The organism is Enterococcus sp. S86.2, assembly GCF_059834485.2.
On the sequence record NZ_CM206813.1, the window covers coordinates 2183700 to 2232500 of the forward strand.

47 protein-coding genes and 1 tRNA gene (2 of these 48 running past the window's edge) are annotated in these 48801 nt (G+C 36.3%); 15 read left to right on the forward strand and 33 right to left on the reverse strand.

Features of this window, described 5'->3' with window-relative positions:
• The 3 genes from AC6R0T_RS10335 to AC6R0T_RS10345 all read left to right on the forward strand — a co-directional run.
• Positions 1–17, forward strand: partial view of a carbohydrate ABC transporter permease gene (locus tag AC6R0T_RS10335; RefSeq protein ID WP_206904482.1) — the end only. 1333 nt of this gene lie to the left of the window's left edge; only the last 17 of its 1350 coding nucleotides appear in the window; its start codon lies beyond the left edge, outside the window; its stop codon occupies positions 15–17.
• Between the two features lie 3 nt (positions 18–20).
• The gene (locus AC6R0T_RS10340; protein ID WP_230709440.1) at positions 21–893 is read left to right on the forward strand and encodes a sugar ABC transporter permease; all 873 of its coding nucleotides are present in this window, start codon (positions 21–23) and stop codon (positions 891–893) included.
• 546 nt (positions 894–1439) lie between these two features.
• Entirely contained in the window at positions 1440–1799 is a 360-nt protein-coding gene (locus tag AC6R0T_RS10345; RefSeq protein ID WP_206904478.1) for a YxeA family protein, read from the forward strand.
• A gap of 269 nt (positions 1800–2068) precedes the next feature.
• Here the strand turns inward: AC6R0T_RS10345 and AC6R0T_RS10350 are convergent, their stop codons facing one another.
• A complete protein-coding gene (locus tag AC6R0T_RS10350; protein WP_303754551.1) occupies positions 2069–3469 on the reverse strand; it encodes a C69 family dipeptidase in 1401 nt (466 codons plus the stop codon).
• Positions 3470–3632: 163 nt separating this feature from the next.
• On the opposite strand from AC6R0T_RS10350, the gene AC6R0T_RS10355 reads away from it, so the two are divergent.
• Positions 3633–3965, forward strand: a complete 333-nt coding sequence (locus tag AC6R0T_RS10355; protein ID WP_303754550.1) for a hypothetical protein — start codon at positions 3633–3635, stop codon at positions 3963–3965.
• 82 nt (positions 3966–4047) lie between these two features.
• On the opposite strand, the gene AC6R0T_RS10360 is transcribed toward AC6R0T_RS10355, so the two are convergent.
• The 5 genes from AC6R0T_RS10360 to fdrA form a co-directional block, all read right to left on the reverse strand.
• The gene (locus AC6R0T_RS10360; protein ID WP_526159339.1) at positions 4048–4887 is read right to left on the reverse strand and encodes a hypothetical protein; all 840 of its coding nucleotides are present in this window, start codon (positions 4885–4887) and stop codon (positions 4048–4050) included.
• Positions 4888–5139: 252 nt separating this feature from the next.
• A complete protein-coding gene (locus AC6R0T_RS10365; RefSeq protein WP_303754548.1) occupies positions 5140–6363 on the reverse strand; it encodes a dicarboxylate/amino acid:cation symporter in 1224 nt (407 codons plus the stop codon).
• Between the two features lie 160 nt (positions 6364–6523).
• Positions 6524–7762 (reverse strand): MFS transporter, encoded by a 1239-nt coding sequence (locus AC6R0T_RS10370; protein ID WP_282462161.1) that lies wholly within the window; start codon positions 7760–7762, stop codon positions 6524–6526.
• Between the two features lie 24 nt (positions 7763–7786).
• Entirely contained in the window at positions 7787–8602 is an 816-nt protein-coding gene (locus tag AC6R0T_RS10375; RefSeq protein WP_282462160.1) for an oxamate carbamoyltransferase subunit AllH family protein, read from the reverse strand.
• On the reverse strand, positions 8592–11600 hold the full coding sequence (gene fdrA / locus AC6R0T_RS10380; protein ID WP_282462159.1) for a bifunctional FdrA/YlbE family protein: 3009 nt from the start codon (positions 11598–11600) through the stop codon (positions 8592–8594). The genes AC6R0T_RS10375 and fdrA overlap by 11 nt, the downstream gene beginning before the upstream one ends.
• A 210-nt stretch (positions 11601–11810) precedes the next feature.
• Between fdrA and AC6R0T_RS10385 the strand changes: the two genes are divergently transcribed.
• From AC6R0T_RS10385 to AC6R0T_RS10395, 3 genes are all read left to right on the forward strand, one after another.
• Positions 11811–13406, forward strand: a complete 1596-nt coding sequence (locus AC6R0T_RS10385) for a PucR family transcriptional regulator (protein ID WP_303754547.1) — start codon at positions 11811–11813, stop codon at positions 13404–13406.
• Complete coding sequence (locus AC6R0T_RS10390) at positions 13381–14187, forward strand: alpha/beta hydrolase (RefSeq protein WP_303754546.1); 807 nt, start codon at positions 13381–13383, stop codon at positions 14185–14187. Before AC6R0T_RS10385 ends, AC6R0T_RS10390 begins: the two co-directional genes overlap by 26 nt.
• A 102-nt stretch (positions 14188–14289) precedes the next feature.
• Positions 14290–14949, forward strand: coding sequence for a DUF2238 domain-containing protein (locus AC6R0T_RS10395; protein ID WP_206904451.1), 660 nt, complete (start codon positions 14290–14292; stop codon positions 14947–14949).
• Between the two features lie 254 nt (positions 14950–15203).
• Here AC6R0T_RS10395 and AC6R0T_RS10400 read toward each other — a convergent pair whose 3' ends face one another.
• Both AC6R0T_RS10400 and AC6R0T_RS10405 read right to left on the reverse strand, forming a co-directional pair.
• Positions 15204–15383 carry a hypothetical protein gene (locus AC6R0T_RS10400; RefSeq protein ID WP_206904449.1) on the reverse strand — a complete coding sequence of 60 codons (180 nt, stop codon included), beginning with the start codon at positions 15381–15383 and terminating at the stop codon, positions 15204–15206.
• 250 nt (positions 15384–15633) lie between these two features.
• Positions 15634–16428 (reverse strand): HAD family hydrolase, encoded by a 795-nt coding sequence (locus AC6R0T_RS10405; protein ID WP_303754545.1) that lies wholly within the window; start codon positions 16426–16428, stop codon positions 15634–15636.
• Between the two features lie 264 nt (positions 16429–16692).
• On the opposite strand from AC6R0T_RS10405, the gene AC6R0T_RS10410 reads away from it, so the two are divergent.
• The 4 genes from AC6R0T_RS10410 (at position 16693) to AC6R0T_RS10425 (ending at position 19535) form a co-directional block, all read left to right on the forward strand.
• Positions 16693–17346, forward strand: coding sequence for an ABC transporter ATP-binding protein (locus tag AC6R0T_RS10410; RefSeq protein ID WP_303754544.1), 654 nt, complete (start codon positions 16693–16695; stop codon positions 17344–17346).
• Positions 17327–18085 carry an ABC transporter permease gene (locus AC6R0T_RS10415; RefSeq protein WP_230709457.1) on the forward strand — a complete coding sequence of 253 codons (759 nt, stop codon included), beginning with the start codon at positions 17327–17329 and terminating at the stop codon, positions 18083–18085. Before AC6R0T_RS10410 ends, AC6R0T_RS10415 begins: the two co-directional genes overlap by 20 nt.
• A 31-nt stretch (positions 18086–18116) precedes the next feature.
• Positions 18117–18899 (forward strand): pyrroline-5-carboxylate reductase, encoded by a 783-nt coding sequence (gene proC / locus AC6R0T_RS10420; RefSeq protein WP_303754543.1) that lies wholly within the window; start codon positions 18117–18119, stop codon positions 18897–18899.
• Positions 18900–19214: 315 nt separating this feature from the next.
• Positions 19215–19535 (forward strand): DMT family transporter, encoded by a 321-nt coding sequence (locus tag AC6R0T_RS10425; protein ID WP_206904422.1) that lies wholly within the window; start codon positions 19215–19217, stop codon positions 19533–19535.
• 168 nt (positions 19536–19703) lie between these two features.
• Here AC6R0T_RS10425 and AC6R0T_RS10430 read toward each other — a convergent pair whose 3' ends face one another.
• The 6 genes from AC6R0T_RS10430 to AC6R0T_RS10455 all read right to left on the reverse strand — a co-directional run bounded on the left by AC6R0T_RS10430 (position 19704) and on the right by AC6R0T_RS10455 (position 25694).
• Positions 19704–20081: a DUF1634 domain-containing protein gene (locus AC6R0T_RS10430; RefSeq protein ID WP_303754542.1), complete on the reverse strand. Its 378-nt coding sequence runs from the start codon at positions 20079–20081 to the stop codon at positions 19704–19706.
• Positions 20078–20926 (reverse strand): sulfite exporter TauE/SafE family protein, encoded by an 849-nt coding sequence (locus AC6R0T_RS10435; protein ID WP_206904416.1) that lies wholly within the window; start codon positions 20924–20926, stop codon positions 20078–20080. The genes AC6R0T_RS10430 and AC6R0T_RS10435 overlap by 4 nt, the downstream gene beginning before the upstream one ends.
• Positions 20927–21233: 307 nt before the next feature.
• A complete protein-coding gene (locus tag AC6R0T_RS10440; protein ID WP_206904414.1) occupies positions 21234–21608 on the reverse strand; it encodes a pyridoxamine 5'-phosphate oxidase family protein in 375 nt (124 codons plus the stop codon).
• A gap of 209 nt (positions 21609–21817) precedes the next feature.
• A complete protein-coding gene (locus tag AC6R0T_RS10445) occupies positions 21818–21991 on the reverse strand; it encodes a hypothetical protein (RefSeq protein ID WP_303754541.1) in 174 nt (57 codons plus the stop codon).
• Between the two features lie 79 nt (positions 21992–22070).
• Entirely contained in the window at positions 22071–22193 is a 123-nt protein-coding gene (locus tag AC6R0T_RS10450; RefSeq protein ID WP_526159345.1) for a hypothetical protein, read from the reverse strand.
• Positions 22194–22262: 69 nt separating this feature from the next.
• Positions 22263–25694, reverse strand: a complete 3432-nt coding sequence (locus AC6R0T_RS10455; protein ID WP_303754540.1) for an MSCRAMM family protein — start codon at positions 25692–25694, stop codon at positions 22263–22265.
• Between the two features lie 653 nt (positions 25695–26347).
• Here AC6R0T_RS10455 and AC6R0T_RS10460 point away from each other — a divergent pair.
• Entirely contained in the window at positions 26348–27883 is a 1536-nt protein-coding gene (locus AC6R0T_RS10460) for a helix-turn-helix domain-containing protein (protein ID WP_303754539.1), read from the forward strand.
• A 90-nt stretch (positions 27884–27973) separates the two neighbouring features.
• On the opposite strand, the gene AC6R0T_RS10465 is transcribed toward AC6R0T_RS10460, so the two are convergent.
• The 3 genes from AC6R0T_RS10465 to AC6R0T_RS10475 all read right to left on the reverse strand — a co-directional run bounded on the left by AC6R0T_RS10465 (position 27974) and on the right by AC6R0T_RS10475 (position 29494).
• Positions 27974–28046, reverse strand: a tRNA-Gln gene (locus AC6R0T_RS10465).
• Between the two features lie 68 nt (positions 28047–28114).
• Entirely contained in the window at positions 28115–29071 is a 957-nt protein-coding gene (locus AC6R0T_RS10470; RefSeq protein WP_303754538.1) for a TMEM175 family protein, read from the reverse strand.
• Positions 29072–29494 carry a MarR family winged helix-turn-helix transcriptional regulator gene (locus AC6R0T_RS10475; protein WP_303754537.1) on the reverse strand — a complete coding sequence of 141 codons (423 nt, stop codon included), beginning with the start codon at positions 29492–29494 and terminating at the stop codon, positions 29072–29074.
• 136 nt (positions 29495–29630) lie between these two features.
• Between AC6R0T_RS10475 and AC6R0T_RS10480 the strand changes: the two genes are divergently transcribed.
• Complete coding sequence (locus tag AC6R0T_RS10480; protein WP_303754536.1) at positions 29631–31421, forward strand: ABC transporter ATP-binding protein; 1791 nt, start codon at positions 29631–29633, stop codon at positions 31419–31421.
• Between the two features lie 128 nt (positions 31422–31549).
• Here AC6R0T_RS10480 and AC6R0T_RS10485 read toward each other — a convergent pair whose 3' ends face one another.
• A complete protein-coding gene (locus AC6R0T_RS10485) occupies positions 31550–31981 on the reverse strand; it encodes a MarR family winged helix-turn-helix transcriptional regulator (protein ID WP_206904385.1) in 432 nt (143 codons plus the stop codon).
• Positions 31982–32142: 161 nt separating this feature from the next.
• On the opposite strand from AC6R0T_RS10485, the gene AC6R0T_RS10490 reads away from it, so the two are divergent.
• A complete protein-coding gene (locus AC6R0T_RS10490; RefSeq protein ID WP_303754535.1) occupies positions 32143–32454 on the forward strand; it encodes a DUF2316 family protein in 312 nt (103 codons plus the stop codon).
• 139 nt (positions 32455–32593) lie between these two features.
• On the opposite strand, the gene AC6R0T_RS10495 is transcribed toward AC6R0T_RS10490, so the two are convergent.
• The 10 genes from AC6R0T_RS10495 to AC6R0T_RS10540 form a co-directional block, all read right to left on the reverse strand.
• Positions 32594–33697, reverse strand: coding sequence for a ligand-gated ion channel (locus AC6R0T_RS10495; RefSeq protein WP_303754534.1), 1104 nt, complete (start codon positions 33695–33697; stop codon positions 32594–32596).
• A gap of 208 nt (positions 33698–33905) precedes the next feature.
• Complete coding sequence (locus AC6R0T_RS10500; RefSeq protein ID WP_303754533.1) at positions 33906–35165, reverse strand: NAD(P)H-dependent oxidoreductase; 1260 nt, start codon at positions 35163–35165, stop codon at positions 33906–33908.
• A 50-nt stretch (positions 35166–35215) separates the two neighbouring features.
• Positions 35216–35824: an NADPH-dependent FMN reductase gene (locus AC6R0T_RS10505; RefSeq protein ID WP_303754532.1), complete on the reverse strand. Its 609-nt coding sequence runs from the start codon at positions 35822–35824 to the stop codon at positions 35216–35218.
• Between the two features lie 16 nt (positions 35825–35840).
• The gene (locus AC6R0T_RS10510) at positions 35841–36734 is read right to left on the reverse strand and encodes an FAD:protein FMN transferase (RefSeq protein WP_303754756.1); all 894 of its coding nucleotides are present in this window, start codon (positions 36732–36734) and stop codon (positions 35841–35843) included.
• A gap of 50 nt (positions 36735–36784) precedes the next feature.
• Positions 36785–37636, reverse strand: coding sequence for a helix-turn-helix domain-containing protein (locus AC6R0T_RS10515; RefSeq protein ID WP_303754531.1), 852 nt, complete (start codon positions 37634–37636; stop codon positions 36785–36787).
• Positions 37637–37963: 327 nt separating this feature from the next.
• Positions 37964–39619 (reverse strand): glycoside hydrolase family 13 protein, encoded by a 1656-nt coding sequence (locus AC6R0T_RS10520; protein ID WP_303754530.1) that lies wholly within the window; start codon positions 39617–39619, stop codon positions 37964–37966.
• A gap of 17 nt (positions 39620–39636) precedes the next feature.
• On the reverse strand, positions 39637–40464 hold the full coding sequence (locus AC6R0T_RS10525; protein WP_206904373.1) for a PTS system mannose/fructose/sorbose family transporter subunit IID: 828 nt from the start codon (positions 40462–40464) through the stop codon (positions 39637–39639).
• Between the two features lie 39 nt (positions 40465–40503).
• Complete coding sequence (locus AC6R0T_RS10530) at positions 40504–41325, reverse strand: PTS mannose/fructose/sorbose/N-acetylgalactosamine transporter subunit IIC (protein ID WP_303754529.1); 822 nt, start codon at positions 41323–41325, stop codon at positions 40504–40506.
• Between the two features lie 36 nt (positions 41326–41361).
• Positions 41362–41841 carry a PTS sugar transporter subunit IIB gene (locus AC6R0T_RS10535; RefSeq protein WP_303754528.1) on the reverse strand — a complete coding sequence of 160 codons (480 nt, stop codon included), beginning with the start codon at positions 41839–41841 and terminating at the stop codon, positions 41362–41364.
• 30 nt (positions 41842–41871) lie between these two features.
• On the reverse strand, positions 41872–42285 hold the full coding sequence (locus tag AC6R0T_RS10540; RefSeq protein WP_303754527.1) for a PTS sugar transporter subunit IIA: 414 nt from the start codon (positions 42283–42285) through the stop codon (positions 41872–41874).
• Between the two features lie 359 nt (positions 42286–42644).
• Between AC6R0T_RS10540 and AC6R0T_RS10545 the strand changes: the two genes are divergently transcribed.
• Positions 42645–43430, forward strand: coding sequence for a PHP domain-containing protein (locus tag AC6R0T_RS10545; protein WP_303754526.1), 786 nt, complete (start codon positions 42645–42647; stop codon positions 43428–43430).
• Between the two features lie 83 nt (positions 43431–43513).
• Here the strand turns inward: AC6R0T_RS10545 and AC6R0T_RS10550 are convergent, their stop codons facing one another.
• From AC6R0T_RS10550 to AC6R0T_RS10570, 5 genes are all read right to left on the reverse strand, one after another.
• On the reverse strand, positions 43514–46057 hold the full coding sequence (locus AC6R0T_RS10550; RefSeq protein WP_303754525.1) for a sigma 54-interacting transcriptional regulator: 2544 nt from the start codon (positions 46055–46057) through the stop codon (positions 43514–43516).
• Between the two features lie 251 nt (positions 46058–46308).
• Positions 46309–46944: a nitroreductase family protein gene (locus AC6R0T_RS10555; RefSeq protein WP_303754524.1), complete on the reverse strand. Its 636-nt coding sequence runs from the start codon at positions 46942–46944 to the stop codon at positions 46309–46311.
• A 184-nt stretch (positions 46945–47128) separates the two neighbouring features.
• Positions 47129–47776 (reverse strand): HI_0552 family protein, encoded by a 648-nt coding sequence (locus AC6R0T_RS10560; RefSeq protein ID WP_303754523.1) that lies wholly within the window; start codon positions 47774–47776, stop codon positions 47129–47131.
• A gap of 15 nt (positions 47777–47791) precedes the next feature.
• Positions 47792–48532 (reverse strand): tRNA pseudouridine(38-40) synthase TruA, encoded by a 741-nt coding sequence (gene truA, locus AC6R0T_RS10565; RefSeq protein WP_303754522.1) that lies wholly within the window; start codon positions 48530–48532, stop codon positions 47792–47794.
• A 113-nt stretch (positions 48533–48645) separates the two neighbouring features.
• Positions 48646–48801 carry the final stretch of a DinB family protein gene (locus tag AC6R0T_RS10570; RefSeq protein WP_303754521.1) on the reverse strand. Its footprint extends 354 nt past the window's final position, so 156 of the gene's 510 nt are visible here — the last part of the coding sequence; the start codon falls outside the window, past its right edge; the stop codon is at positions 48646–48648.

A 48801-nucleotide genomic window follows, 5' to 3' on the forward strand; every position in this document is an offset into this window, starting at 1 on the left:
CATTTAAGGAGGCGTAAAAAATGGCGGTACAATCAAAAAGCAAAAGTTATCATAAAAAACAAAGAGCAACCCGCACGTTAATCTACGCCATTTTAACGATTATGGCAGTCTTTTGGCTCTTTCCTATTTTCTGGATTGTTCTTACGAGCTTTCGTTCAGAAGGGGGCGCATTTGTTCCTTATATCATCCCCAAAGAATTTACAATGGGAAATTATGCTACCCTTTTAAGTGATGCTTCAGGCAACTATCCTTTTGTCCGTTGGTTTTTAAACACACTTTTTGTTGCAGTTATTAGCTGTCTGCTTTCAACCTTCATTACAATTGCCATGGCTTATGCCTTATCGCGATTGCGTTTTAAACTACGGAAACCATTTTTAAAAGTGGCCTTAGTTTTAAATATGTTTCCTGGCTTTATGAGTATGATTGCGGTCTACTATATTTTAAAAGCAATGGATTTAACTCAAAGTTTGGTCGCTTTAATTTTGATCTACTCTTCGGGCGCTGCCCTAGGTTTTTATATTGCGAAGGGGTTCTTTGATACCATTCCAATGGCCTTGGATGAATCTGCCATGATTGACGGTGCCAACAAATGGCAAATTTTTACTAAAATTACGCTTCCTCTTTCCAAGCCAATTATTGTCTACACTGCTTTAATGGCCTTTATGGCTCCGTGGATGGACTTTATCTTTGCCAAGATCATCATGGGCGACGATGTTAAAAACTACACCGTTGCGATCGGCTTATTCTCAATGATGAACAAAACAACTGCAAACTCTTTATTTATGTCTTTTACAGCCGGTTGTGTACTGATTGCAATTCCAATTACGATTTTATTTATCTTCATGCAAAAATATTATGTAGAAGGGATTACTTCTGGTTCTGTAAAAGGTTAATCAAAAAAATCCAAGCAAAATGCCTGCTGTACAATTATTTTCAAAACAATTGTACAGCAGGCGTTTTTATCTATTTTTTCAAATTTTTTCTTATCAAAAAATTCTCTAATTCAAAAAAAAATGAAGTAAAACGAAAATTATCTAAAAAAGAGGATATTGTCGCCTTTTATAATGAAGAAAATAACATTGTAAACCCGCTTGATTTTCCTATTTAGAATAATTATAATGCAATTTAGTCAAAACAGTTTAAAATGAGTAGTAGAAACAAGGATATTCCCCAATAACCTTAATTTCCCAATAGGCGGAAAACTATTCCCCATAGTTTCCGCCAAGCTATTTTTTTAGCCCCTTTAGCCGTATTACATAAGAAAATGGCATGACGCATTTTCTTGTAACAGATCACCTTAGCCTTTTAGAAGGCTATTTTTTTTACTTATGAAAATCGGCTTATTGCAAAAATGTAAGTCTTTCGCAATAAAAAGCTATGGTACCTTTTTTAAAATCCGTTTAAGATAGTGTTATAAAGTAAACAGGATGGTGGAATACATGAAAAAACTATTAATCGGCTTAGTGGTTGTTATCGTCGCGGCCTTTGGATTATTTAAATTTATTGAAACAACAGAGATGGGTGGCGATACCTATTATGTTCAAGTGACAACAGATGGTAAACAAGTGACCTTAAAAGATGACAGCGGCCAAGAATATTTAGACTACGAATATCAATTAACCGGTTACGATGAAAATGGCAAAAGTAAAGAATTAACCTTTCGTGCCAACAAAGAACGCCCCTTGCGGAAAAATGCATACTTAAAAGTTACGTACAATACCAAAAAAGAAGGCGTGACTCAGTGGGAAGAAGTCGCTGAAAAAGCGGTACCCAAAAAAGCATTAACGCATTTAAATTAAATCGCTATAACCTCCTATGATTCCCAAATTTAGCATAACGCCACAAGTTCTATTCATAAAAAAATTTAGGAACCCTTGCACAAATTGCGTAAGGAAATAAAATAGTGACATGACTTTCAAATTTTATAGCCTTTAACAAAGTGATTAATCTCAAAGCAACTTCTTTTGCGATAAGCTGCTTTGAGATCAATTTTTATTGTAAAAAGGAGCTGGGACTATAAGTGGTCCCAGCTCCTTTTTGCTTAATTGGCTTTTACAACGTATTCACATTAATCCCCTAAGTTAAAACGCAACTTCATTTGTGGTGCACCAAGCATTACCAATTGCCCAAGCAGTTTTGTTGTCAACTCTTTGGCTACTTTGGCATACTCTTCATTCACTGAAGCTAAATAATTTGAGCTATCTGCTTTGTTGACTGCATTTTGATCTGCCTTGTGTTGGATATGACGAAAAGCGGCAACACTATCTTGTACATAATCATCTCGTACATCTGAATATAAATTATAATTTGTATCCCCTAAAACGGCGATCACGCCACTTAACCAATACATATTATCCAAACTAAAATCTTCTTTTACTTCTTTATAAAAAGCTGGTGTATCTTCTACATTTGCATAAAATGGCACAACAGTGTTAAAGGTATTCGGACCAAAAGCCAACCAATGAATACCTGCAATTTCTTTTGGTACGTCATTACGCAATTGCAAAATGTGTACTTCTTGATTGCGGTTAATGCCGATGGGACGCAACTGGCTTTTTTGTGCTTTCGTACCGTCGCCATAACAATCATAGACTGTTTCTTCATAATGAGAACTTAACGCCCATTTGATATCTTCCACACTTATTAAACGATTGGCTTTACAAATAAATGGCAGATTTTGATCAAAGGGTGATTGTTCTATCTCTGGCGTGAAGAAGCGTTGCACATACCAAGCTCGCGGATTGTTGTATTGGTTATCTTTTACCGTTGCACTACCAAAGATGTGCCGTAAATTATAGCCAGTATAATCAGGATTTAAATGATAGGTGTGAATCAATTCTTTTAAATCTTTCGAACACAATGTATCGGGTGAATCAAAATCAAAATCAGTAATATTCATCCGATTAGGTGCTACCACATAAGCATCATCTGGAATTTTAACAGCAGCCCAGTGATGTCCACCGATTGTTTCAAACCACCAAATTTCATCCTGATCAGAAAAGGCAATACCATTTGGTTCATACGTGCCGAATTCTTCTAACAATGCGCCTAAGCGTTTAACGCCTGCTTGGGCACTTTTAATATATGGCAAGACGATAGTCAGCATATCTTCTTCCCCAATACCGCCTGTCACATAAGGATCAACTCCCAAAATCCGAGAGTTGCTTGTAATTGTTTCAGTTGCTGACATGGCAACATTCGCGCTATTAATACCAGATTCTCCCCAAATACCGATTTTGGGTGAAACATCCGGCGTAGCAGTATAACGCAAGGGATTGTCAGGTAATTTTATTTCAACACCACTAATAACAGCTTTGTAATTTTGCACTTGTTCTTCTGGTTTTACTACAATAAAATTCTTAGGATTTAATGGCGCTTCTCCATCTTCGTTGCGGGCAATCATAGTAGAACCATCAATTGAAGCCTTTTTTCCTACCAAAATCGTCGTACATGCACTGTGATTGTTCATTTTTTTCATCCTTTCACTAATTAATTGACTTTTACTTATTCACTAATTAAAGTGTAGACCTTCTCTTCATTTTTGTGAAACAAAAACCTTGAAAATGATGAAAAGGTAATCTTTACCCCCATTTTCAAATAAAAGTTATAATAGAAAAAAAGGAGGAATTACCATGTCACTACTTGTTCCCACTAACATGATTGAAGTAACTGAAAAATTAGCCGACGACAAAAATCGAGGTATCGCAACGACTGAAGAAAAAATTATTTTGCAAGCCGTTTTAGACAATGCACAAGATATTTTAAACGGTGCACTTGAAGGACCTTATTGGAAAGTGAACTGGCAAAAAGAAGATGAAAGTCTGGTTATCTACGATATTATGAACAAAGAAGTCGGTACTGTCACACCAGCAGGTAACAGCTTTAGTGAAGACTTTAAAAGCAATGCTGCCCATGTTATTCGCAGCTTAGACGATCAAATTCAAAAGATTGTCAACAATGCCTAGTGAAAATCCAAGCAAATAATCTCATGAAAATAAAAAGATAGACCACGTTTACAGCCATGAAGCTGAGATGTGGTCCATCTTTTTATTTTTGCCAAACAAGAACACTGGCATCGTCACTTTGTTTAAAACGCGGATAGGTTAGCAATTTTGCATCTTCACCTTCTAACTTACGAAGGTGATCACAGGCGGCTACCAAAGTTCCATAATCTTGAAAGTGACCTAACTGATGCGGTGTACATTCATTAAAGGTATCCACTAACCGATAAAAGCCATCACTGGTAATGACTATTTTTTCCAATTGGTCAGCTGGTACACTTTTTTGTGATAAGCGCGCAATGCCAATTGGGGACGGATCTAAAATCGCATATCCGTTTGGTGTATTTTTTGTTTGCCGATTTTTTACCAAATCTTTTGTCACTGCCGCTTTTGCAGCTTCAATTGTTTCGCCTTTTTTTAATAGTTGATGAAAAGTTGAAACAATTCGTTGATCATTTTGTGGAACGGTCCGATCATAGAAAGTACGCATTTGTTGGTTTAAAAATGCAGTGATTGGTGAATCTCCCAACCAACTAAACTCCATTTCCGTGCCAATTTTACGATAACAACTAAATGTGGCACTCGGCCACAAATCAGGGGTTAGCTTCCCTAATTCTTTGCGGTAATTTTGTGCAAAGCTGGTAACAGCCTGCATCAAAGCACGACTTGTTGCCATTTTTTCATTCGCCAAAAGTGTTATCAGTTGACCGCCGATAAAATGGCTAAAAACCTGCGCATCACTCATACCCGCCAAATAATTATCTCCTAATCCACTGGCACCATCTAAAATAAAACCAAATGTATCATTGCCGTAGACAAAGTCCTCATTTTGTTTGTTGCCACGATCCGTATAAAAGAAAACAGACATTTCTTTTCTTCCCTTCAAAAAATAGTAAAAAAAGCTTCTTTACATATTTTTCTATAGTATCACAAGAACATTAAAAAACCAGTGGCGTAAAAAGGTAAATACAGCCTATTTGTCCTCATAATAAAAAAGGGCTTGATAGAAGTGTTCAGCTTCAAGATCAAGTAGATATGATTCCAGCTCCTCAGTCGACTATTACTAACAAAGTTATACCTTAAACGCCGTTTATTCAAAAGAAAGAGGTGGGACAAAAATTTTCTCCCACCTCCTAGACTAACTTTTTGTTTGATTGAAAATGCCATAGTCAATTTCATTGACAGACTTTGCTACTACAATCGCTGAATAAACATCTGAATTTACATTTAAAATCGTCCGAAGCATTCCCACAAACCATTCTACCCCAGCAAATATTGCAATACTTTCAATAGGTAGACCCATTTGAGGTACAATAATCGCCAGTGAAACAAGGCCTGCTCCTGGTACCACAGCATTTGCTAAGGAAACAAATGTTGCTGTTATCGCTAGATAAAACATTTTCTCAATCGAAAAATCCATTTGATACATTTGGGCAATTGTCATAACCGTAATCGCCATGTGCATAGCCGAACCATTACTGTTTAATGACATCCCCAAAGGTAAAACTAAATTGGTAATACGATTGCTTAACCCTAATTTATGCCGGGATTCTTCCATCGCAATTGGTAGTGTAATCGCTGAAGACGTCGTCGCAAGCGCCATCACCGACATATTTTTCATATTCAAAACCAGCCGCCATGGATTTAACTTGCCATAAAGGGCGATTACGATTATCCATAAACCTAAAAACAGGAATGTACTTAAACCATAGACTAACAAATACTTCATTAGCGGCAATATAATCTTAATCCCCAACTCACTAATAGTAGAAGCAATTAGGGAAAAAATCCCGATTGGAGCAAAAATCATCACATAATAAATAATGTTAATAATGACTTCATTAAAATCTACAATAATCTGGAATAAGGGTGATGTTGGTTTTTTTTGCATAAATTTGCTGAGAGCTAAGCCAAAAAATAAAGCAAATACGATAATTTGAATAATAGAACCTTCTGCCAACGAAGCAAAAATATTTTTCGAGAAAAAGTCACTGATTGTTTGGCTTAAAGAAATTTCCTGCTCTTTAATCCCTTGACCTAAAGAGGCAGTCATATCCACACCATAGCCGGGGTTAAACAAAACTGCAATGAAAATACCCCAGCTAGCTGCCAATAGTGATGACACACCAAAAACTACAACCGTGCGAATACCTAAACTCGTTAACTCTTTTGGCTTAATGCTGCCAACTGCTTGAATAATTTGACCTAAAACCAAAACTGGTATTGCCATCTGCATCAACTTTAAGAAGATATCGCCAATAATTTTTAAGTAGTGGGCCCATTCTGGTATAAACAAACCAAATGCCAAACCTAAAACGACAGCAATCAATATTTGGGTGATCATGGAGAATTTTTTTGTCATTTTCCTCACCTCTATAACTGTAATGATCGCCCGCCATCTTTAGTTTCCCCCCGCAATCATAAGACGATAGCGCTGCGATTAAAATAATAGCTGTGGTAGTTGAAATTGTTTTTATAAATCAAAATAGTCTTATTTTAGCTCCGACCACAGCTATTAAAAACTATGCTTCTTCCTTTGTATCTTTTGCTAAAACCGCAAAAACGAGTAAACCAATCACTTGTAAAACACAAGCAAGATAAAAACCGATTTTCATAGAACCAACGGTGTCTGCTAAAAAGCCGGTAATATAAGGTGCTAAAATGGACCCAGACATTCCAATAAAGTTATACGCACTTAAAGTAGTCGACAAGGAACCTTTTGGTGCGTTTTTTGTCACGTAAGCTACAACGATTGGATCAAGAGCCAGTTTCCCAGTCAACCCGTATAAAATTAACACCGCAATTAGTAGTGTACGATTGGTTACAAACGCAATTGAAAAGACTGATAGAATGGCTAATGGCACTAGTAAATACACTAATTTTTTGGTACTGCCAGATTTATCGGCAATACGTGCAAAAATCAACGCTCCAGGAATTGACGCCCACGGTACTAATGAAGAAATAAAACCTACGCTCGTGCCAGCAAAACCGCGTTCAGCAATTAGAAAAGATGGCAACCAAGTAATAATAACAAAATTGGCATAAATGCTAGTGAAACATAAAATGAATGCAGCCAGTAAGTTTTTGTTGGAAATAATTGATTTAAAAGAAACTTTATTTTCAGTAGGATTTGCTGCCACTTTTTTCGCTTCATCTTCTGGACGAATAACCTTTTCTTTTAATAATGTGTAAAATAAAATGGCAACAATAATCGTCGGTACCGCCATAATGAAGAAAGGTTTACTCCAATGTTCCCCATTTTCCAACACCAATTTACTGGAAAGTAAGTAGCCACCTGAAGTCCCAAAGGCCATCCCACTGTTAATAATAGCCGTCCCTAATGTTAGTTTACTTTTAGGAATAGATTCTGTTGATAGAGCATATTGTGGACCATAATACGCACCTTGACCAATACCAGCCATTGCCCGAATAATTAAAAACATGACAAATGTTGTTGCTAGCCCACTAAAATACGTCATGACACCCATAATTAGAAAACCAATCGTAATCACTAATTTACGACCAATTTTATCGCCAATAACCCCAAATGGTACTTGTGCAATTGCATAGGTCAAAAAGAAAATAGAATTGGCTAACCCTAATTGGGTATTACTTAAACCAAAATTTTCACCAATAATTCCCATAATTGGATTGAAAATCGTTCGGGTGGCATACATTAAAATCCAGCCAACAAAAAACAAGGCGACAACTTTAATCCAATAATTATTGCTCACTTTTACTGCTTGTTTGGAAGATTCCATAGTCTTGCTCCTTTTTTCAAAAATTTAAGTATTTAAAACTGCAGTTATCCCAAGATAAATGCCATAACACATATCTTTTCCCGATGTGTGTCCAATTGCCATAATATTTTGAATATCTTGAGCTAAATTTTCTTTGCGCTGTTTTTTTAAGTCTTGGTACAATTGATAAATCAACGAGTTAACATAACCTGTCTCACAACTTTTTATATAAGCCCAACTAATATCTGTCGTGCGTCCTTTTTGTTTAGCCAATTTAGCTACTAGATCTGTGGCGTAAGGTTTTCCTAAAATACGGGCAATAAAAGCATAAGCAACTAAAATATCATCTCCACTTGGGGTTAACCCTTGCCCACGACCAATTAGAAATTTAGTTACCGCCTCCCAATTTGCTTGTTCTGGCTGCAACAATTGATTTTTAACAGCTATAAAATTTACGTCTTTTTGGATACCAATTTTTTCTTCTAAATCGGCTGCTACTAAGAGCTGCTGCAAAAATTGCAGCGGCTCTTTTTCCAGATGTGTAGCAGACACTTTTAAAGAAACACTTGTGTAATCTATCAGAGGTAAGGTTTTAACTTGCATTTGATTATAAAAAACAATGCGGTCATTTTTTATTTTAACGGGATCTCCTTGTTTGACATAAGGTTTTAATGCTGCAAACATTTCTGTTGGAACAAATAAACCAAAGCAAGAGAGATATTCATGATAATTGGCCACATTAATTAAGGCTTCACCAACTTTGAGATTAAAAGAATGCTCAAAAACGCTGTGCACCGATCCAATTACGCCAAATTTTTCCAAAGGCAAGAGGTAATCACTAATAACAATTTTAGTCAACATGAATATCCCACACTTTAGCATAAGCTTCTAATGCTTTTTCAAAACAGCCTAAAGGTGCTCTAACTGTGCCGGCACCGACTTGTCCAACACCGGCTTTTTTATGCGCAATACCGGTATTAATAATTGGTGTAATTCCCGTTTCAACAACTTTGCGAATATCAATTCCCAAACAAGTACCTTTAAAATCCCAAGTTGGAATTGTCCAAGTCGGATTATGCGTTTGACAAATTTGCTCCATTTCATTGGAAATATCCAAAGCATCTTGAAAACCACCAGCGCCAACAAATCGTGTCACTCCTGGTGCGGCCACCATTGCCATCGCTCCAACCCCAACCGTTTCAGTAATAGCACTATCGCCGATATCGGGGTTACCATCTTCTTCTGTAAAACCGGTGAAGTATAATCCTTTTGGTGTATTAACAGGTGCTGTGTACCAATCATCACCGGTTTGAGCAATGCGAACACCAAAATCAACACCATTACGTGTCATGGTCGTGACAATTGTCCCTTTAGTATCTTTACGCGCAGTATCTACAATTGCTTTACCTGTCGCCATCATAATATTTAAGAAAAATTGATCCGTATCAGCTAAGAATTTAATGACGTCGTATTTTTCTTTTTCGTCCATTTGTAGTTTAACGATTAGTGGCGCTACCTCTTTTAGAAAATTAGCAGAAGCCGCAATATTTCGTTGGTGGAATTCATCTCCCATCGTAATGGAACGTGCAATTAAAACGTTTAGATTAATGCCTTCTTGAGTTTGTTTTAAGGCTTTAGCAATTGTTGGGCCCAAAATGTCTTTCATCCAATGCAGGCGATCGACCACTTCTTGTGAGTAAGCACCAAACCGCAATACTTTGCCGATACCTTCATTCATCGTACAGTATGCATTTGTACCATCTAAACGATTTTCAATAACAACCACCGGCATATTGCCAGAAGTAATCCCTCCCATTGGCCCGACTGCGTGAACATGATGGCATGGAATAAAACGAACTTCGCCATTTTCCAACATTTGTTTTGCCTGTGTTTCATCTTTGGCCCAGCCTTCAAATAAAGCCGCACCAATACATGATCCTTTCATCGGTCCAGTCATTTGCCCATAAGTAATCGGTGGACCGGCATGTAACAAGGTTTTTTGTGCTTCATTTAATTCTTGAATAACTTCTTTGGCTGGTCGTACATCAACTAAAAATGGTTGTGAATTCTTAATTTTTTCAATTACTTTGTCATTTTCAGCCTGTATTTCTGCTGCATGGTCTTCTAATGCACTTAAAATTTTAATCATTTTTTTATTACCACTTGCACGGGGACGCCAATTAAATTGAACCGATTTCCCCCCGTAATCTGTAATCGAATCGTTGAAGCTTTGCAGTCCCACATTAATAATTCGTGGCTTCGTGCTTAACAACTCCATGACGGCTTGACTTGCCTGGGGAATCGCAACTTTTTCACCTGAATAAGCTACGACTTCTTTATCTGCTTCAGAAATTGTGATGCCCTTTAATAATAATGCCAATTGCACAGCTTTCGCGTTACTTTCGGCGACATAAATGCCCGCTTCTTCTAAGCGTTTCACTGTTTCATCATAGTTTTGTGGATCTTTTCTCGTACCCACAACCGTTGCAACAAAATAAAGCGTACGTCCTTCATTTTGCGCTTTTGCTAATTCTTCTTTTATTGCTGGCAACAACGCGCCCGCCATATCTTCGTGTGCACCATAACCCAAAACAACATCAAATAAAATAATGCCAGTTTCTTTTTGCGCACCATATTCATGGATTTTTTGAATTCGCACTTCAGGATCAATCATCGGATGTGGCTTTCCTTGGGTATATATATCATCACCTAAGTCAATCACATCATAACCATTGGATTTTAAAATATAGCCTGCTTGCTTTATTAGCCCCTCCAAACCTAATGCTTCTGAAATCATCATGCCCGCTTCTGCTGCCAATGTCCCGCCAGAGTATAAACCTTTCACCACTTTATCAGTAGACAAGACAGGTACAGCTGGTTTTGCCATCGCTTCAAAATAATTTTTTTGGATTGGTTTTTCATTAGCTAAATCAATCGCAATTTTTGCGGTCTCTTCTAATGTATGTGCTAAATAAACTTTGCCTTCATGAGCGGTTGGTTTTTCTCCTAGAAAAATCGCGACAACTGGTTTTGAGACACTTTGTAACAATTGCACCACTTCATTGCGCACTTCTTTTGCAGGTGGCTTAGAGATTACGCAAATCACATCAGTCGGTTCGTGATTTTCTAAAGCCACAATGGCATCTTTTACCGTAGTTGCACCAACCTTATCACTTAAATCGCGACCGCCCGTTCCAATAGCGTGAACGACGCCATTTCCTAGCCGATCAATAATAGTTGTCACTTCTTGGATACCCGTACCAGAAGCACCCACAACACCGATATTCCCCGGCGAAACAACATTCGTAAATGCAATCGGGATACTAGATATAATCCCTGTACCACAATCTGGCCCCATCATAAGTAAGCCTTTTTCGTGGGCCAAATTTTTCAAACGCACCTCGTCTTCCAAAGAAACATTATCAGTAAATGAAAAGACATGCAGACCTTCTTTTAACGCTTTTTCCATCTCAGGCGCGCCATATTCACCAGGAATACTAAACAACGCCATATTAGCATCTGGCAATTGTGTTAATGCCTCTTCCCAAGAAGTGGCCGTTTTATTTTCAGTCGTTTCACTTTTGGTGGATAAGTCATCTAAAAAAGCGTGAACAGCCGGCAGCACTTCTGCCATAATTTCTCCGTCTTCACTATCGACGACTATCATTAAGTCATTTGGTGAAGCACTTTGAGCTTGTGACGTTAACAGATTCGTATTTTGTAAAATATCTTTATTTGCATCTGTCCCCATCATAATTTGGCTCATGCTGACATTTGGTAAATCATTAATTTTATTTGTTAATAGCATGAGATTGATTGAGTCTTGATAATTATTTTTCAAAATCACCGTTTGTAACATACTATTCCTCCTTGTTTTCAAAAAAATCTCCTGAGAAATTTCACTTATTAAAACCAGTCAATTTAAATCAGCTGACGTCAAAACTGATGTTTATTTATTCCTGATTTTCTTTACACTCTTATTGTATTTTTTATTGATTGCGTTTACACTTGATAATATTCCAAAAATTTTACATATTTTTTATCCAAAAGCGTAAAAAAGGAGAATAAAATGAGAATATATGAATTATTGCGGTTAGAAATATTTCAAAACAGTCAGTTGTTAACCGGAGAAATCGGTTTAGAAAATGAAATTGAATCGGTGATGATTTTAGAAGCGTTGGATATTGAGAAGTGGAGTCGAAAAAATCAGCTGATCTTAACTTCCCTTTATGCCTTTGAAAACATGGAACTAGCTGAAATTGAAGACTTTTTTCAAAAAATGCGGGGAATTGGCGTCAGCGGTATGGTGGTCAAAGTCGAACGTTTAATTAACCGCGTACCGGAATGGCTTTTATCGTTTTGTGGAAAATATCAACTCCCCTTAATTAAAGTAAAAAAAGATGTTACCTATGAACAAATTGTTTTGGCAATTTATCAGCCCATTTTGAATCATCAATCGCATGTTTTAAAAACATATTATGAAGTCCGACAACGTTTTAACCGATTGACCCGGAACTTTTCTTCTTATGAACAAATCATGACGGAGTTTTATCATATGATTCAAAAAGATTGTCTTTTACTCTTGCCAGAACAAAAATTGACGTTGCGCTTTGGGACACTTCCTCACGAGTTAGTGGTTACCAAACGCGTCAAAATGCCAATTGGAGAATTTAGTAAAAACCACTATGAATTGTTAACTTTATTTTCCCATAGTGAGAGTAAAGAATATTTTGCTCTTGAAACCAATATCGCCAACAATTTTAGTAGCGAATGTACTCTTTTAGTTCACGAAGGTGAAGTTGGTCTAAAGGAAACCGATTTGATGATCATCGAAAACTTAATTGATGTTATTCAAGAAAAACTGCAAATGGATTTTCTGATTAAAAAAGACCGTTACACCCGCTTAAATAACTTAGCGGATGCCATTTTACAAAATACCCCTAACAATTTAGATGAAGTAAAAAGCCTGCTAAAAGAAGCTAAAATGGACTACTATCCTTACTATCAAGGCGTGGCCTTTGCCACAAAAGATTTACCAACAGAAGAAAAACGAATGCTACGAAATAAATTACGCAGTTTACGTACCCATACTTTATTTTTTGAACATCACAACTATTCGCTAGTTTTATATAATTTAAAAGATGAACAGCGCCGTCTATCAAAAGAAGAAATTCGCCGACAACTAGTTGATTCCTTACGTCAAAATTGTCATTTGGTAATTGCTACAAGTCCTATTAAACCAGTGGCAACAATCAAAGAAATTCTAATTGACTGCTTGGATATACTACGTTTTAATCAAGAATATCTCATTGCAAACGTCGTAGATATTCAAGATCTGGGAATTTTTCGCTATTTTATTTCAGAAGAAAAACTCGCAGAAGTCGCTGATTTAATTTTCCCTGAACTCATTGACTTACAACTGCGACAACCAGAATTATTCAATACCCTGTTTACTTTTTTTAAAACCAATCGCAACTACAAACAAACCTCAGAAGTATTATTTTTACATGCAAAAACGATTCGTTACCGTATCGATCGCATTCAAGAACTTTTAGCTTTAGACTTGAACAATCCTTTGCAAACGATGAATATTGAAATCGCCACTTACTTATTACACTTAAAATTAAGGAGAAAAAAAATTGAAAAAACAAGTTACCTTAACTAGCGGCAGTAAAGCCACGATTTTTATGCCCTTAACCAAAATGGCCCCTCGCTATATCCTTTATTTTCACGGCGGTGGTCTAATTTTTGGCAGTAAAGCCGACTTGACCGAAAATTTGGCCCAAGTCTTTTTGCAACGGGGTTATACGATTATTAGCTTTGACTATTTACTAGCACCAAATAGTAGCCTAGCTGAAATCTTTGCCCAATTAAAACAAACTTGGCAAGAATTAGAAACAACAATTATTAAAGGGGCCCCTTTTAGTTTTTGCGGCCGTTCTGCGGGGAGCTATTTAATGCTGCTATTAACAACTTTTTTGCAAAAAGAAAACCGCACTTTGCCCCAGCAGTTAATAAATTTTTATGGCTATTATGATTTAACTTTTATTGACACACCGCGTAGTCTAAGTAGTGAGACCATTACTGCAGCTATGATCGAAGATATTGACCAAACGACACCCGTTTATGATGATCCTTTTATGAAACGCTATTTACTTTATTTATATGGTGTTTCTCACAACTTGTTAGCGCAGTACTATGGCATTACAAAAGAAAATCAAAAACTGTTTACCTTAACGGAAGCTGATTTAACCAAGCTGCCACCGATTTTCAGCACGGCTAGTGCAAACGACAATGAAGTGCCCTTTAGATACAGTAAGACCCTCGCAAAAAAAAGCGCTGACAGTAAATTTGTTCCTGTTTATTACCTGCCCCACGACTTTTTAAAAGAAGACAATGAAGCTGTCACTGACGTTTTCCATCAGTTAACAGCTTGGCTCAACTAGCTTTAAAATGGCTCTTAATTCAGTAATCACAGTATCTTTGGTATACTGAATTTAGCACTTATTGCAACAGTTACTGTTGACACTTTTGTTGGAGGTCTGTTTATGAATATTAAAAAAATCCAACTGGGTTTACTGACTTTTGGACTTTTTGTCTTAGCATTTAACTTTTTTGAGCTGGTGACAAAAGCCCGAACAGATTCCCCAGTAGTCTTTGTAGAATGTCTTGCCGGGATTATTCTGATTTATTTACCGCAATTATGCCGTAAGTTTCTCCGCATTGAAATTCCAGCCATGATCGTTATCTTTTACTGGTTCTTTTTATTAATTTCAGTATTTTTAGGAACTTGTCTACACTTAATTGCCTATATCAGTTGGTGGGACAAATTACTCCACAGTATCAGCCCGATGGTTTTAACTGCCCTTGGCTATGGCATTGCTGCTATTGCGCTAAACAAGGCGCAAAGTAAAGATGTTTCCCCTTGGTTGTTTTTACTTTTTGGTTTTGCTTTTGCTGGTGTCTGCGGTGTTTTCTGGGAATTTTGGGAATTTCTTTGTGACACCATTGGCGATATGAATTTACAACGTTACCGGGCTAGTGGTGTTGATCTTGTTGGCCGAGCGGCTTTAATGGATACCATGGGCGATTTATTAACCAATACCATTGGTGCGCTTATCATGGGTATCTTTGCTTTTACCCAATGTAGGGGCGATGCGAGCTACTTCGATAATTACCGCATCACCGTCTTGCCAAGAAAAAAATAATTTTTTACTGTAAATAAAAATACTCAAAAGAATGAATCTCACCTTAATCACCGTGAGAAATCAAACTTTTGAGTATTTTTTTATTTCTGCTGGACTACAACTACATGAGCCCTTTTTTAATTACTTTCCGCTACACTCCAGATGAAAGTTTATAAAATTGAAAGTCTAGTTTTGTCTTTATGACGTAAAAATTAAGACAACCAAAGAGATCAAAACAAGTAAATTTCACCTTATTCTTTAAATAAAACTTTTACTTAAGCAGTCAGTGCAGCTTCCATCGTGGCAATTTTTGCTAAGGCCACCAGCCCGCAATCTAAAACTTCGACCGTTACAGTTCGCTCTAAAATACTAATAACTTTGACTGTTTTTCGTTCCTCATAACCAATCACATCTGCTTCATAAATCGCATTGATACATACTTCTTCTTTTTTCATGGGAACCACCTCAAACTCTCTTTTGGAAGGTTATACCATGTAAAATAACGCTTGTAAATAAAATTCACTGATTATTCAAATAATTTTTACATTACGGTAACAATCGCAAGTTTAATACTTCCCGATTTTTAAATAAAACAAGCTATTAAAATAAGCATGTAGGACAATTTTTCAAAATTTTAATCGGCGATAAAAAAACCCGCAATTTTTTAGGGACAAAAATCAGGCCCTCTTTTCTTTTTTGTTGTCGTCATTGTAGTTTTGCTAAAACAGAAGCCACACCATCTTCGTCATTTGTTTTGGTTACTTTGTCTGCGGCTTTTTTTACTGCAAGGGGCGCATTTGCCATCGCAATGCCAATACCAGCTGCTTTTAGCATAGGTAGATCATTGTAATTGTCTCCAAAGGCCATAATTTCTCTGCAAGTTATTTGATAATAAGCTGCAATCTTTCGTAGTGCTTCAGCTTTTGAAACCGCGCGATGCGTTATTTCTAAATAATTTTCTTTTGATAAATAAAGTGCACTAGTGGTTACTTGAGGTGTTAAAAATTCATAGGCTGCACTAATCTCAGCTTCACTTGCGATTAAAAGCAATTTATGGACCGGCACAGTTGCCACTAAAGAAGCTAAATCTGCAACTTTTGGTGTTAATTGCGTAATTTTGCTTTCACCTTTGATGTGCTCATCGACTTTATTGACGTACCAGTTGTTTTCACTATAAAGATTAATTCCGATGTTAGGAAAATGAGCCGCTAATAACGTGAGGATCCGCATAACCTCATATTTTTCAAGGGGCTTGGTAAAAATAGTCGTAGCCTCTTTTAAAATCAAAGCTCCGTTAAAAGCCACAAGTGGCACACTTTCCAGTGCTAACTCACGACTAATTTGTTTCATTCCTTCTGGTGAACGAGCTGAAGCTAAAACAAAAGGAATGCCTTTGGCTGTTAATTTCTTGACCTCATTTTTTAAATTATTACTAATTTGGTGGTGAAAATTCAAAATTGTGCCATCTACATCACTCATTACGACTTTAATTGCTACCATTGATTACCCTCTCCTTTAAAACAACTTGCCAATTTTATTATAACGAACTTACACCAAAAGTCTGCTGACAACTTCACTTTGTAAAGCATCTGTCCTAAAAAGAGGGCTTGTAGGAATTCATGGCTGCTTAAAACATTTTTATTGTATTTTTTTTGCCCACTTCTACATGATTGATAGCCTTTTTCATTTAAGTCCTGTCAATAGAATTTAACAACTAACTCATTTAAAATAAATAGTTGAATGATTAAAACTAAGGAGAATTTTATGTCATTATTACGTCTATCTGAGGTGGAATACACCGTTGAGAATCAAAAGATTATCGATCAAATCAGTTTCACTTTATCACAAGGAGAATTTTTAACTTTAACTGGGCCTTCCGGTGGTGGTAAAAGCACACTGCTCAAATTAATCGCGACGTTACTCACACCAACTGCTGGCACGATTTATTTTGAGGATAACAAGCAGTCTGATTATGAGATAGCTACTTATCGGCAACAAGTTTCCTACTGTTTTCAACAGCCAAGTCTTTTTGGAAAAACAGTTTACGATAACTTATCTTTTCCTGCCACTGTTCGTAATCAAGATTTCAATCATCAACGAGCCGAAGAATTGTTACAGCTTGTCGCCTTACCTCAGAACTACCTCGCCAAAAAAATCACTGAACTTTCCGGTGGTGAAAAACAACGGGTCGCCTTAATTCGTAATATTATGTTTTTACCTAAAGTTTTATTATTGGATGAGGTAACGGTCGGCTTAGATGAAAAGAGTAAAAGGATTGTCCACAATTTGATTGCAACACTTCAAAAAGAAAACATCGCCATCATCCAAGTGACCCACGATCCAGCAGAAATTCACAGCGCCAGCAAAATATTGTGGTTAGAAAAGGGGAAAATCACCAATGAATCAATTAGCCGTTAATAATCAGTCATTAGTTTTAGCCTTTATTTTGGTCTTAGTTGCAGTTGCCATTAGCTATAAGGAGCAATTGGGCTTAAGTCGCGATATTTTTTACAGTATATTACGGGCTGTTATTCAATTATTTATTGTCGGTTATCTTTTAAAATATTTATTTCAAGTCAATAATTTCTGGTTAACAACTTGCATGAGTTTTTTCATTGTTTTAAATGCTGCTTGGAATGCCCATAAACGTAACCCCAGCATTCATAAACATTTTCTTGATTCCCTTGTGGCAATTTTTATTAGCACTTATCTTACTATGGGCGTTTTAATTGCAACAGGGGCAATCAAATTCATTCCTTCGCAAATTATTCCAATTAGCGGTATGATAGCTAGTAATGCTATGATTGCGATTGGCTTATGTTATCGCAATTTGTACGCTAAGTTCCATGACCAAAGACAGCAGGTTTTAGAAAAACTTGCGCTTGGCGCTCCGGTAAAACTAGCCGCTTTACCGATTTTGCAAGAAAGTATTAAAACAGCGATGCAGCCGACTATTGACTCTGCCAAAACGGTGGGGTTAGTAAGCTTGCCGGGCATGATGTCGGGTCTGATTTTTGCCGGCGTTGATCCTGTACATGCGATCAAATATCAAATCATGGTAACTTTTATGTTACTTTCAACTACAAGCCTTGGTGCAATTATCGCCGGTTACAAAGCGTATAAAAATTATTTCAACCATGATTTACAACTTCGCTAAAATTTTTAATTGATTATGAGGAGGAATTTAGATGAAAATTGCGTTTTTTGGTGCGGGTCAAATTGGGAGTGCGCTAATTAAAGGGATGCTTCATGATGACAAGGTAGCCGCTTTAGATATTTACGTTAAAGCAGGTCACAGCCAAACCGCAGAAAATTTACAAAAGGAATTGGGTTTCAAGCTGTTAACTGATTTATCTGATTTAACTGCCATGGATTTACTGATCATTGCGACCAATAATAGCAGTGTCCTACCCATTTTAAAATCGTTGCCCCAAACTGTATTAGCCAAGAATATTCCAATTGTTTCCGTAGCTGGTGGCGTAACTTTAAGTGACATGAAAGCAGTGCTTGGAACAGATTATCCTTTTGCTCACTGCATTCCGAACACCCCTGTTCAAGTTGGCGCAGGTGTTTTGGGAATAAGTTTTACAAAAAATATCAAACCAGAAGCGAAGGAATTTATTCTAAAAAGTTTAGCCCCACTCGGTTCTGTCTATGAGGTACCAGAAACTGACTTAGAAATTGTGGGTTCTATTGCTGGCTGCACGCCAGCTTTTGTTGCGATGTTCATTGAAAGTTTAGGCGATGCTGGGGTGCTTCATGGCTTAAAACGCGAGTTAGCTTATGAATTAGTGGAACAAATGTTGCAAGGAACAGCGAAGTTAGCCATAGAAAGTAAAATTCACCCTGCAGCACTAAAAGATGGTGTTACGTCACCAGGTGGTTCCACAATTCGCGGGGTAGCTGCTTTAGAAGCAAACAACTTTCGTCATGCTTTAATTGCCGCAATTGATGCAACAATGTCAGAATAGTGTCAGAAATCAGTAAGAATTTGCTCATTTGAGTGACACCAATTGACTTTTTGCCCCCTTGTGCTAAAATTTCAATCAAGCAAATCAATTATTCGCTGCTACCGGGCAGCTTAAAGAGGAAACCATTCCGTTAGGTCTTTGTAGGAATGGTGCCCTCTTTTTTTTATTTTGTCTTGCTGATCAGAGGACCTTTATATTGAGGCAACATTTTTGAAACTGACACTATTTTTCAAAAATTCATTGTCCCTAGTTTAAGGTATCCTTTTACAAAAAGTAGGACACCATTTGCTAAAAATATTTAGGAGGCGCATTAAAATGGCGTGGATTTATTTAGGGTTAGCAGGTATTTTAGAAGTCTTTTGGTCAACGATGATGAAAGCGAGTGAAGGTTTTGCCAAGCTGGACTATTCGATTTATACAATTTTAGGGATGATCGCCAGTTTTTTATTTTTATCAAAAGCTATTAAAGTGTTGCCAATGAGTCTTTCTTATCCAGTTTGGACAGGAATTGGTGCTGTTGGCTCTATCATCGTCGGTGTGGTTTTTTTCCATGATAAATTAGCACCTTTAACTTGGTTATTCGTAGCGTTATTGCTGGTGGGAATTATTGGGATCAAAGTCACTAGTGGGCATTAAAAAAGCTTTGCATCCTCATGGTGTTACCTACTACGAGACCAAAATTTCAATTGAAACACGGAGTAAATAAATTTTATTATGAAAATAAAAATGGACCCATAAACTGACACCACTAGCCCAATAGCCAATGCTATTTTACTGTGTCAATTATGCGGTCCAAATTTTTTACTATTTTCTTTCGACAAAGCCCGTAAAAATACCAATCAATAAGATAATTAAAACTATTATGGTAATGGTGACATATAAATAGTCCTTTTCTTTCAAAAAAGCATAGATTGAAACCACTACCCGGAGGACTGGTGTTAAGATTAGACAAAAAATTCCAGCCATAATATAGGCCCCGGGTTTTAAGGCCCATAATCCAGTCAAAATTAGGATCAACGTATTGGGTGTTTCGTTTAATTTATAGCCAGTCCCACCTTTTGCTAAAAGTAAAACTAAACCAAAAAAGATGATCGCAGCCGAAACAATTACCCCAATGCGTAAAATTTTCCCAATTGCAAACTCGACTGCTTGAATTTCTTTTTGCTCTTTACTTGTCCTCATCCAATATTCACCCCAAATCCGCGTAAGACCATTTGTAGTCCCATTAAAACCAAGACGGGAATAAAGATGAAACGAATCCATTTTGGTTGCAAGTGCTGCATAATGCGAGAACCTAGCAGTGCTCCAGCTAGAACCCCTAATGAAAGTGGTGCTGCAACCTCTGGAATAATCGTGCCGTTGAAAAAATAGACCATTGCCGATGCCGCCGCAGTTACTCCCATCATCAAATTACTCGTAGCACTGGAAGGTTTTAAAGGCATCTTCATAATCGTATCCATCGCGGTTACTTTAAAAACGCCACTACCAATACCAAGTAAACCAGAAGCCAAACCAGCTGCTAACATCATGGCAAACCCCGCTGGTACTTTTTCAACTTGATAGTCGACTTTCTGCTGGGTCGTTTTTTCAAAGTAAGAGCCATTGAGTTTCAATTTTTCAGCCAATGGATCAGAAGTTACCGCAATCTTTTCTGTCTTTTTATTTACTAATTTTTGAATCATATTTACTGCTGAAAATAATAAAAAACCACCAAACAAAACAAAAAGAAATTGGGGTGCCACTATACTTGCTAAAATTGCCCCGACAATCGCTCCAATCGTTGTTGCAATTTCCAAAAACATTGCAATTCGCAAATTGAGCATATCGTCTTTCAAATAGGCAATCGTCGCCCCAGAACTTGTCGCAATCACACTAATAATGCTAGCTGCAATAGCATATTTGATATCCAGACCAATGACTAACGTCAAAAATGGCGTCAAAATAATGCCCCCACCAATGCCCAAGACAGCGCCTAAAATACCACCTAATGCACCGCCGAATAATAATAAAATTGTTTGTAAAATCATTGTCTCACCTCCATTTTATTGTAGCTCAAAGAAAATGCAAAAGCGACGCAAAACAATCTGCAACAATAAGAAAATCCTTCAACCTTGCTACATAAGACCAAAATTTATTAAAAGGGCTTTTCATTTTCGTAGCTGCTTGCTTATTTCTTAGCAGAGAGTTTGAAAAGTTCAGGTAACGCAAAAGCAGTCAAATTACCGTTTTTCCTTGTAAAAAAATATACTTGTAACAGCTAAAAAACGCTTGTAGTGCTAATAGAATTCATTAGTACTACAAGCGCTATCTATTGATATAGAAATGCTAAAATCTTTAAATTTTTTGCGTGACTTTTTCAACTGTAATTTCTAATACTCGGGATAAAAATGGCAAGTCGGCTTTCATTTGATCATAAATGGGACCTTCTGTAATAAAACTTGCACGACCAAGAATATGAAAACCCGCGCCAGCCCCGACTGTTCCTTCAACTTCCTTACTACCTAGTGTGACAAGCACTTGATTATTCTTTTTTACATCTGCTTCAGTTGAATGCATACCTGCGGCTGGAATATATAATTTATCATCAATTACATGGATATAACTGTTCCACGTGTTCACTGCATGAAAGCCTGGTGCTTGTTGGCTGGAGGTAATAATAGTAACGGCACCTTCATGATTTAAAACTTCAAGTAATTTTTCATTTAACACTTTAAGGACTTCCCTTCATCTAAAAACTACTTTTAAAATCTAACACCAATTAAGAAAAAACCGAAATAATTCGTCTTTTATTTCGTCATTTATTTCCGTTGCGAATTTTCCTATTGAAGATTTATTTTCATAGGGTAACTGCACTTGCAATTGGTTGAGATTTGGAACAATTTTTTATAACTAAAAACTTTGGCCACTTTTTTTGACCTTCACTTTAAATTGGACGTTTTTTCATTGGGATAATTTTCAAACTGTCTTTTGTGCAGCTTGACTGTTTGCGTTTCAATGGCCGCTGCTGCATCTTTTTCACCAAATATCCAAAATAACGGTAATAACACGAAAAATATCGTTAAAATACATAAAATCTTTGAACTTTTTCTCATCTTTATTCCTCCTAATTTTTACAGCCACGAATTAAATCGCCTTCGTTTGTTTTTGCTAATGCATTTTACAGGTTCAGACTCATCCAGTTGGAATCAGCGTTACTAACACTTGAACTGGCCTATCGATGGAATGGGGAGCTGCTAGTATTTCAGCAGTTTCTTGGTAGTTTTGTATTTGCGGCTCTTTTTTCTGGTAAGCCATTTAGGATCTTGAGGCACTTTACCAGAAACGAAAGGAAAAGCGCTGCTAGAAAAAATGATCGTCTTTCCATTAAGATGCATCTCTTTGCCTTATTTTTAGTTGGTAACAACAACATAAAATGCCCGCAACAAAAATAGCGCCTAGTCCTAGTAACTGGAATGGGTGACGCCCATTTCCTCCGGTGTTAGGTAGTGACCCTCGGGCTTGGTTTTTGATTATTAGCGCGATAAAATTATTTGTATCCCCTGTTGCACTGTTATCAGAGGTGTAGTCCCAATCCTTATCGTTATAAGTAACAGATATTTCACCATTATTTGCCACTTTGATTAGAAAATCATAGTTTAAAGGAAGATAACCAGCTAACGGGGCAACTTCTCGTAAGCGATACGTTTTCCCTGCTGTTAATAAGCCGGTAAAGGTCAGCTTCCCATGCGCATCTGTCGACTTCGTACTAATTTCTTGTGTCCCTGTTTCATCAAATAGTGTAAAGACTACGCCGGTTAACGTTTTTTCCGTAGCCGCATCTTTTTTTACCAGGTTTAAATCGAATTTTTTTAAATGATTTTGGACTTTTGGTAAATTCACCTTGATTGTATCCTTAGTTTTATCAACTGTTGCCCCTTTTAAAGAGTAGGTAATTTCTCCGGTGTCAGTAATTTTTAGTGTTCCAATTGCGTCGCTAATTTTTTCGTAGCCTGCTGGAGCTTGTTCTTCAATTAGTTTATAACTTCCAGTAGGACAATTTTCTAACACATATTTACCCGCTTCTTTTGTGGCTACAAAAGGGTACTCCTGTTTTGTAGCCTGATTTACCAATTTAAATACTGCACCTGAAAGTGCCTGTGCGTTGCTGTCAATTTTTTCTAAGAAAATTTGAATTGGTTTTAACTTATTTGTGATTTGATTATTACTTATTCCTGTTGCTGTCATTTCCCCGGTAGTTGTAATGGTCACTTGACGCGGTTCCATTGTTTGAAAACCGGTGGGCGTTTTGGTTTCCTTTAGCCAATATTGACCCGGTATCACGTTTTCAAACTGTAATTTCCCAGTTTTATCCGTTGCTTTGGTCATATATTTAGCAGTGCTAACTGTCTTATCTGTAAATAAGCCAAATTCCGCGCCATCAAGTGCCACATTTCCTTCGGTTATTTTCGTCAACGTTACATTGACTGTGGCCTCTTTTAAGCGCGTTTGTACTTTATTGGTGAGCTTTTCTTCCATATCGCTTTCTGCCGCATAAACAAACTTTACTTTTGCGCTATTGGTCATCACAGCACTGCTTGTTTCATCTGATTTGTCAACGACACTTGCTTTGACCCGTAAGCTGAAGTCCCGACCTTTAAAGGCATTTTCAGCTGCCTTTTTATGAATGTTCATGGTATTTTCTTTCGAGATAGTTACTGTTAATTCTCTATTTTTGGCATTATATGCTATCTCCTCTTCAGATAGTTCAAGTATTTGCCCATCTAAATTATAAAGTGTCAGCACATCTTGTAGTGCACCTTTAATTGTGACCCCTATTGGTAGGGTATCTGTAATAACATAACTTTCTGGCATCAAAATTGACTCCGTATACAGATTAATTGTTTCTTGATTAATGAAATAATAATGTTCGCTATTTGGCTCCACAAAACGTGCCGTTTTTGACGGTACTCCAGCTGCTAATGCTCCAGTTTCTGCATTGTGTTGTATTTGACGATAGTTTTTAGGTAAATCCCACGGTAATATATTTTTTACATCGTAACTATCTAAGTCATTCCAATAACGTTGCTCAAATCCTGAGCTTGCGCCAGTTGGTTCATTCCAAGTATCGCCTTTTTTATATTGCTTTATCGGTTGAACCGTTTTTGTGGGTGCTTTTTGTTGCACTTTTTTTACTTGACTACTTGCAAAAGTATTCCAAGCCCGGCCTTGGGTAGAGCCCATAGTAAAGCTCTGCTTTGTTCCAGTTAAGGCAAAAGAAACGGCAGCTAAATTAAAGTTTGCCGCTCCTAAATGGTCATCAAACTTTCCACCTGTATCTGCAGTAGCATAATATTTTCCGCCTTCATTTTGGCTTAATAATGAATCTGCCACAAGTTGCCCGTCTTTTTTATTCCTTAGGCCGGCAAACTCGTGTATTGCGATATTTTCCGCATCTTTTGAAGGGTGGAGATTTCCTTTTCCGTAGCCGTTTAAAGAAGCAAAAGTAAAGACAGAATTATCATTTTTTTCAAAATGAACAAGTTTTGCAGTATCGCCTTTTACAAAGAACTCAAAATCAATATCAAAGCCTTGGACAAAACTGTATAAAACACCAGAAAAAAGATTGTTAGAAAACTCCAGCCAGGGATAGAGCGAATCGTTATTATCCCATTTCAACCAATCTGGTCCTGCCCCAATTTGAATATTGGAAATTGTAACTTTAGCTCCTACTGGCTTTAAGTCACTGTTACTATCGAGATAAAAACCAACTTCACTAAAATTTAGCTCAATAACTTCATCGACCTTTTTATTTTTGGTGTCGGTATATTGCAAAATACTGCCTGTGCCATTTTTTTTAATTTGTTTTTTAACGGCCTCAATTGGATAGGCAATTACACTAGAACCTGAGCCTTTAGAAAATTGTGCATAACGATTATTCGTTTTTATTGCATCTTGATAATAACTGTAATCATTTTTTTCACCAGTCTGTTGGGTACCATTAGGTTTAGAGACTGTTTTTACCCCAGCTGTCCAGATACCATCCCCATTTTCTTTTGCCGCAGATTTTACGGTGACATTTGCCAACACATCAGGAGAGATGATTAAGTCTTTTGCCGTTACAGCAGCATGTGTAGTTCTTTTTGCCAGTTGATCTGTTGGGCGTGTTTCATTGGTTTTAACTGAGTTCATTTTATTCTCTTCTTTTGAATCGTTTATTACGGATTGTTTATTTGAGTCTGATTCATTAAGAGAATTTGTTTGTTTTTGACTCATTGTCAAAATTTTTTCCTCAGCGTCTTTGCCGGTGAAAACATCGGGAACAATTCTTACTGTGGGGTATTTTTCTGTATCAACTGTGGGAACATTTTTTTTAAAAGCATTCTGTAAAGTAGCTGTTTCAAGACAATCTTGTCGATCTGCTTGGATATAAAGCCTTAATTGTGTTTGTGTTTTTGGTGTCGTTACAAACAAAGTTCCTTCATTTTTGGCTGTAAAACTGGTTTCTTGAAGCCACTGCCTCTCACTTTGCCAATTACTAGCTGGTGCAGCTTCTCCATTTACAAAATTGAATTTTAATTTATACGGTGTCACTTCATCAGTAGTTTTTTCGTAGTGAATCTGCCAGATAATCCTCTGATCTTCGCTTTGTGCTTTAGCCTGAACTTTTACTATCTCATTTTCCATAATGAGGTATTCTTTATTTGCAAGCGGCAGTGTAATAGCAGCGGCAGTTTGGGCAAATCCTGTACATAATTGGATAATAAAAGGGGCGATTACTGTTAGAAGTACTGCAAGCGCGATTCCTTTTTTCTTCATTTCACACCTATCCCTTCTAAAATTTGGATAATTTTTTATAAAGCTTCAATCGGTAATCAACCACAGGCTGAAGCTTTTCTAGACAAAATTATCGCTCTACGTCCACATCATAACAAATTTATTTCTAACGTCAAATTAACCATTTTCTAATTTTACAACTGAAAATTAAAGCACTTTTTTATTTATTTTAGGCAAAAAGCTATAGCAGCAACAAAAACTAAAAAGCAAATGTTATCTCAATTTTAAATAGCAATAAAATATCAATTTTTTCTGTACTTTTTGTCAAAATTGACAAACCTTAATTTTTAGCCCTTTTTGCTAAAATAAGTTCTTTAGCTCTGTTATGAAAAATAATGAACTGTAACAAAAAAAGACATATTAGCCAGATGTCTTTTTTGTGATTCGTTTTCTATTTTGTTAAGAAGAACAGCCATCCTGTTTGCAACTATTCCAATTGGCTAACAAAAAATAGCTTGCGTAGAAGATTGAGATCCTAAAGTGTGCGTCGCTTCCAGCCAAAAGCAATCTCACGATAAATATACTCATTTTTGGTTATTTTTTAATCATCCGTAAAAAAGATTAGACATTTTTTCTCTTTACATTTGTTAAACTAAAGAAAATTAGCAGATCCATTGCCACAAGGAGAATAAAATATGGTCATAAATGAACTATTTTCAATAGTTTTAGATAAAATTAGTAGCGAAAAAAGAGATTTATTACACCATATAAATAATCAGCGAGGCCCTCACTTTTCCATTAATCAACTAAGTATTGAATTAAATATGAACTATAAAAAAGCAGCTCAACTAGTTTTAGAACTGGAAGAAGATTTTCTTGCTTTAGGCTGGGGATCCCTTGTTCCTGAAAAAGGGATTGTCATTTGGAAAAAAGATAATAGTAAAGAAACGGCGTATCTCCGCTTTTTAGTTCAAAAGTCGTTGGGGTATCAGATTTTAAAAGCCATCTTACTAACTCCTGAAAAAACCTTGCCGCAGTTTTGCCAAGAACATTTTATTAGTCAGTCAACTTTATTAAGGAGAATTCGTCCACTATCTCTTTACTTAAAAAAATATGATGTTTGGCTAAACGCCGGCCAAATGACCATTACTAGTAGCGATGAAGAAAACGTCCAGGCTGTGTTTTTCAAGCTATTGGGGGTTGGCGCTTTTGGTGCAGACTTATTTGCAGCAGATATTTCCCTTGAAGAAGAATTACGTGTATTGGATAAGTTAGCACATCAGGGTGCTAACTTATTAAATGAATGGGTCGGCTTATCTTGTTTATTAATCGCGCGCCTACGCCTTAAAAATCACCACCCACTACCAAAACCTAGCTGTCCACCACCATTATTTTTAGCTAAAGCCAAGATTTTAGAAGATTATTTCGCCAATTTCAGCTGTGATGCGGCAGAAATTGAAAATGCAGCCTGTTCATTATATTTCAAACTATTCACCAACCACTATTTATCTGAAAATGATTGGCGGATAAAAAAAGTTACCCAACAATTTACTGATTTTTTGGCAAGAGGAATTCCCACGGCAACTATCAGCCAAGATTTCATCGTGAAACTACAAAAAGACTATTTTTATCAACCCTTGACTAAAAGTGAAGCAACAGTCTTACAATGCAATATCTTTCTAATTTTTTATTTATTGGAATCACCAGCATTGCTTGCGGCTACCCGCTTACAAACTATGTTACCAACTGTAGTCACACAAAAAGACAACTATCAAGAATTGGTAACCTTCTGTCAGCTCTTTTTATGTGAGTATGAATATTATTTAGAAAAAACATTACTGTCAGCCCAGCAAGTCAAAGACTTACCTTATTTTTTAGCAGAATCTGTTTACCCTTACGTGGAAAAAAAGCACTATCAAATCGAGCTTTTTGTCGGTATTCAACCTTTACCGAATTACTATATGATGACCAGTTTGACAAATTTTCTTAATCAAATCAAATTTGTCAGCTATGAAATCTATCAAGAAAATACAAACTATGATTTTTATATCGGGGTGACCAAAGATCACTTTACTGCTGATAAAGAGATTTATCTCTTAGCTTTACAGCATCACGCATATCAAGGAGAATTATTCCAACACCTGCTTGATGCGCTACAAAAAAAAGCGCAAAATCCTTTTTCTTTTGCCCCTACTACTCCGAAGAAGCAATCTAGTTTGTCATTAACATAAAAAAGTGCTGTAGCAACTAGTTGCCACAGCACTTTTTATAAATAGACGGTATTTTCATAAGTCGTTGAACAATTTGTTATAGCTTTTTTATTGGGATAGCAGGGTTCGAACCTGCAATTGCTTGATTCAGAGTCAAGTGCCTTACCAGTTTGGCTATATCCCATTTATGCAACATAAAAAGGATAACGCCAAACTTTTTTCTTTTCAATTATTTTGTCTTACATTTATGCGCTATTTTTTAGACAGTGTTTTTTTGCTACTTGGCTGAAATTTCGGGTGATTGCGGTTGAACGGGCGTTGTTCCAAGTGATTTTCGCGCTCTTGCAGTCGCGATTTTTGCATTTGTAGTCGATTAATCTCTTGTTGCAAGTGTTCTTGTTCATGAGTAGAAGCGGTTTTCATAGCTTTTTGTCGCATCGCAATTTCTTGATCCACTTTTCCCAGCCACTCTTTCATAATATCTTCCCATTGTTGACCATCTTTTTCATTGGGATCTTTTAAAGAGTCGCGTAATAATTTCGAATACCGTTTCATTGAACTGCCCCAAATTTGATTACGATCAGCAAAATAATCAGCTTGTTCTGTTTGGTCTAATGTATCAACAAAACGATCTTCCTCGCGATCAATCATATTTTGTAAAAAGGCTAAAATTGGCAATGCCAAATAGATAACTAAGGCAACATGGACCTGAAATAAGCCAATTATTAAAATAATTATGCGGGCAATAAAACTCAGCATATCTTGGCGATTTAATTCATCTACGCGGCGTTTTTGTAAATTTATTTCCGTTATTGACTGCTTCGTCAAAGCCGTAACCAAGCGGCGCATCAATACTGTCACAATTAAAGTTAGAATACCGTAAATCAAAACTGTCTGCTGTGTTGTATCTTCAATTAAAATCCGCGTCGCGGCTGGGACCAAAGACAAGAAAAATAGCAAGAGCAGATAAACCACCAAGCTCTTGTTTTTAACTTGTTCAATTCGATTAAAAGCATACGCCGTTTGAAACCATAAATTCGCTACAAAACAAAAACTAATAAAATAAATGCCCACAGCAGATAATAATGTTTGCCAGACAATATCACCGCTACTGGCATACTTAATTGGAATTTCCAACACCATGATCGTCAAAATAATTGCGATAATAGCATCGCTAAAAACAAGTACCCGTTCTTTTAGATTGCTCATTTATTCTGCCTCCAAGCGCGTGGTCAATTTATTTAAGATGTGATGCAGTTGCTCTTTTTCTACAGTAGATAACGTCGCAAATAAATCTTGTCCCAAATGCTTTTGTTCATCTTGAATTGATGAAATGTAGCTTTTACCCTCTGCAGTTAGAAAATAATTGGTTATGCGGCGATCCGTTTCATTTTGCTTTTTAATTAAATATCCTTTTTGGCTCAATTTTTTCAATAGTTCACTTAATGACGCAGGTCTGATATGCATCATTTCAGCTAATTCTTTTTGTGAATACCCCTCATGTCTAGCCAAAATCCGTAATAATCGGTTCTGACCAAAGGAAAATTCCTCTTTCTTTGTTTTATGTTTTAGGCGTCGTCGCATCAAACGATTCAAACGCTGAAATTCTTCAAATAAAACTTCTTCTTTCATCAAAACACATCCTTTATTGTTCTAATTTTACGCAATGATTTTTCTTTCGTCAAATAGTTAGGTGCCTATCTATTTACAAATTTCAAAAAAGGTAGTATAATAATTAGGTACCTAACTAATAAATGGAGGGGATTTAATGGCTCGAATGCGCTTTGACTTTGACCAAACAAAAAAACCTGAATTGACACTTAGTTTCATCCGTCGAATCCTCAATTATTTCAAACCACATACCTTAAAACTTATCCTGGTAATTCTTTTAATTTTTGCTACTTCCACGCTGGGACTTGTGCCATCACTTTTATTACAAAAAATAGTCGACATAGCTTTGCCAAAACACAATTTACCGCAATTAGGCATTCTCGTGGGCCTTTCAATTTCGGCTACGATTTTATTGAACCTTTTACAAGTTGCCCAAGGTTATTTAAGTACTTGGATTGCCAAAAATATTACGCTGACGATGAAAAACAATTTATACCGTCACCTTTCCTTTTTACCTCAAAGTTTTTTTACCACGGTAAAAGAAGGGGAAATCTTGACACGCCTAACCAGTGATGTCGACGGCATTCAACAAGTGTTTCAAACGACTTTTATCAATGCACTAAGCAGCATTTTCATTTTAACAACGACTCTTTTTGCGTTATTTTCTATGAATCCAATTTTAGCAGCTGTTGCGCTTGTCACCGTTCCATTATTCATCTTGCCAACTCGTAAAGTCGGCAAAAGAAGATGGCAAATTGCTGCTGCTAGTCAAAGTGCCTTAAGCAAACTAAATCAACATACCCAAGAAACCTTAAGCACTAGTGGCAGTACGCTAATGAAGCTTTTTACAAAAGAAGATGAAGCTTTTAGTACCTTTGATGAAATCAACCAAGAAGTTACTGCTTTACAAATTAGAGAATCTTTAGCTGGGCGTTGGTTTCGCATGGCGATGTCTGTCTTAATGGCGATTGGGCCGATGTTGATTTATTTAGTTGGTGGTTTTTTACTGGCCAAAGGACAATTAACTATTGGCGGCATTATCACCTTTGCTTCACTTTTGGGTAGACTTTATAACCCGGTTACCCAGCTTTCCAATATCCAAGTTGATTTAATGCGTTCTTTTGCCTTATTTGAACGAATTTTTGAGTATATGGATATTACACCAACAATCCAAAATACCCCGCAAGCAAAAGATCTGACCATTAGTCGTGGTGAAGTATTATTTACCGCTGTCGATTTTCGTTATGAAGAAAATGAAGTTTTAAACAATATTAACTTACAAATTCTTCCTGGTGAAACTTTAGCTTTAGTTGGTCCTTCTGGTGCGGGAAAATCAACTTTAACTCACCTGCTCACACGTCTTTACGATCCGACAAGTGGGACTGTTACCATTGATAATCAAAATATTAAAGACGTAACTTTCACCAGTCTAAGACAAAATATCGGTGTAGTCAGTCAAGAGACCTTTCTTTTTAACGGCTCAATTTACGATAACTTACTTTATGCCAATGAAAATGCAAGCAAAGCAGAAGTAATTGCGGCTACTAAAGCGGCTTATATTCACGACTTCATTATGACATTGCCAAATGGTTATGATACTGTCGTTGGTAATCGCGGCATTAAGCTTTCTGGTGGGGAAAAGCAACGGATTGCAATTGCTCGCATCATCCTAAAAAATCCTCAAATTTTAATTTTGGACGAAGCAACTTCTGCTTTAGATGCTATTTCTGAATATTATGTACAAAAAGCGATGGATAACCTTATGCAAAATCGGACAAGTATTGTGATTGCCCACCGTCTTTCCACTATTGCTAATGCCGATCAGATTGCGGTTATGGAACATGGGCAAATCATTGAACAAGGTGAACACAATAAACTTATGTCAAAAGATGGCTTATATGCTAAGCTTTATCAAACACAATTTAAAAATACTGAAGCGGCTGCTTAAAACAATAAACGAGACAGAAAACAGTAGCACAGCTTTTAAAGCGGCCTACTTTTTTGGTGGTTCAAAAAATAGAGCTATTTCCTTAGTTACGTTGGAAATAGCTCTATTTTTATTTAGCATTTACTAGCTTAAGATTTTTCCTTACTGAATACGCTCGCAACTTTGGGTAACACTTGATTTAGTGAATCAATTTCTTTGGCTGTCAATTCTAATTCTACTAAAGCATTTAACTGGGCAAAGATCTGCTCTACTTCGCCAATTACTCTTTCACCAGCAGCAGTTAAGAATAATTGCTTTTGGCGTTCATTTTCAACTGGAATTTTTCGTTTGATAAAATCAGCTTTTTCTAAACTTTTCAAAATATTCGTTACTGTAGCATTGGGTTTTTCCAAATATCCAGCCAAATTTTTTTGAATCGTACCGGGATGCTGCGCAATATAATTTAAACTTCGTGCTTGGATTGGATTAAGCTCAAGGTATTTTAATGACTGTGCGACAAAGTTTTGTTGTAAGTTGCTAATTTGATAGATTTTTTCTGAAATGGAATCTGATTTTAACATATTATCACTCCCTGCAGTCAGTCTAATGGAAAATAGTTAAATTTACAACTTTTCCATTGACAACTATAGAAGGAAAGCGTATATTAGCCGTTGTAAAAGTTGTAATTACAACTTTTTATTAAAAAAATTGAAATGATCCATTTGCATAAGGAGTGAATAGCATGTCATTAACTACCCAACAAACAATTGATACGATTGCACAACTACAAGAAAATATGCGTCGTGCTTCTTTAAGTCCTACCTTAATTGCTGAAGATTTTAACGTCTCTCCTGCAAAAATTGAACGGATATTGCACTTAGAGCAATCGGCACTTGAAGATCCTTGGATTCTAAAAGTTTATTTAGAAGAAAAATTAACACAACAAGATATTGTCGGTGTTCCCTTTACCGCTCTTGTCGGAGATTATCATCAGTACTGGTTTTTAAATAGTCGCAAAATAGACAAAATGAAACTTAGTCGGGGCGACTATTAATCTAGCAACGCTATTTTTCTATAAAAAAAGCTAAAGCAATCGATCACTGTTTGCCTTATGAAAAATCTATACTTTCATTATCGCCTAAAAAGTGCGCCAAAAACATCCACTGTTTTTGGCGCACTTTTACATTTTTTGCTTAAAAATTATAAGCTGCCATTGGTAACAAGATATTTCCCGCCACCGTAAATATGGCGACCATCCAAAAAATATGGCGGCCAAAAAAAGCAGCAAAATCATCATCGTGATAGTAAGAACGCTGTCGATTAATGGTGATGACAGCCAAGGATGAAAACAAAATAACAATGATGCCAAAAATATTAACAAATTCCAATAAGCCCGTGTGTAGTGCATCGGGAACCAAATTTGCTCCAACTAAAATATTACTTACAGTACCAAATAATGCACTTGGAATCATCCCCAATGGATCTACATTATGGTACGTACAAATGAATAAAACAATTAGGACCCAACCTAAAGTCCCCACTAGAGCAATAAAACATTTGATATATAACCCAATATTTTCACGGTTTAATTCAATTGCCGTTAAAAATTCAGTGACTGTGTAATTTCCATTTGCCTCTGGGTCAGCTTTATTATTTTGATACTCTTGCACAAAAAGATTGGTGTCAAAACGTTTGACCGAAAACCCAGAAATATTAATATTCTCATTAATCGATGAATTTTTACGATCCGCCTGTAATACGATATTTTCAATTGGACTTTTAGGTTCTAAATAAAAGCGAATTTGATAAGAGCCTAAGGGAAATCGCGTCGTCCAAAAAGTTTTCGTGACGACAGCATTTACACGTGCCAATTGATAATTCGTTTTTCCAACGCGACTTTCTTTTAAAATTTCTTGTGACTTAATTTGGCCATTATATATTTCGTAATGTTCCAACATATTCAAATCATGGTGATCATCCCATTTAAACCAGACCTGAAATGTGACATTGAAATTGGAATTACGAATACTAATTTCATTAATGTTCTCAACATAGACACCCGTACTGACTGAAATCGCATCTTTTGCTTGTTTTTGCTGCGATGTTGTTAATTGTTCTTTTTCATGTAAATACTGGGTCCAGTATTTGTTTTCTGACTGTTTATCGCTATATAAATAAAACGTCGTATAGCCAATATAGCCAATAAAAACTATTGATAGCCCCAATAACCAAAACCATAATAACTTCTTTTGTTGTTGATTAAATTTTCGATAATGTGTCAACCACTTTTTCAACATTCAATCCCCCCTTATATCTTTTGAAGCCAATAACCATAACCAAAATTAACCGCTAACATTTCAATAAATTAATTTTATCACAATATATAAAAAAACTACTGTAATAATGGTAACCTTGAAAAAAACCATTTGTTTTAACCTACAAAAAAACACTAAAAACCAGATTGCGAATCTAGTCTTTAGTGTTTTTTAGTATCGTTTGTTTTTACTAATCCTTTTTAGAAGCGCTAGAGATACCATCAACTGCAGGTGTTGGTGTTACAGCACTTACTGCAGACGCTGCGTCTTTTTTAGAAGCACTGGAGACGCCGTCAACTGCAGGTGTTTCATTTTTTTTAGAAGCACTAGTTACGCCGTCGACATCGCCAACTAATTTTTGCCCCGTTTGTTGCAAGTACCATTCGACAATTGGCTTAAAGTCTAAAATATATTCATTAATTCCCATATAATTGCCTTGTTTATCATGCATAGCTTGATAATTATGAACAATATATTTTTCAGGCATTTGTTTTGGAACGTGTACGCGAACGACATCGGTGGCACCTGAGCGCAATTGTTGAATTACCCATTCGACATTCTGATAAGCTTTTTCTGGATGACATTTTGCCAATGGATTTCCCACTTGGCCTGGCACCCGCGGCGCTAACATCTCATTAGCGGGCTTTGTTTGGTTATAATATAAAAATTGATTGTTGCTATCGGCATAGGTTAATTCCATCGGCATCGAATCTAAGAAATAATTCAATTGATCCACGGTTAAAAGTCCCCGGTCTAATTTAACATAATCACGACCTACTGCAGGTTCAACGATTGCTGTCGCTTGTTCCAACCAGTCATCTGCCCACATATCGGCACCTTCAATTGTTGTGTCAATTTTACCAGTTGCATATAAATCTTCTGGTTCTGCTTTGGGCTTAGGATTTAATAAAGCCGTGACATTGACAAATTGAAGAAATTTTTCCAATGTGCTCCCAAGAAAATCAATTGTTCCTTGATCTTTCAAATTATCATTTTCATCAAAAGCATTTTTTACTTTTCCCAATAAGAATTCATTTCCTGGCATAACAATCGCATTGACACCAGGCGCATCTAATATTTGACGTAAATGTAGTTGTGCCCGGGAAGAACCTTGGTCATAATAAGAAGCTCCCACGATCATAACCGGTTTATTTTCAAGGGGATGAATTTTAAAAGATAACCATTCAAGCACACTTTTTAAAGCAGCCGGAATAGTATGGTTGTGTTCTGGAGTTGCGATAATTACACCATCTGCCATTTTAATTTTGTGATTTAATTTTTGAATAGCTGGACTATTTGTTGCATCCTGGCTTTGATTAAATAAGGGAACATCGGTGATTTCCAACAACTCAAAGTCAAATAAATGACCAAATTTTTTACCAATAAATTTTAACAAAAGACGGTTATAAGAAAGATCTGCATTTGATCCGACAATACCGACGATTTTCATAGCAAAGACTCCTTTATGCTTGTAAATAGTTAAACTAAAATAACCCTGCTTTAGATGTTATCCCAAGAAAAATTTTCAGCTGCTTGTTGATTTACAGCGTGACTGTTTTGCAATTGTTTGGTAATCGTGACAAAAACAGTGAAATCCTGAAATAGGCCTGCGAGTTTTTCTTGTTGTTTTTCATCATTTAGATTGCCCGCTTCATCAAAAGCCGATAAAGAATGGCTCAATAAAAATTCTGAACTAGGCATAATTCGTGCTTTTAATTCTGGTGCATCCAAAATTTGACGTAAATGGGCTTGCGCTCTAGAAGAACCTAACGTCCCATAAGAAGCACCCGTAATCATAACAGGCTTATCAACAAAAGGATAAATACCGTAAGACAACCAGCTTAAAGCATTCATTAACGCTGCTGGCACTGCATGATCATATTCAGGTGTGCTAATGATTACACCATCGCTTTTGTTGATCTTTTCAGCAATAGCCTGCACACTTTCTGGTATTTTTTTGTCTGCCGGTTTATTAAAAAGAGGAAGATTATTAATTTCTACTAATTCAATTTCTGCTTCAGCCGCAAATTTTTTTTGCATGTAGGCCAACAATGCACGATTTGTTGATTCCTTTGAATTGGTACCCACAAGTCCGATAAATTTATACATTTGAAAAATCCTTTCTCTACATTAAATCTCTAATTCCATCAGATAAGATGACCTCATCTGTTGTGATGATAATTCCTTCAATACCTGAAGTACGGTTTAAAGTACGTATGATTTCAGCAGTTGGTAGCCCAAATAAGCGGGTAGTCCAAATCTCACCGTCTACTGATTTTTTTGATACAATGGTTAAACTAAGAACCTCCGTTTTGACAGGATAGCCAGTCTTTGGATCAATAATATGGTGATATCTTTTATTTTCCTTGATTAGACTACGCTCATAAATTCCCGAAGTAACCACGGATTGATTGGTTACCTTTAAAATCAGACGCGTTTGATTCCTATCTTTGCTAGGGTCTTGCACACCAATGCGCCATAGTCCATCTTCATGTTGTCTTGCTGTGCCAAAAACGACCACGTTGCCACCTAAATTAATTAATGCGCCCGTGACGTTTTCTTCTTTTAAATATGCCACCAATAAATCAGCAATAAAACCTTTAGCTAATGCCCCTAAATCTAACAGCATGCCTTTTTCTGTTAAAAAAGCAGTCTGATTTTGATCATCTAATTGAATATTGTGGGGGTTAGTTTTAGCTAATAAACCTTTAATCACTTCATCTGAAGGTACTTTAGCATCACTAAAACCGATGCGCCACGTTTGAATTAAAGGGCCAATGGCAATATTTAGCTGCTCACTTGTAAGACTATTTTCTTTTCCTAACTTGATTAATTCATATAATTCTGGCTGAAGGACAACTTTTTTTATGCCGGCATTGTGATTTAGGACCATTAGTTCAGAAGTAGGATCATTGGCGCTAAACCGCTTTTCATAAAGCTTTAATCGTTTTTCCAACTCATCCAAAATTTTTTCTGCTTCTTGGTGATCAACAAGAAGATCAATGACTGTACCCATCATATAAAGCTGTCTTGTTGCCAAAGTATTCACCTCTTTATTTTTTGACCAACTTAACTTTTTTTGACTGCTTGTGTTAGCTGGGCAATCGTTTTTTGTGCAATTTCGTTGCGATTAATTTTGGCATACGCATTAGCGTCTGCAAGCCGTTCTAAAATCTCGCCATGGGGCATTTTAAGTTTCATGGCATTGCAGGCTAACTGTGTAGCCACTCTTGCCAAATAGAAGGTGACGTGATTATCTGAACAAATGGAAAGCGCATATTCCAATAACGTATTGCTAACTTGATATTCTGCAATTTCACTGTAAAAAACACCACACTGGTATAAAATATGCAACACGCGCCAGGTTTCTTCTATGGATTTAACTGGATAGTCATAAATTTTACGCAACACTTTATCAAAATAGACTTCCCCTTTTACTTTTTCACCAGCCTCACTGTAAACTAGTCCCATGCCCGTATAAGCCAACAGCTGATAGAGCGTATCTTCTTCCAATAGCAACTGATTAAAAGCAAATAAAACCTCGACAGCTGCTGCTTTTTGATAATACAAAAGAAAACCTGACAAATAATGGTAGCGCATCTTTAACTCAGGAGTATCCAGCTCACTTGTTAAAATATTGGCTAGCAAATTTTGTGCCTTTTGATATTCCATTGTAATCAATAAAAATTCGATTTCATCAAAGGTGGCAACAAGCGTTGTATGTTTCACACCGATTTTGGGAAATAACGCTCCAATTGGAAAGTCTAGCCGTTCACAGAGCTTTATGAGAATTTTCAAACTTGGCACTTGGCCATTGTTTTCAAAACGACTTAAAGTTGCTTGTGTACATATGCCTTGCGCCAATTCGATTTGTGAGAAGCCAGCTTTTTTTCGTGCCGCAATAAATTTTTCAATCTGCATTAACTCCCTCCTTTTTTAAATTGTGCTTATTTTCACATTATTAATGATACCGCTTTACATCTGCATACTACGCCGCCATACTGGTAAAGTCAAAGTCGATATATAATATTTTATATAATTTTTTTGACAAATCTTACATATTAGATACATTATTGAAATATGCAATGTTTCTAGCTATTCCTTTTTACGACAAACATTAAAATGTAGTCTTTAACTTCATTTCCCTTGACAAAAAAACTTCTCAAACAGTGACTGAAAAATTTCTTACTTTCTAAAAGCGGTTAGTAAGGAAGAAATTTATCCATCATAATTTGAGAAGTTATTTATTTAAGCTTCAACAATATACGCTTCATAAGGCTGTAAATAGGCTGAAACCACCTGATTTTTTTGATTGCTAAGAATCACTTGTGCTTTTTGATCACTGGCTGCAAATGGATTTTCGATTGTATTTTCACTTAAATTCGCCACAATCCGCCATTGTTTTTGGTTATCTTTGCGCAAATAGGCAAAGATCTGTCCATCTGTTGGCAATAATAATTCGTAGGTTCCTTCTTTTAAAATCGTTTCATTGTGCCGCAATGCAATCAACTTTTGATAATAACGATAAATAGAATGATCACTTTTTAAATCATTGGCTACATTGATTTTAGAATAAGCAGGATTCAACTTAAACCAAGGCACACCTTTAGTAAAGCCAGCATTTTTTTCCGCTGTCCACTGCATTGGTGTTCGTGCATTATCACGACTAACTTTGTGAGCTGCTTGTAGGAAATCCTCATGGGAAATAGTTTGCTGCTGTTTTACATAGTAATCATAATTTCCTAATAGCTCAATATCTTCATAATCTGTAATTTCAAAATCAGCATTCGTCATGCCAATCTCTTCTCCTTGATAAATAAAAGGTGTCCCTTGTAAGCCATGTAAGACTGTCGCAAAGGCCGTTGCACATTCGTAGCGGTGATTTGTATCATTACCCCAACGTGAGATTACTCTGGCGCGATCATGATTTTCAAAGTAAAGCGCATTCCACCCTTTGTCTTTTAATTCATGCTGCCAGTTGCTTAAAATTTCTTTCAATGCAACTAAATCTCGTTTTTTTAAAGCCCATCGACCATTGACATCTCCTTTTTTACGATCGATATGCATATGTTCAAAAGTAAAAATCATATCCAATTCTTCTCGCTTAGGATCAACTAATGTGTAGGCATCATGTGCTTTAGCTGCTGGAGATTCGCCCACACTCATCATATCAAAAGGTGCTAAGACCGCTTGGTTCAATTCATGAATAAACTCGTGCATGCGGGGACCATTTTGTTGATTTTCTGTTGTATTGCTCCGGGGGTTATCGGGAAATTGCCAATCTTTTGAAATGGAAGTAATCACATCCATCCGCCATCCATCTACCCCTTTGGCTTTCCAAAAGCGCATCATATCGTAGATGTATTCTCTGACAAAAGGATTTTCCCAATTTAAATCCGGTTGTTCTTTCGCATAATAATGTAAATAATACTGCTTTCTACGCTCATCAAAAGTCCATGCCGAGCCACCAAAACTTGAGCCCCAATTATTAGGGGGCGAACCATCGGGCTTAGCATCTTGCCAGATATAAAAATCGGAAAAGAAATTGTCTTTTGACTTGCGACTTTCTTGAAACCATAAATGTTGATCCGAAGTATGATTGGCAACAAAGTCCATAATAATCTTTAGCCCTTTGTCATGGGCTGCTGCAATTAAGGCATACAAGTCTTCATTGTCTCCGAAAATCGGATCAATTTTTCGATAATCAGCAATATCGTAGCCATTATCAATTTGCGGGGATAAATACACCGGACTTAACCACAACGCATCGACACCTAAATCGACTAAATAGGGTAATTTTTCGATGATTCCTTTTAAATCACCAATGCCATCATCATTACTGTCGTAAAAACTTTTGGGATAAATTTGATAAATGACGGCTTCTTTCCACCAATCACTACGCATGCTCTTTCCCCTTTCTTTTATACAATTCCAAGTAATGACAAAGCAATGGCTGCAATAATGATGCCAAAAATTAGAACATTAATCGAAACATTTTTCTTCTTTAATAGATAAAAACAAAATAAGGTAACTGCTAAAGGTAGTAAACCAATAAAAATTTGATCGAGCATTTCTTGGGATTTTAAAATCGTTTTGCCACCCATTACCATTTTCCATTTCAAATCAAGTTTTACCATTTGGCTCGTCATTGCACCTACCATTGTTAATCCAACAATGGTTGCAGCTTTTGTTAAAATATTAATCAGACCATTTTCGTATAAATCTGAAATGTAAGCCGATCCTAGTGTGTAACCCAATTGCCCCCCATACCAACGAATAAGTTGAACGGGCAAATTAAACAAAAGTAAAAAGATAATCGGAGCCAAGACATTACCTGATTGCGCTAATCCGACTGCAACACCTGCCGCAATTACTCGCAAAACGCCCCAGAAAACCGAGTCGCCAATACCAGCTAATGGGCCCATTAAAGATGTTTTAATCGCATTGATGGAATCTTGATTAAAATCTGTCTTTTCACTATTTTCTTTTTCCATTGAAGCACTTAGCCCCATGATAAAAGGTACCATGGCCACATTTGTATTAAAATAAGACATTTGACGTACCATTGCAGCTTTTTTATCTTCTTGTTTTTTATAAAAGCGATTGATAAAAGGTAACATCGCATATTCAAAGCCTGAAGCTCCTTGTTTTGCTGGCGTAACAGCAGAATACAAGGTGAATGAGCGCCAGTACATTTGGCGTAATAATTTCTTTTCTTCTGGTGAAACATTTTGATTAAATCGAGACATCGTTTTTCCTCCTCATTTTTTACGATTAACTAATCTTTCCTAACTAAAGAAATCATCATTTTCAATCTCTTCTGTTGTTTCATTTGTCGCTGCTAGCGTAGGTTTTTGTTGGATTTGCTGTTCCATTTTCTTCAATTGGAAATCCCGTTGTCCAATCGTTACGGCAATAATTACCCCTAAAACTGCTACTGCAATCAATGGAATCTTGAAATATGCGATAATCAAAAAGCCTAAGAAGTAAAATGCGGAAACATTATTGTCCCATAAAATTTTCATTAACATCGCCATTCCGACTGCAGGTAGTAAATTACCAGCGACAGATAAACCATTAATAATCACATCCGGAATCATTTCCAAGACATTTTGCGTAGCTTTTGAGCCAAATAAGATGGCAAAAAATGGAATTAATGAATAGATCGCCCATTGCAATGCCCATAGTCCAAAATGCAAGCGGATAATTCCTCTTTCATTAGCTTCTTCAGCCATTTTGTCAAAGCGACTAGCAAAAGGCCCTACCACTGCTACATATAATAACGTCTTTACTTGTAATCCGATGATCCCTAATGGAATCGCGATTGGCAATGCAACTTCCACGCCACCACCCAAATTGATGGCAAATGCTGCAGCTAAAGCCGTTGCAAGACCAGGTTCGGCTGAACTTGCGCCCCCAATATTAACGACTCCCATAAAAATAGTTTCTAAAGAGGCTCCGATCAATAAACCTGTTTGAATATCACCAAGCAATAACCCTACTAAAGGTCCAATGACAATAGGACGCCCCAACATAGTAAAACCTAATAATTCCTGGCCGCCGACTGTTAAAAAGACGACTAATGCCACTACAATTGCTTCATATAACATAATTTTTCGCTCCTTTTATTTACGTGGATTCAACAATTACTTGATAAAGTCTTTGGCCAACTCTTTTTTATCAGATGGTAAATTTTGTAGTGCAGTTTCTGGATACAGTTCAACTAAAGTAGCTAAGCTTGTAAGTTCTGCTGGTGTTAACATAACAAATTGTGTCAAAGTCTTCTTCTCACCGATTACAGCTTTTCCGACGTTGCCGATATTCACATAGGCGATATTAGGCAGTTTATCTGCAAGTATAACAGCGTCATTAACGGTTTTAACCAAAACCAACAACTTCATTTTTTCTGCCCGTGGATCTTGCAGTAGATCAATTGCACCTTGAAGTGTTTTTATAATTACTTTGATCCCACTTGGTACCGCCATTTTTAAAGCCATTTGCTGTATTTCATTGCCAGCTGTTTCATCATTGGCAACGACAATCCCATCAATATTTAACTCACGGGACCATACCATTGCAATTTGGCCGTGGATTAAGCGTTCGTCTACTCGTAAAGTTTTAATCATTTTATTTCTCTCCTTTTTCTTTAACACTTTTTAAGCAAAAAAATCATTTTCAGTCGTATTTTTGGCAAGTTTGACTTGTTGCATCCCTGCTTGTGCTTTGGTAATCATTTCTTGAATAAATTCATCACTAATCGCTTCTGTTGCTAAAATTACTTCTAATAAAAGTGGCACGTTAAAACCAGCAACAACAAAAATATTTTCTCCTGTTGTTTTAGTTGCAAATTTTTGATTAACGCTCCCTCCATAAATATCCGTAAAAACAATAACTTCATCTGCTGGCGTAACACGGGCAAAAAAATTATCAATCTGAGTGTCTAAATCCGCTTGTCCTTGTGTATAAGCCGAAATATAGGTAATATCTTGTTTCTTACCAACAAATAATTCCAATGTGGATTGAATTCCTTGGGCTAAATTGCCATGAGTGGCAATTACTACTTTTTTCATTTACTTTGCTCCTCTCTTCATTTGACACTTTACTACCAGCAAGTTGTGTGCCAACTTCAAAAAAAGGGTTTAAATCAAGCTTTTAATGGGCAAAAAAAAGAAGTGCTTAAAATAAAATAAGCACTTCTTTTTTGATTAATTTAAATTTTAGCAATGTTTACCAGGCCCATACACTAAAATAAAAGGACTTTTTTGATTCCCAGCTTTAAGCGCTGTTTCCCACGTAACTTAGCTTTTTACTTTCAAAACTTCTTGCTGCAATCCTTTTACTAAAAATTTCGACTAACTTGGCGTTTTTTTAATAAAGTTATGCTATCTTAATTAAAAAAGCGGATATAGTAGCCGACAGGAGGCCTGCCATGAATTATTACGATCAACATCTTCATACTTTTTTGTCTTTTGATTCTGAAGAACGGTTCGAAAATTATCTTGTTCAACAGCCCGCAACTTTTGTGGCCACCGATCATTTTGATTTAAAAAATCCAGCTCATGCATTTCAAGATGATATTCCAGATTACGAAGAACTTTTAAGGCAACAGCAAAAATTTATAAGCCAGCCTACAACTTTTCTAAAAGGGATTGAAATTGGTGTGGTTCCTGGTCAAGAAAGTAAAATTTACGATTACCTCGCTACGTATCCCTATGATTTACAATTGGTAAGTATCCATCAAAACGGACAATTCGACTATATGGACGATATTGTTTTAACCAAAGATAAATACACCATTATGGATGAATACTTTCAGCAAATGGAACGCGTAACCGAAGATTTTAAAGCTGGTCACATCCTAACTCACTTTGAATACGGCTTACGACGTTTAGACGTGACTTCCCATGAACTTGCAACTCGGTATGAAGAGCAATTAACGCGAATCTTTAAAAATATAATCGCAAAAAACTGGGGCTTAGAATTAAACGCAAAAAGTTTTGCCAAATACCAAAATGCCCAACTATATGAATATGCAGTCCCCTTGTATCAAAATCTAGGTGGTAAGCTTTTCACTTTAGGTTCTGATGCCCATATTGCGTCAGATTTTCGTAACCAATTTAGTCAAATGGGAGCAATGCTAAAAAAATTGGGTGTCACTGAACTTGCGCTATTTCAAAATAAGGAAATCAAATTGGTGCCGATTCCTGAAAGCTAACTAAACTTTAATTACGCGAAAAACGTCTTAAATTAGCCTGCAAAACTCAATTTGCAGCCCTTTATTTAAGACGTTTTTTCAAGTTAGATATAATATTTTAATAGTTCATACATTAAGGAGAGCTCATAATCATCAATGACAATATTGTACTTCATTTCCAGCGGATGGAAAATATTTTTTGAAATCGAGAAAAACTCTTGTTTGGTTTTATCCAGTTGTTCTTCTGCTTGGACACTGACGGACTCTTCCCGTGAAGAAATCATCATCCGCTCAATCATTAAAGCAATGTGCATATATAAATTCAACTTCACTTTTGCATCAAAGACAATGGTGAAGAAATCTTGATACTTTGCTACAACGCCTTGTACTTCACCTAAAACAACCTTCGGATTTAAAAATTGCAGTCGACTACTAATTCCTTCAATAGTGAAAAACTCCAATAACCCTTCAATTAAATTGGCAATTGTTTTTTCCTTTTCACCTGTTGCTAATAACAATTCTTTTAAGCGTTTAGTACCACTGGCCTCCATAATATCGTAAATATTTAAAATTGGAATTTGATAATCATATGGTAAATCTGTGGTGGTGATAATAAAATCTGTCTTTTCAAAATACCCCATATCATGGGAAGCAAGTGAATTTTTTAAATCTCGATAGTCCATGGTAATGATTTCTTTTTCCATTTGCAAACGATCCAACATGATCTGCTTAATTTCTTCACTTAATCCGACACCTGACATACACGAAACGATGATATTTTTATTTTGAGAGATTCCTTCGTAATACTGAATATGAATCATTTCGTGATACGTATTGGCCCGCTCAGCAATTTCTCTAAAACTTTTTTGTTGTTGAACTTGTAGCGCTACATCTAAAACAAGGGGTGTTGATAAATTGTTAATCACTAATAAATCAGAATCCAAGTACTGTTTAATTTGTTTATACATTTGACTTAAAGAACCCATATCAAAAAGCAAAATAACTGGTAATTTTCTTTGATTTAACTTCGCAATATACTGCTGCACTTTCTGGCTAATTTCAGGCATACTGCTATCTAAGGGCATATCAAAAGCTGCAAAAATAAAATTTCCCACTAAGCCATTTACCACCCCTTGAATACTTGAAGCTGTACTTTTTCCATGAGAGATTAAAATGCACAAGGTTTTAACCTCTTCAATTTTTTCTATCGCAGCATAGTCTAATAGAAAAAGCGCCATACCACTAACAAGTGCGATTTGCTCGTTGCTTGCATTGTTTTTTAAAGGTGAAAATAGCTGTTGAAATAAATAAAAAGCCCGCGGATATTGTTCTTTTATCTTCAGTAGCCAAGCTTTTTGCTCTCTAAGTGGCACCGGTGGCACATTAGCTAAAAAGAAAGCGCAAGAATTTAAAATCTCTTTTGGTATCAGCTCTTTGACTCCATATTTTTCCCATAATAAGGAGATTAAAGTATCATTTAGCACTTGTCTATAGCTTGTCACTTGTAAACTAACATTATCACCTGGTGCTTTTTTTAAATGTTTTGCAACAATAAATTGGCCATCAAGAAAACTTTCGCTTTCGGATAATTCTGCCAAAATTGCGGTGACAATTTCCTTTGCCACGCTGTTTTGATTGGTAATTTTATCGGTGGGTAAAAAAGTTACCGCTGGTTTTTTGTCTCCAATAATTAAGTCATCCCCGGCTTGTTTTGCATAGGCTTTGGCGCAAAGAAGTTTGATTTGATTGTTCAACGAACCCAAATTCCCAGCCTGAGGCGTTTTTAGTAATTCCATAATCAAACTATTATTCACGCTAATTTTTCTATTCATTTTTTTAGCTTCCGTAATAAATGCATGTTGGATTAATGCCATTCGTTCTTCTGAGGGCCTTGCAATAAAATTGGGGATTGTAACGGTCATTGGCACTCGTCTTCTAAAAGTTAACAGTAACATATCGTCCAATGATTCTGTCGTTGCAAAAAGAAAACGAACCTTTACTTGTCGTACTTCTTTACTACCAAGTGGACTATATGTTCCTTTATCTAATAAAGTAAATAATTTTTCTTGATTTTCTTTAGGTAGGCGATGAATTTCATCTAAAAACAAAAATCCCCCGTCAGCTGCTGCCACAAGTCCTGCTGTATCTTCTGTCGCTCCGGTAAAAGCGCCTTTTTTAAAACCAAACAAGACTGAAGAAAGTAATTCTGGATTATTGGCATAGTCAGCACAATTCAAAGAAATAAGTTGCGCTTCAGAAGAAATTACACTTTTTGCCTTAGCATATTCATAAATCAAATGCGCTAAATAGCTTTTACCAACCCCAGATTCACCGGTTATAATCAAAGGAAAACCATTTGGTGGATATTTGACAGCCGCTTTACAGGCATCAATCACTTTTTTTAACGAACCTTCGCCACCAATAAATGCGCGAAATGGATCTTTAATTTTTTTAAGACGCCAATACACCGGCTTTGTCCCAAATTTTTCTACCAATTCTTCTTTTAACAGTTGGGATAAATAATGGCTAACTACACCTCTGGTTAACCCATTTTCATCGGCAATCTGTTGCGTTGTCAGATCCTTTTTACCATCATCTTCTAAGTGCTTAATCGAATTAAGCACTTCATATCTTGCTTTTGTGGCCATTCTTTTCACCCTTATTTTTATCTGATTAAAAACAGAATCGATTGTTTAAGTTTTACTTTGAAATCATTATACCACGGAAGTAAACGAATCCAAGCCAAGCTAAGCTATTTTACCGCACCATTTAGATAAAGCAATTTTGTCAGTTATTTCATTTAGGCTGCTTCATTTTAAGCTAGAAAAATCTGCTTATGAAAAAAAGACCTAAACCAAAAACAATACAAACTTTTGGTTTAGGTCTTTTATTTTGTGGCTTATTTGAAAGTTGTCAATTTATCAGCAGAGAGTCTAACTGACTGGTAACCTGACTCTGCCGCTTTACCAATAGAGAGAATTAACACTGGTAAATAGCGCTCTTTTTCTAAATCAAAAGTTTCCGCTAAGTTTTCTGATTCAAAACCACCAATTGCATTGGTATCATAGCCATGGGCTCGCGCCACTAGCATTAATTGCATTGCTGCAAGACTAGCATCTCGCAAAACGACATTATCCATTTCATTCAAAGATAGATTTTGATAATGAGGAATGATGGTAGCTAATTGCCGATCATGAACTTCTTGCGGCATCAGTCCCGCATTTAATGCTGCCCCATATATTTCTTTACCGTATTCATAATTTTTACGGTCACCAAAAATTAAGATCATCGCAGCAGAAGTATCATTTTGCAATTGATTAAAGCGAATAAAAGGGCGTAGCTGTTCTTTTCCTTCATTTGTATCCACAACAACGTAGCGCCAAGGCTGCAAATTAACTGCAGAAGGTGCACGATTTGCTTCATCTAACATAGTCAACATTTCTTCTCGACTGATTTTTACATTTTCATCATACCGTCGAATCGATTTGCGGTTTAAAACAATATCCTGAAAGTCATTATTTATGAATGCTGTCATTTTCTTACTTCCTTTTATTTAAAATTAAAGTGCTAAACTAACTGCTAAAATATACTTGATTCAAATTTTTTTGGCAAGATTAAAGCTTACACTTTACTTGAATCATTACTTTTATACGACAAAATTTTTTTCATAAAAAAAGCGGCAGCATCTTCCAATGCCACCTGCTGTATTTTCGTTTTTATTAACCTAATGCTTGATATAACGGCATTAATTCTTTTAAAGTTGCTACGGTCTTATCTTCAATTTGAGGGTATTTTGCTTTCATTAAAAGTTTCCCGATTTGAAAAGTTTTTCCTGCTAGCTTTGCTTGAAATTCTGTTTGTAACTTTTCACTAGCCAAGTAATCTTTCAAAGCCAGATGATCATCTAGTTCATGTTCCACTTGAGGCCAAATATAATAGTCTGTAATATCGATCTTTTGACTCCAGATAGCAATTTCTTGTAATAAATCGTTATAGGCCGCAACACTTCCGGACCGTTCAGCACTTTTGTAATGTTGAAACATGAGATAAATCTGATACTGCTTTTTATTTAATAGTACCGCTAGACAGGCGTTTTCTCTTTGACGTGATTCACTACGATAGGCACACCAAAAGTGGTTACGTAAATTCCAACCATTGGTCCAGCTTTCTATTTTGGGCTTTGTAATACCAAAGTCTTTGGGCAAATTAGTAGCAACTGTTAAATTCAGTTCTTTCCATTTTTGCCAATGTTTTTTATATTCGTACTTGATCTCTTCAAGCTCGGCAACTGAATATGTTACCTTTAAGTGTTTGAATGTATAATTATCTCTAGCTAAAACCTCAAAATCCGCAATATCTAATTGCATTTTTTATCCCTCTTATCATTCATAAAAAACTTCATCTAAAAATAGCCCTGCGGCTGGAACTGTTTCTCCTGCATCTTGGCGAATTTTATTTGCCAAAACCTCATCAATAATATTAATATCTAATTTACCCATACCAATTTCCAACAAAGTACCCGTTAAAATTCGTATCATCTTATGCAAAAAACCGTTACCTATAAATGTAAAGTGCAACATGGCACCATCTTTTTCAATTCGAATCTCTTCAATCTTGCGAACCGTCGATTTCTTTGTCTTTTTTAAAGCAGAAAATCCAATAAAGTCATGGGTTCCGAGCAACTTTTCAGCAGCTTTCTCCATTTTTTCTAAATTTAGCTCTTGGGGTACATAAAAACTATGATGCCGGTAAAAAGCCGTCGGAATTACATCGTTCCAAACATAGTAACTATACTGTTTACCACTGGCATTGTAACGAGCATGAAATCGTTCACTCATTTCCGCTACATTTTTAATAACAATATCGTTAGGTAAATAACGGTTCAAAAAATTAAGCATCTCAAGTGGCGACAATTCAGATTCAGTTTTAAAATTTGCTACTTGCCCTCTGGCATGTGTACCTGCATCTGTTCGACCAGAACCAATAATTTCAATTTTTTCTCCAGTCATTTGGAACAAAACACTTTCGATTTTCCCTTGAATTGTTTTATCCGAGCTTCCAAGCCGCTGCCAACCCAGATAACGTCTTCCATCATACTCAATCGTCAATTTAATATTTTTCATTTTATGACTCCTTTTTTAACTTGTTGTCTATTCTACCAAATAAGCCATTGAAAAAGTTAGCGTACCAAAGAAAAAACAGGGCTAAAAAATTCTCCCCGTAGCTTCTAATTTTTTTATTTTCCAATCACTAATCTTCTAGTGTAAACTGCCTGTCCAGAGTGCATTATTGCATCATCTATTGCAGAGACAATTCGAACTTGTCGGGTTACTGGCGGATTCCAATTTGTATCTACGATATCTTGCAGACTTTCTTCATTAATTGATTGTAA

Bases quoted from the DNA above. Each gene is read 5' to 3' on its own strand.
- AC6R0T_RS10560 (WP_303754523.1), bottom strand. From the start codon at position 47,776: ATGCAATTAGATATTGCGGATTTTGAGGTTTTAGCTAGAGATAATTAT.
- AC6R0T_RS10345 (WP_206904478.1), top strand. From the start codon at position 1,440: ATGAAAAAACTATTAATCGGCTTAGTGGTTGTTATCGTCGCGGCCTTT.
- AC6R0T_RS10495 (WP_303754534.1), bottom strand. From the start codon at position 33,697: ATGTTGAAAAAGTGGTTGACACATTATCGAAAATTTAATCAACAACAA.
- AC6R0T_RS10480 (WP_303754536.1), top strand. From the start codon at position 29,631: ATGGCTCGAATGCGCTTTGACTTTGACCAAACAAAAAAACCTGAATTG.
- AC6R0T_RS10410 (WP_303754544.1), top strand. From the start codon at position 16,693: ATGTCATTATTACGTCTATCTGAGGTGGAATACACCGTTGAGAATCAA.
- AC6R0T_RS10530 (WP_303754529.1), bottom strand. From the start codon at position 41,325: ATGTTATATGAAGCAATTGTAGTGGCATTAGTCGTCTTTTTAACAGTC.
- AC6R0T_RS10450 (WP_526159345.1), bottom strand. From the start codon at position 22,193: ATGGCTTACCAGAAAAAAGAGCCGCAAATACAAAACTACCAAGAAACT.
- AC6R0T_RS10445 (WP_303754541.1), bottom strand. From the start codon at position 21,991: ATGAGAAAAAGTTCAAAGATTTTATGTATTTTAACGATATTTTTCGTG.
- AC6R0T_RS10455 (WP_303754540.1), bottom strand. From the start codon at position 25,694: ATGAAGAAAAAAGGAATCGCGCTTGCAGTACTTCTAACAGTAATCGCC.
- AC6R0T_RS10375 (WP_282462160.1), bottom strand. From the start codon at position 8,602: ATGTTGACTAAAATTGTTATTAGTGATTACCTCTTGCCTTTGGAAAAA.
- AC6R0T_RS10475 (WP_303754537.1), bottom strand. From the start codon at position 29,494: ATGAAAGAAGAAGTTTTATTTGAAGAATTTCAGCGTTTGAATCGTTTG.
- AC6R0T_RS10350 (WP_303754551.1), bottom strand. From the start codon at position 3,469: ATGAACAATCACAGTGCATGTACGACGATTTTGGTAGGAAAAAAGGCT.
- AC6R0T_RS10425 (WP_206904422.1), top strand. From the start codon at position 19,215: ATGGCGTGGATTTATTTAGGGTTAGCAGGTATTTTAGAAGTCTTTTGG.
- AC6R0T_RS10365 (WP_303754548.1), bottom strand. From the start codon at position 6,363: ATGACAAAAAAATTCTCCATGATCACCCAAATATTGATTGCTGTCGTT.
- AC6R0T_RS10405 (WP_303754545.1), bottom strand. From the start codon at position 16,428: ATGGTAGCAATTAAAGTCGTAATGAGTGATGTAGATGGCACAATTTTG.
- truA (WP_303754522.1), bottom strand. From the start codon at position 48,532: ATGAAAAATATTAAATTGACGATTGAGTATGATGGAAGACGTTATCTG.
- AC6R0T_RS10510 (WP_303754756.1), bottom strand. From the start codon at position 36,734: ATGATGGGTACAGTCATTGATCTTCTTGTTGATCACCAAGAAGCAGAA.
- fdrA (WP_282462159.1), bottom strand. From the start codon at position 11,600: ATGTTACAAACGGTGATTTTGAAAAATAATTATCAAGACTCAATCAAT.
- proC (WP_303754543.1), top strand. From the start codon at position 18,117: ATGAAAATTGCGTTTTTTGGTGCGGGTCAAATTGGGAGTGCGCTAATT.
- AC6R0T_RS10485 (WP_206904385.1), bottom strand. From the start codon at position 31,981: ATGTTAAAATCAGATTCCATTTCAGAAAAAATCTATCAAATTAGCAAC.
- AC6R0T_RS10545 (WP_303754526.1), top strand. From the start codon at position 42,645: ATGAATTATTACGATCAACATCTTCATACTTTTTTGTCTTTTGATTCT.
- AC6R0T_RS10470 (WP_303754538.1), bottom strand. From the start codon at position 29,071: ATGAGCAATCTAAAAGAACGGGTACTTGTTTTTAGCGATGCTATTATC.
- AC6R0T_RS10515 (WP_303754531.1), bottom strand. From the start codon at position 37,636: ATGCAGATTGAAAAATTTATTGCGGCACGAAAAAAAGCTGGCTTCTCA.
- AC6R0T_RS10435 (WP_206904416.1), bottom strand. From the start codon at position 20,926: ATGATTTTACAAACAATTTTATTATTATTCGGCGGTGCATTAGGTGGT.
- AC6R0T_RS10490 (WP_303754535.1), top strand. From the start codon at position 32,143: ATGTCATTAACTACCCAACAAACAATTGATACGATTGCACAACTACAA.
- AC6R0T_RS10505 (WP_303754532.1), bottom strand. From the start codon at position 35,824: ATGTATAAATTTATCGGACTTGTGGGTACCAATTCAAAGGAATCAACA.
- AC6R0T_RS10525 (WP_206904373.1), bottom strand. From the start codon at position 40,464: ATGTCTCGATTTAATCAAAATGTTTCACCAGAAGAAAAGAAATTATTA.
- AC6R0T_RS10370 (WP_282462161.1), bottom strand. From the start codon at position 7,762: ATGGAATCTTCCAAACAAGCAGTAAAAGTGAGCAATAATTATTGGATT.
- AC6R0T_RS10355 (WP_303754550.1), top strand. From the start codon at position 3,633: ATGTCACTACTTGTTCCCACTAACATGATTGAAGTAACTGAAAAATTA.
- AC6R0T_RS10550 (WP_303754525.1), bottom strand. From the start codon at position 46,057: ATGGCCACAAAAGCAAGATATGAAGTGCTTAATTCGATTAAGCACTTA.
- AC6R0T_RS10555 (WP_303754524.1), bottom strand. From the start codon at position 46,944: ATGACAGCATTCATAAATAATGACTTTCAGGATATTGTTTTAAACCGC.
- AC6R0T_RS10460 (WP_303754539.1), top strand. From the start codon at position 26,348: ATGGTCATAAATGAACTATTTTCAATAGTTTTAGATAAAATTAGTAGC.
- AC6R0T_RS10540 (WP_303754527.1), bottom strand. From the start codon at position 42,285: ATGAAAAAAGTAGTAATTGCCACTCATGGCAATTTAGCCCAAGGAATT.
- AC6R0T_RS10535 (WP_303754528.1), bottom strand. From the start codon at position 41,841: ATGATTAAAACTTTACGAGTAGACGAACGCTTAATCCACGGCCAAATT.
- AC6R0T_RS10395 (WP_206904451.1), top strand. From the start codon at position 14,290: ATGAATATTAAAAAAATCCAACTGGGTTTACTGACTTTTGGACTTTTT.
- AC6R0T_RS10430 (WP_303754542.1), bottom strand. From the start codon at position 20,081: ATGAGGACAAGTAAAGAGCAAAAAGAAATTCAAGCAGTCGAGTTTGCA.
- AC6R0T_RS10520 (WP_303754530.1), bottom strand. From the start codon at position 39,619: ATGCGTAGTGATTGGTGGAAAGAAGCCGTCATTTATCAAATTTATCCC.
- AC6R0T_RS10340 (WP_230709440.1), top strand. From the start codon at position 21: ATGGCGGTACAATCAAAAAGCAAAAGTTATCATAAAAAACAAAGAGCA.
- AC6R0T_RS10400 (WP_206904449.1), bottom strand. From the start codon at position 15,383: ATGAAAAAAGAAGAAGTATGTATCAATGCGATTTATGAAGCAGATGTG.
- AC6R0T_RS10500 (WP_303754533.1), bottom strand. From the start codon at position 35,165: ATGAAAATCGTCGGTATTGTCGGATCAAATGCAGATCTTTCTTATAAC.
- AC6R0T_RS10385 (WP_303754547.1), top strand. From the start codon at position 11,811: ATGAGAATATATGAATTATTGCGGTTAGAAATATTTCAAAACAGTCAG.
- AC6R0T_RS10415 (WP_230709457.1), top strand. From the start codon at position 17,327: ATGAATCAATTAGCCGTTAATAATCAGTCATTAGTTTTAGCCTTTATT.